This is a genomic window from Halomonas terrestris, assembly GCF_049166755.1.
Classification (GTDB): Bacteria; Pseudomonadota; Gammaproteobacteria; order Pseudomonadales; family Halomonadaceae; genus Halomonas.
Genome location: NZ_JBMHFZ010000005.1, coordinates 112440 through 168359 on the forward strand (window position 1 = coordinate 112440; position 55920 = coordinate 168359).

General features: G+C 67.4%; 53 protein-coding genes and 1 tRNA gene (2 of these 54 running past the window's edge). 41 read left to right on the forward strand and 13 right to left on the reverse strand.

The window, feature by feature from the left end; all coding sequences use genetic code 11:
• On the forward strand, nt 1–229 hold the 3' portion of the coding sequence (locus ACOMD9_RS07150; RefSeq protein ID WP_421413151.1) for a LysR family transcriptional regulator. The gene continues 647 nt to the left of window position 1, outside the view; 229 of the gene's 876 nt are visible here — the last part of the coding sequence; its start codon lies beyond the left edge, outside the window; it ends in the stop codon at nt 227–229.
• Nucleotides 230–242: 13 nt separating this feature from the next.
• Here the strand turns inward: ACOMD9_RS07150 and ACOMD9_RS07155 are convergent, their stop codons facing one another.
• Both ACOMD9_RS07155 and ACOMD9_RS07160 read right to left on the reverse strand, forming a co-directional pair.
• The gene (locus ACOMD9_RS07155) at nt 243–2690 is read right to left on the reverse strand and encodes a GcvT family protein (protein WP_421413154.1); all 2448 of its coding nucleotides are present in this window, start codon (nt 2688–2690) and stop codon (nt 243–245) included.
• 211 nt (nt 2691–2901) lie between these two features.
• Nucleotides 2902–2978: transfer RNA gene (locus ACOMD9_RS07160), tRNA-Pro, on the reverse strand.
• A 304-nt stretch (nt 2979–3282) separates the two neighbouring features.
• On the opposite strand from ACOMD9_RS07160, the gene ACOMD9_RS07165 reads away from it, so the two are divergent.
• The 8 genes from ACOMD9_RS07165 to ACOMD9_RS07200 all read left to right on the forward strand — a co-directional run bounded on the left by ACOMD9_RS07165 (nt 3283) and on the right by ACOMD9_RS07200 (nt 11171).
• Entirely contained in the window at nt 3283–4683 is a 1401-nt protein-coding gene (locus tag ACOMD9_RS07165; protein WP_421413156.1) for a c-type cytochrome, read from the forward strand.
• A 3-nt stretch (nt 4684–4686) separates the two neighbouring features.
• Nucleotides 4687–6489: a cytochrome c oxidase subunit I gene (locus ACOMD9_RS07170; RefSeq protein WP_421413158.1), complete on the forward strand. Its 1803-nt coding sequence runs from the start codon at nt 4687–4689 to the stop codon at nt 6487–6489.
• Entirely contained in the window at nt 6486–7172 is a 687-nt protein-coding gene (locus tag ACOMD9_RS07175; RefSeq protein WP_421413161.1) for a cytochrome c oxidase subunit 3, read from the forward strand. Before ACOMD9_RS07170 ends, ACOMD9_RS07175 begins: the two co-directional genes overlap by 4 nt.
• A gap of 15 nt (nt 7173–7187) precedes the next feature.
• Complete coding sequence (locus ACOMD9_RS07180) at nt 7188–7898, forward strand: cytochrome c oxidase subunit 3 (protein ID WP_421413163.1); 711 nt, start codon at nt 7188–7190, stop codon at nt 7896–7898.
• A gap of 16 nt (nt 7899–7914) precedes the next feature.
• Nucleotides 7915–8232 (forward strand): cytochrome C oxidase subunit IV family protein, encoded by a 318-nt coding sequence (locus ACOMD9_RS07185; RefSeq protein WP_421413165.1) that lies wholly within the window; start codon nt 7915–7917, stop codon nt 8230–8232.
• 148 nt (nt 8233–8380) lie between these two features.
• Entirely contained in the window at nt 8381–10009 is a 1629-nt protein-coding gene (locus ACOMD9_RS07190; protein ID WP_421413168.1) for a BCCT family transporter, read from the forward strand.
• A gap of 56 nt (nt 10010–10065) precedes the next feature.
• Nucleotides 10066–10443, forward strand: a complete 378-nt coding sequence (locus ACOMD9_RS07195; RefSeq protein WP_421413170.1) for a CidA/LrgA family protein — start codon at nt 10066–10068, stop codon at nt 10441–10443.
• Nucleotides 10440–11171 carry an LrgB family protein gene (locus ACOMD9_RS07200; protein ID WP_421413173.1) on the forward strand — a complete coding sequence of 244 codons (732 nt, stop codon included), beginning with the start codon at nt 10440–10442 and terminating at the stop codon, nt 11169–11171. Before ACOMD9_RS07195 ends, ACOMD9_RS07200 begins: the two co-directional genes overlap by 4 nt.
• Nucleotides 11172–11195: 24 nt before the next feature.
• Here the strand turns inward: ACOMD9_RS07200 and ACOMD9_RS07205 are convergent, their stop codons facing one another.
• Nucleotides 11196–11555, reverse strand: coding sequence for a hypothetical protein (locus ACOMD9_RS07205; RefSeq protein WP_421413175.1), 360 nt, complete (start codon nt 11553–11555; stop codon nt 11196–11198).
• Nucleotides 11556–11748: 193 nt separating this feature from the next.
• Between ACOMD9_RS07205 and ACOMD9_RS07210 the strand changes: the two genes are divergently transcribed.
• The 5 genes from ACOMD9_RS07210 to ACOMD9_RS07230 all read left to right on the forward strand — a co-directional run bounded on the left by ACOMD9_RS07210 (nt 11749) and on the right by ACOMD9_RS07230 (nt 16401).
• Nucleotides 11749–11922 (forward strand): DUF2970 domain-containing protein, encoded by a 174-nt coding sequence (locus ACOMD9_RS07210; RefSeq protein ID WP_421413178.1) that lies wholly within the window; start codon nt 11749–11751, stop codon nt 11920–11922.
• A gap of 202 nt (nt 11923–12124) precedes the next feature.
• Nucleotides 12125–13243: a cytochrome c oxidase subunit II gene (gene coxB / locus ACOMD9_RS07215; RefSeq protein ID WP_421413180.1), complete on the forward strand. Its 1119-nt coding sequence runs from the start codon at nt 12125–12127 to the stop codon at nt 13241–13243.
• A gap of 54 nt (nt 13244–13297) precedes the next feature.
• The gene (ctaD, locus tag ACOMD9_RS07220) at nt 13298–14932 is read left to right on the forward strand and encodes a cytochrome c oxidase subunit I (RefSeq protein ID WP_421413183.1); all 1635 of its coding nucleotides are present in this window, start codon (nt 13298–13300) and stop codon (nt 14930–14932) included.
• 12 nt (nt 14933–14944) lie between these two features.
• Nucleotides 14945–15544 (forward strand): cytochrome c oxidase assembly protein, encoded by a 600-nt coding sequence (locus ACOMD9_RS07225; protein ID WP_421413186.1) that lies wholly within the window; start codon nt 14945–14947, stop codon nt 15542–15544.
• Nucleotides 15541–16401 carry a cytochrome c oxidase subunit 3 gene (locus tag ACOMD9_RS07230; RefSeq protein WP_421413188.1) on the forward strand — a complete coding sequence of 287 codons (861 nt, stop codon included), beginning with the start codon at nt 15541–15543 and terminating at the stop codon, nt 16399–16401. Before ACOMD9_RS07225 ends, ACOMD9_RS07230 begins: the two co-directional genes overlap by 4 nt.
• Nucleotides 16402–16429: 28 nt before the next feature.
• Here ACOMD9_RS07230 and ACOMD9_RS07235 read toward each other — a convergent pair whose 3' ends face one another.
• A complete protein-coding gene (locus tag ACOMD9_RS07235; RefSeq protein WP_421413191.1) occupies nt 16430–16624 on the reverse strand; it encodes a DUF2909 family protein in 195 nt (64 codons plus the stop codon).
• Here ACOMD9_RS07235 and ACOMD9_RS07240 point away from each other — a divergent pair.
• The 4 genes from ACOMD9_RS07240 to cyoE are packed head-to-tail and all read left to right on the forward strand — an operon-like array spanning nt 16623 to nt 19897.
• On the forward strand, nt 16623–17363 hold the full coding sequence (locus tag ACOMD9_RS07240; RefSeq protein ID WP_421413194.1) for an SURF1 family protein: 741 nt from the start codon (nt 16623–16625) through the stop codon (nt 17361–17363). The two genes, ACOMD9_RS07235 and ACOMD9_RS07240, sit on opposite strands and share 2 nt — an antisense overlap.
• Entirely contained in the window at nt 17363–17905 is a 543-nt protein-coding gene (locus ACOMD9_RS07245) for a hypothetical protein (protein WP_421413196.1), read from the forward strand. The genes ACOMD9_RS07240 and ACOMD9_RS07245 overlap by 1 nt, the downstream gene beginning before the upstream one ends.
• Nucleotides 17906–17940: 35 nt before the next feature.
• Complete coding sequence (locus tag ACOMD9_RS07250; RefSeq protein ID WP_421413198.1) at nt 17941–18987, forward strand: COX15/CtaA family protein; 1047 nt, start codon at nt 17941–17943, stop codon at nt 18985–18987.
• Nucleotides 18980–19897: a heme o synthase gene (gene cyoE / locus ACOMD9_RS07255; protein WP_421413200.1), complete on the forward strand. Its 918-nt coding sequence runs from the start codon at nt 18980–18982 to the stop codon at nt 19895–19897. Before ACOMD9_RS07250 ends, cyoE begins: the two co-directional genes overlap by 8 nt.
• A 67-nt stretch (nt 19898–19964) precedes the next feature.
• Here cyoE and ACOMD9_RS07260 read toward each other — a convergent pair whose 3' ends face one another.
• The gene (locus tag ACOMD9_RS07260) at nt 19965–21422 is read right to left on the reverse strand and encodes an SLC13 family permease (RefSeq protein ID WP_421413202.1); all 1458 of its coding nucleotides are present in this window, start codon (nt 21420–21422) and stop codon (nt 19965–19967) included.
• Between the two features lie 191 nt (nt 21423–21613).
• Between ACOMD9_RS07260 and ACOMD9_RS07265 the strand changes: the two genes are divergently transcribed.
• From ACOMD9_RS07265 to ihfA, 9 genes are all read left to right on the forward strand, one after another.
• Complete coding sequence (locus ACOMD9_RS07265) at nt 21614–22081, forward strand: DUF2489 domain-containing protein (protein ID WP_421413205.1); 468 nt, start codon at nt 21614–21616, stop codon at nt 22079–22081.
• 274 nt (nt 22082–22355) lie between these two features.
• Entirely contained in the window at nt 22356–23027 is a 672-nt protein-coding gene (locus tag ACOMD9_RS07270; protein WP_421413207.1) for an OmpA family protein, read from the forward strand.
• A gap of 287 nt (nt 23028–23314) precedes the next feature.
• A complete protein-coding gene (gene thrS / locus ACOMD9_RS07275) occupies nt 23315–25216 on the forward strand; it encodes a threonine--tRNA ligase (RefSeq protein WP_421413210.1) in 1902 nt (633 codons plus the stop codon).
• Between the two features lie 33 nt (nt 25217–25249).
• Nucleotides 25250–25789 carry a translation initiation factor IF-3 gene (gene infC / locus ACOMD9_RS07280; protein ID WP_421413351.1) on the forward strand — a complete coding sequence of 180 codons (540 nt, stop codon included), beginning with the start codon at nt 25250–25252 and terminating at the stop codon, nt 25787–25789.
• Between the two features lie 87 nt (nt 25790–25876).
• The gene (gene rpmI, locus ACOMD9_RS07285; protein ID WP_421413212.1) at nt 25877–26071 is read left to right on the forward strand and encodes a 50S ribosomal protein L35; all 195 of its coding nucleotides are present in this window, start codon (nt 25877–25879) and stop codon (nt 26069–26071) included.
• 34 nt (nt 26072–26105) lie between these two features.
• Nucleotides 26106–26459 carry a 50S ribosomal protein L20 gene (rplT, locus tag ACOMD9_RS07290; RefSeq protein WP_013332273.1) on the forward strand — a complete coding sequence of 118 codons (354 nt, stop codon included), beginning with the start codon at nt 26106–26108 and terminating at the stop codon, nt 26457–26459.
• Nucleotides 26460–26589: 130 nt separating this feature from the next.
• Nucleotides 26590–27609 carry a phenylalanine--tRNA ligase subunit alpha gene (pheS, locus tag ACOMD9_RS07295; RefSeq protein WP_421413215.1) on the forward strand — a complete coding sequence of 340 codons (1020 nt, stop codon included), beginning with the start codon at nt 26590–26592 and terminating at the stop codon, nt 27607–27609.
• A gap of 34 nt (nt 27610–27643) precedes the next feature.
• Entirely contained in the window at nt 27644–30025 is a 2382-nt protein-coding gene (gene pheT, locus ACOMD9_RS07300; protein WP_421413216.1) for a phenylalanine--tRNA ligase subunit beta, read from the forward strand.
• Nucleotides 30026–30110: 85 nt separating this feature from the next.
• Nucleotides 30111–30413, forward strand: coding sequence for an integration host factor subunit alpha (gene ihfA, locus ACOMD9_RS07305; RefSeq protein WP_110284930.1), 303 nt, complete (start codon nt 30111–30113; stop codon nt 30411–30413).
• 52 nt (nt 30414–30465) lie between these two features.
• Here the strand turns inward: ihfA and ACOMD9_RS07310 are convergent, their stop codons facing one another.
• Nucleotides 30466–30672 (reverse strand): DUF2788 domain-containing protein, encoded by a 207-nt coding sequence (locus ACOMD9_RS07310; protein ID WP_421413218.1) that lies wholly within the window; start codon nt 30670–30672, stop codon nt 30466–30468.
• Nucleotides 30673–30837: 165 nt separating this feature from the next.
• On the opposite strand from ACOMD9_RS07310, the gene ACOMD9_RS07315 reads away from it, so the two are divergent.
• Nucleotides 30838–31302 (forward strand): flavodoxin domain-containing protein, encoded by a 465-nt coding sequence (locus ACOMD9_RS07315; RefSeq protein WP_421413219.1) that lies wholly within the window; start codon nt 30838–30840, stop codon nt 31300–31302.
• 1 nt (nt 31303) lies between these two features.
• Nucleotides 31304–31678: a hypothetical protein gene (locus ACOMD9_RS07320; protein ID WP_421413221.1), complete on the forward strand. Its 375-nt coding sequence runs from the start codon at nt 31304–31306 to the stop codon at nt 31676–31678.
• Between the two features lie 9 nt (nt 31679–31687).
• Here the strand turns inward: ACOMD9_RS07320 and ppnN are convergent, their stop codons facing one another.
• Nucleotides 31688–33052: a nucleotide 5'-monophosphate nucleosidase PpnN gene (gene ppnN, locus ACOMD9_RS07325; protein ID WP_421413222.1), complete on the reverse strand. Its 1365-nt coding sequence runs from the start codon at nt 33050–33052 to the stop codon at nt 31688–31690.
• 136 nt (nt 33053–33188) lie between these two features.
• Between ppnN and ACOMD9_RS07330 the strand changes: the two genes are divergently transcribed.
• Nucleotides 33189–34103: a LysR family transcriptional regulator gene (locus tag ACOMD9_RS07330; RefSeq protein WP_421413354.1), complete on the forward strand. Its 915-nt coding sequence runs from the start codon at nt 33189–33191 to the stop codon at nt 34101–34103.
• A 94-nt stretch (nt 34104–34197) separates the two neighbouring features.
• Here ACOMD9_RS07330 and gcvP read toward each other — a convergent pair whose 3' ends face one another.
• Together gcvP and gcvH are read right to left on the reverse strand one after the other, a co-directional pair.
• A complete protein-coding gene (gene gcvP / locus ACOMD9_RS07335; protein ID WP_421413224.1) occupies nt 34198–37092 on the reverse strand; it encodes an aminomethyl-transferring glycine dehydrogenase in 2895 nt (964 codons plus the stop codon).
• Nucleotides 37093–37195: 103 nt separating this feature from the next.
• Nucleotides 37196–37588, reverse strand: coding sequence for a glycine cleavage system protein GcvH (gcvH, locus tag ACOMD9_RS07340; RefSeq protein ID WP_421413225.1), 393 nt, complete (start codon nt 37586–37588; stop codon nt 37196–37198).
• 542 nt (nt 37589–38130) lie between these two features.
• Between gcvH and ACOMD9_RS07345 the strand changes: the two genes are divergently transcribed.
• Both ACOMD9_RS07345 and gcvT read left to right on the forward strand, forming a co-directional pair.
• Nucleotides 38131–39537, forward strand: a complete 1407-nt coding sequence (locus ACOMD9_RS07345) for an alanine/glycine:cation symporter family protein (protein WP_421413227.1) — start codon at nt 38131–38133, stop codon at nt 39535–39537.
• Between the two features lie 75 nt (nt 39538–39612).
• On the forward strand, nt 39613–40722 hold the full coding sequence (gene gcvT, locus ACOMD9_RS07350; RefSeq protein WP_421413230.1) for a glycine cleavage system aminomethyltransferase GcvT: 1110 nt from the start codon (nt 39613–39615) through the stop codon (nt 40720–40722).
• Between the two features lie 107 nt (nt 40723–40829).
• Here the strand turns inward: gcvT and ACOMD9_RS07355 are convergent, their stop codons facing one another.
• Genes ACOMD9_RS07355 through ACOMD9_RS07370 form a run of 4 tightly spaced genes read right to left on the reverse strand, consistent with a single transcriptional unit; the run spans nt 40830 to nt 44895 of the window.
• On the reverse strand, nt 40830–42929 hold the full coding sequence (locus ACOMD9_RS07355) for a YjbH domain-containing protein (RefSeq protein ID WP_421413233.1): 2100 nt from the start codon (nt 42927–42929) through the stop codon (nt 40830–40832).
• Entirely contained in the window at nt 42926–43708 is a 783-nt protein-coding gene (locus ACOMD9_RS07360; RefSeq protein ID WP_421413234.1) for a hypothetical protein, read from the reverse strand. The genes ACOMD9_RS07355 and ACOMD9_RS07360 overlap by 4 nt, the downstream gene beginning before the upstream one ends.
• A gap of 27 nt (nt 43709–43735) precedes the next feature.
• Nucleotides 43736–44470, reverse strand: coding sequence for a YjbF family lipoprotein (locus ACOMD9_RS07365; protein ID WP_421413236.1), 735 nt, complete (start codon nt 44468–44470; stop codon nt 43736–43738).
• Nucleotides 44470–44895: a hypothetical protein gene (locus tag ACOMD9_RS07370; protein WP_421413237.1), complete on the reverse strand. Its 426-nt coding sequence runs from the start codon at nt 44893–44895 to the stop codon at nt 44470–44472. Before ACOMD9_RS07370 ends, ACOMD9_RS07365 begins: the two co-directional genes overlap by 1 nt.
• A 759-nt stretch (nt 44896–45654) precedes the next feature.
• On the opposite strand from ACOMD9_RS07370, the gene ACOMD9_RS07375 reads away from it, so the two are divergent.
• The 9 genes from ACOMD9_RS07375 to ACOMD9_RS07415 all read left to right on the forward strand — a co-directional run.
• A complete protein-coding gene (locus ACOMD9_RS07375; RefSeq protein ID WP_465249805.1) occupies nt 45655–46776 on the forward strand; it encodes a polysaccharide export protein in 1122 nt (373 codons plus the stop codon).
• Nucleotides 46777–46787: 11 nt separating this feature from the next.
• Complete coding sequence (locus tag ACOMD9_RS07380) at nt 46788–47246, forward strand: low molecular weight protein-tyrosine-phosphatase (RefSeq protein ID WP_421413239.1); 459 nt, start codon at nt 46788–46790, stop codon at nt 47244–47246.
• A gap of 36 nt (nt 47247–47282) precedes the next feature.
• Entirely contained in the window at nt 47283–49481 is a 2199-nt protein-coding gene (locus ACOMD9_RS07385) for a polysaccharide biosynthesis tyrosine autokinase (RefSeq protein WP_421413241.1), read from the forward strand.
• Between the two features lie 62 nt (nt 49482–49543).
• Nucleotides 49544–50860 (forward strand): nucleotide sugar dehydrogenase, encoded by a 1317-nt coding sequence (locus tag ACOMD9_RS07390; RefSeq protein WP_421413243.1) that lies wholly within the window; start codon nt 49544–49546, stop codon nt 50858–50860.
• 38 nt (nt 50861–50898) lie between these two features.
• Nucleotides 50899–51849: a Gfo/Idh/MocA family oxidoreductase gene (locus ACOMD9_RS07395; protein WP_421413244.1), complete on the forward strand. Its 951-nt coding sequence runs from the start codon at nt 50899–50901 to the stop codon at nt 51847–51849.
• 8 nt (nt 51850–51857) lie between these two features.
• Nucleotides 51858–52469, forward strand: a complete 612-nt coding sequence (locus ACOMD9_RS07400; RefSeq protein ID WP_421413245.1) for an acyltransferase — start codon at nt 51858–51860, stop codon at nt 52467–52469.
• Nucleotides 52470–52503: 34 nt separating this feature from the next.
• On the forward strand, nt 52504–53589 hold the full coding sequence (locus tag ACOMD9_RS07405; protein ID WP_421413248.1) for a DegT/DnrJ/EryC1/StrS family aminotransferase: 1086 nt from the start codon (nt 52504–52506) through the stop codon (nt 53587–53589).
• 26 nt (nt 53590–53615) lie between these two features.
• Complete coding sequence (locus tag ACOMD9_RS07410; RefSeq protein ID WP_421413250.1) at nt 53616–55061, forward strand: lipopolysaccharide biosynthesis protein; 1446 nt, start codon at nt 53616–53618, stop codon at nt 55059–55061.
• A gap of 8 nt (nt 55062–55069) precedes the next feature.
• Nucleotides 55070–55920, forward strand: the 5' portion of a protein-coding gene (locus ACOMD9_RS07415) for an asparagine synthase-related protein (protein WP_421413252.1). 766 nt of this gene lie beyond the right edge of the window; the window shows 851 of its 1617 coding nt (coding positions 1–851); its start codon is at nt 55070–55072; the stop codon falls past the right edge of the window.

The window sequence follows — 55920 nt, forward strand, 5'->3', positions numbered from 1 at the left end:
CCTCGTGGACAGCTACGCCATTGCCGCCGGCATGGCGGTGGAAGGGGCCGGGGTCTGCCTGCTCAATGACGAGCTGGTGAAAGGCTCCCGCCTGCAGGAATGGTTGGTCCCCCCGTTCCGGGAGAGCATCGAATGCCTGGCCAGCTATTACCTGATCAAGCTGCATGACAAGCCCCTGTCCGGTGCCGCCCAGGCGTTCCACGACTGGCTGCTGAAGGAGATCGGATAGGGCGCGGCTCGCGTCAGCCCTTCACTCGGGTCATGTCGGGATCATGGAACGGGCGCAGGCTGGCCTCGACCGCGTAACGCCGCGTGGCGATCTCGATCTCGTAGTCGCCCTCCCGGATCCATTGCGGTGTCACGCCGTCGGCGTTCTCGACATAGCCCATGGCCACGTTGCCGCCGACGTGATGCCCGTACATGCCCGAGGTGGTACGACCGACGATCACGCCGTCACGATAGATGGGCTCTTCGTGGTAGCTGGTCGCCTCGGGATCCCGGAACCGGAACAGCACCATCCGCTTCCCGATGCCCTCCGCCTTCTGACGCAGCAGCGCCTCCCTGCCGATGAAGCCACCGCGCTTGTCGAAGGCCACGGCGAAGGAGAGCCCGGCCTCCAGCGGCGTATCCTCCTCGGTGACGTCGTGCCCGAAATGCCGGTAGCCCTTCTCGATGCGCAACGAGTTGAGGGCATGATAGCCGCAGAGCTTGAGGTCGAAGGCCTTGCCGGCCGCCAGCAGGCGATCGAAGACATCCGGGGCGAACTCGGTGGGAATGTAGAGCTCCCAGCCCAGTTCCCCGACATAGGTGATGCGGGAGGCACGCACGCGAGCGTATCCCAGCTCGATTTCCCTGGAGGTGCCGAAGGGAAACCCCGGGTTGGTGAGGTCCTCGTCGGTGAGCTGCTGCAGCAGGTTGCGGGCATCGGGGCCCATGACGCCGAGGACGGCCATCGAGGAGGTGACGTCGGTCACGACCACGTTCGCCTCGTCGGGCGTCTGGCGCCGCAGCCAGTCGAGGTCGCGGGTCTGGGTCGGCGCACCGGAGACGATGAGGAAGCTGTCCGTCGCGAGGCGGGTCACGGTGAGGTCGGCCTCGATCCCGCCCCGTTTGTTGAGCCACTGGGTGTAGACGATCCGCCCCGGGGTGACATCGATGTCATTGCTGCAGATGCGGTTCAGCACCGCCGGGGCGTCACGCCCCTGCACCAGCAGCTTGGTGAAGGAGCTCTGGTCGAAGAGGCCGACGCGTCGGCGAACGGCCATGTGTTCCGCCGCCGACCACGCGAACCAGTTCTGCTTGCCCCAGCTGTAGCGGTATTCCGCCGTCTCGCCTTGCGGGGCGAAGAAGTTTGCCCGCTCCCAGCCGGCGACCTCGCCGAAGCAGGCATTGGCCGCCGCCAGGCGTTCGTGCAGGATGCTCCTGCGGACGTTGCGCGCCGTCTCGAACTGTCGGTAGGGCCAGTGCATGGCGTAGAGCAGGCCGAGCCCCTCACGCGTGCGGTCATGGAGATAATCGGCGTTCCCCTGGAACGGCTGGTTGCGGCGCACGTCCACCTCCCACAGGTCCATGGGGGCGTGCCCTCTGGCAATCCATTCGGCAAGCACCTTGCCGGCCCCTCCTGCGGACTGGATGCCCACCGAGTTGAATCCGGCCGCCACGAAGTAGTTGCGCAGTTCGGGCGCCTCGCCGAGATGGTAGCGATCATCGGGCGTGAAGCTCTCGGGACCATTGAAGATGACCTGCAGCCCCGTGTTCGCCAGGGCGGGAACGCGGCGCATGGCGGCTTCGAGATAAGGCTCCAGGTGGTCGAGGTCCGGGGGGAGTTCGTCGAAGCTGAAGCTCTCCGGGATCCCCTCGTGCCCCCAGGGCCGGGCATTCGGCTCGAATGTGCCGATCAGCAGCTTGCCGGCCTCGGTCTTGAAGTAGTTGCAGCCATCCAGGTCCCGCAGGGTCGGCAGCTGGGCCGCCAGGTCCGGCATCCTCTCGGTCACGACATAGTAGTGTTCGGCGGCGTGAAGCGGCACGTTGACGCCGGCCTTCCGCCCGAACCCGCGCGCCCACATGCCGGCGCAATTGACCACGAACTCGGCGTCGATCTCGCCGGCTTCCGTCACCACGCCGGCGGCCTTCCCGTGCCTCATCTTGATGTCCACGACCGGCGTGTTCTCGATGATGCGCGCGCCGCCCAGGCGCGCGCCTCTGGCCAGGGCCTGGGTCACGTCGACCGGGTTGACGATGCCATCGAGCGGCAGGTGGATGCCGCCGACGATGTCCTCGACCTCCATCAGGGGCCAGAGCGCCTGCGCCTCCTCGGGACCGACCACCTCGCAGGGAAACCCGCAGAGCTTGGCCAGGGAGGCGCCGCGCTTGAGTTCGGTGAAGCGCGCCTGATGGGTCGCGATGCTGAGCGAGCCGTTGCGCACGAAGCCCGTCGCCTGTCCGGTCTCCTCGCCCAGGCGCTCGTAGAGGTCCGCGCTGTAGCGGGCCAGCATGCTCATGCGATAGGTGGCGCGCAAGGTCGGCACCAGGCCGGCCGCATGCCAGGTGGTGCCGCAGGTCAGCGTCCTGCGCTCGAGCAGCACGACATCGCGGATACCCAGTCCGGTGAGGTGGTAGGCCACGCTGCAGCCGATGACGCCACCCCCCACGATCACCACGCGTGCCGAACTCGGCAAGCCATTGCTCATGTCGATTCCCCCGAACGCTGGTTGCTGGATACGAGACGTCCCCTGATGCTAGGGAGCGAATCGGCCCGGGGCGAACGATATATCGGCTGCCGATTGATAAGCTGTGCTTATTCGTCGGGGGTTGCGTACCGCGAGCGGAAGGGGGGTTGGCCGGGCAACGAAAAACCGCCGCCGGGTGGTGACCCTGGGCGGCGGTTTTCACGGTGTCTTCTGGTCGGAGCGACAGGATTCGAACCTGCGACCTCTGCAACCCCATTGCAGCGCGCTACCAAGCTGCGCCACGCTCCGACACGTTCCTCCGGTGACTGGCGGCTGCGGCCAGCGCCCCCGAGAACGAGGCGTATACTAGCGCGTCGAGGCGCAAAAGAAAAGCCCTCTTTGCACTTGAGTTTCAATTGCTTGGCCCGGGAGCGGGCGGGGCGCACCCGACGCTCGGCGGCGCCACGCCATCCCCGGGCGGCACCCCGCACCGGTCCGGTCGGCGCGGCTCCCCGCCGGCTTCGATGTTGGCGGGTTTCGCGGCCTCTCACTATAGTGACTGCATCTCGTGCCCGCTTGTGAACCGTGAAGGAGTGCAAGGGAGGGACGGCCAATGGCGATAGCAATAGTCGTGATCCTCTTGGCGCTTGGGTCGGTACTGTTCTATTTCCTCAGCCCCTGGAACCTCACGCCGCTGGCCTCCAACTGGGGGGCCATCGACAACACCATCCAGATCACCCTGTGGGTCACCGGGGCGGTCTTCGTGGCCGTCAACCTGTTCCTGGCCTTCGTCATCATCCGCTATCGCTATCGCCGGAACCGGCGGTCGCACTACGAGCCCGAGAACAAGAAGCTCGAGGCCTGGCTCACCGGGCTGACGACGATCGGCATCGCCGGCCTGCTGGCCCCGGGCCTTCTGGTATGGGCCTCCTTCGTCAAGCCCCCGGATGACGCTCACGAGGTCGAGGTGGTGGGCCAGCAGTGGCACTGGAGCTTTCGCCTTCCCGGAGAGGATGGCCGCTTCGGCGCGGTGCACAACCGCTTCATGGACGACGGCAACCCCTTCGGCATGACCGATGATCCCGCCGGCCAGGACGATATCCTGGTCGAGAGCCCGCGGCTGCTGCTGCCCGTCGACCGCCCCGTCAAGATCCTGCTGCGCTCCAAGGACGTGCTGCACAACTTCAAGGTCCCCAACTTCCGCGCCAAGATGGACATGGTGCCGGGGCAGGTGTCCTATCTCTGGCTGACCCCCACGCGTCTCGGCGAATACCAGATCGTCTGTGCCCAGTTGTGCGGCATCGCCCATTTCGCGATGCGCGGCACCGTGGAGGTGGTGGAGCAGGAGGTGTTCGATGAGTGGCTCGCCGCCCAGCCCACCCATGCCGAGCTCGCCGCGCGCGAACCCGGGGATCCTGAAGCCGGGGAGGCCCGCTTCGCCAGCTGCACGGCCTGCCACGGCGATGCGGGGCAGGGCAACCCGGACGTGAATGCCCCCAAGCTCGCCGGACTGGAGGGCTGGTACCTGGAGCGCCAGCTCGAGCTGTTCCGCGAGGGCGCGCGCGGTACCCACGAGGACGACACCTTCGGGCAGCAGATGCGGCCCTTCGCCACCTCGCTCCCCGATCGTGCGGCGGTCGCCGACGTCGCCGCCTATATCGAGACGTTTCCGGACGCACCGGTCGAGGCCAGCCTGTCCGGTGATGCCGAGCGCGGGGCGAGATACTACCGCACCTGCGGCTCCTGCCACGGTACCCAGGGCGAGGGCATCAGGGCCACCAACGCCCCACGCCTGGCGGGCATGCCCGACTGGTACCTGGCCAGGCAGCTGCACAATTTCCGCGAGGGCGTCCGCGGACGGCATGCCGACGACCCCTACGGCAACCAGATGGTCGACATGGCCCGGATGCTGGTCGACGAGCAGGCCGTGAACGATGTGGTCGCCTACATCATGACGCTGCCCCGCCCCGGGCGGGAGCTGGCGGCAACGCACCCCGGCGGCACGGAGGAGTGAGAGATGGCGGAACGTGGACAGGAGAGCGCTACCTACGCCCCGGCCGGCGAATTCGACGAGATGGAGCTGGTTCACCCCAGGACCTTCGTCGGCAAGTACATCTGGAGCCAGGATGCCAAGGTGATCGCCATCCAGTATGGCCTCACCGCCATGGCCATCGGGGTCGTGGCCCTGGTGCTGTCGATCCTGATGCGCCTGCAGCTCGGCTTTCCCGGCACCTTCTCGCTGATCGATCCGAGCAGCTACCTGCAGTACGTGACCATGCACGGCATGATCATGGTCGTCTACCTGCTCACGGCGCTGTTCCTCGGCGGCTTCGGCAACTACCTGATCCCGCTGATGTGCGGCGCCCGGGACATGGCCTTCCCCTATCTCAACATGCTGAGCTACTGGTTCTACCTGGTGTCGGTACTCATCCTGGTGGCCAGCTTCTTCGCCGCCGACGGGGCCTCGGGGGCCGGCTGGACCCTCTATCCCCCCCAGGCGATCAGCCCCGGCACCCCCGGTGCCGATGGCGGCATCCTGCTGATGTTCCTGTCGCTGATGGTGTTCATCGCCGGCTTCACCATGGGCGGGCTGAACTACATCGTCACGGTGCTGCAGGCACGGACCCGGGGCATGTCGCTGATGCGCCTGCCGCTGACCATCTGGGGGATCTTCATGGCCACGGTGATGGCCCTGCTGGCCTTCCCGGCGCTGCTGGTGGCGGTACTGATGATGATGTGCGACATGCTGCTGGGCACCAGCTTCTTCATGCCGGAGATGCTCACCCTGGGCGAGCAGTCGGCGCACGAGGGGGGCAGTCCGCTGCTCTTCCAGCACCTCTTCTGGTTCTTCGGTCATCCCGAGGTGTACATCGTCGCCCTGCCGGCCTTCGGCATCGTCTCCGATATCCTCGCCACCCATGCGCGCAAGAACATCTTCGGCTATCGCATGATGGTGTGGGCGATCATCATCATCGCGGTGCTGAGCTTTGTCGTCTGGGCCCACCACATGTTCGTCAGCGGCATGAATCCCTACTTCGGCTTCCTGTTCGCCACCACTACCCTGATCATCGCGGTGCCCACGGCGATCAAGGTCTACAACTGGGTGCTGACGCTCTGGCGGGGCAACATCCACCTGACGGTGCCGATGCTGTTTGCCATCGGCTTCATCTTCACCTTCGTCAACGGCGGTCTCAGCGGCCTGTTCCTGGGGAATGTCACGGTCGACGTGCCGCTGGCCGATACCTACTTCGTGGTCGGCCATTTCCACATGGTCATGGCCGTGGCGCCGGTGCTGGTGGTGTTCGGTGCCATCTATCACTGGTATCCCAAGATGACCGGGAGGATGCTGGACGACACCCTCGGCAAGATCCATTTCTGGGTCACCTTCCTGGGGGCCTATGCCATCTTCTACCCCATGCATTTCCTGGGATTCGCCGGTGTGCCCCGCCGCTATTACGCCTACGGGGAGACCGCCTACATCGACGATTCGGTCCAGGCCCTCAATGCCTTCATGAGCGTGGCGGCCATCATCGTCGCGCTGACCCAGCTGGTCTTCTTCTTCAATCTCGTCTGGAGCTACTACCGCGGGCGCGAGTCGGGGCCCAACCCCTGGCAGGCCACCACCCTGGAGTGGCAGACCGCCCACACCCCGCCGCGCCACGGCAACTTCGGCGACCGACTCCCCGTCGTCTATCGCTGGGCCTATGACTACGGCGTCCCCGGTGCCAGGCAGGACTACCTGCCGCAGAACATGCCGCCGGAGGAGGTCGAGGCCGCCGGTGACGACACCGGGGATACCCGGGGCGAGGTGCGGCCATGACCCTCTCGCTGCTGTTCCTGGCCCTGCTGATGTTCGGCTTCGGTGGCTGGCTGTTCAGCCACTCGATCCATGTCCGGCCATGGGAGGCCCAGCCCGAGGGTACCCGCCCCGGTGGTGCCGGAGACCGCGCCGGCCAGCTGCCGCCCGCCGCCACCGCGGCCCGGGTGGGGCTGGTCGTGTTCCTGGCCGTGGTCACCGCCGTGTTCGCCTTGACCATCAGTGCCTACCTGATGCGCATGGAGATGGGGCCCGACTGGCGGCCACTGCCGGTCCCGGGGCTGCTGTGGCTGAACACCCTGGTGCTGATGCTGGGCAGCATCGCCCTGCAGCGGGCCTGGACGGCGAGCAAGGGGAGGGATCGCCAGGCACTCCAGCGCCGCCTGCGGCTGGGTGGAGGCTTCACCAGCGCCTTCATCCTCGGCCAGGGGGTGGTCTGGTGGCAGCTGCAGGCGGCCGGCCACTATCTGGCGGCGAATCCGGCCAATGCCTTCTTCTTCCTGATCACCGCCCTGCATGCCCTGCATCTCCTGGGAGGGCTGGTCGCCTGGGCGCGCACGCTGCTCAAGGTCCAGCGGGGGGCCTCGGCATCCGAGGTGCGGGCGAGCGTCGAGCTGTGCGCCCTCTACTGGCATTTCCTGCTGCTGCTCTGGGCCGTGCTCTTTGCGCTGGTGTTGTCAACCTGACGGGAGGGCAAGACGATGGCCAATACAGGCTCTCGCGATCCGGCTGCCGCGCCCGATGGGGTGAAAGGCCTTGTCGAGGACTGGTCGGCGGAACGGCGAGTGTTCGATGTCCCCTGGGGCAAGGCGATGATGTGGATCTTCATCCTCAGCGATGTGTTCATCTTCGCCTGCTTCCTGGTCGGTTACATGGTCCTGCGCATGTCCACCGTCGAACCCTGGCCGGACGCCAGCGAGGTGTTCGCCCTGACCGTTGGCGGCCAGTCGATACCGCTGCTGCTGATCGCCATCATGACCTTCATCCTCATCAGCAGCAGCGGCACCATGGCGCTGGCGGTCAAGTACGGCTACGAGAAGGATCGCCGCAAGACCGCCATCCTGCTGCTGCTGACCGCGCTGCTCGGGGCTACCTTCGTCGGCATGCAGGCGTTCGAGTGGTCCGTGCTGATCGGGGAGGGGGTGCGTCCCTGGGGGAATCCCTGGGGGGCAGCCCAGTTCGGCGCGGTGTTCTTCCTGATCACCGGCTTTCATGGCACCCATGTGACCTTCGGGGTGATCTTCCTCATCATCATGACGGTCAAGGTCATGCGTGGCTCGCTGGACGAGCAGCGCCCGGGCTTCCTGACCGGGCGCAAGGGCCGCTACGAAATGGTCGAGACCCTGGGGCTCTACTGGCACTTCGTGGACCTGGTCTGGGTCTTCATCTTCGCATTCTTCTACCTCTGGTAGACGACGGGAGGTCATCATGGCGCATGCAACCCATCAACAGCCGTCCCTGCGCGTCTATCTCCAGGTCTGGCTGTGGCTGTTCGTGCTCAGCGTGCTCTCCTACCTGGTGGACGTGTCGGGTATGGAAGGGATGCTGAAGTGGTTCCTCATCACGCTGTTCATGCTGCTCAAGGCGGGCCTCATCGTCGCCTTCTTCATGCACATGGCCTGGGAGCGGCTGGCGATCATCTATACCGTGCTGGTGCCGCCGGGGGTGCTGCTGTTCCTGGCCGGCCTGATGGCGATGGAGTCGAACTACACCCTGGTATCGCGCCTGACCTTCTTCGCCAACTGAGCGGCAGGGGCCTGCCGCCTCCTCCTTTCGACGGCCGGCTCGGCCCGGCGATAGCCGCAGCCGGGTCGGTCATTCTTTGATAGCATGCGCTGGGGTCGGTCGCGTCATGACGGGCGTGTCGACGGGGATCTTTCGGGGGAGAAGGCGCATGTACGGACAGGCCGGGTCGGGTCTCTTCAAGGGAATGAATGCCAGGATCAGCCTGGTGTCCATGGCCATCGTGCTGGTGTCACTCGCCTACGGGGGGTTCTATACCGAACGCCTGGGCAGCGGCCTGGCCATGGCCCGCGAGGTACTCAATCCCTTCCTCGAATGGTACTACGTGCTGCTCGTGGCCTTCCTGTTGCTGTTCATGGTGTGGCTGGGCACCGGACGCTACAAGAACGTGCGCCTGGGCGGTGATTTCGAGCAGCCGGAGTTCACCTTCTTCTCCTGGGTGGCGATGCTGTTCGCCGCGGGGACCGGCGTGGGGATCCTGTTCTGGTCGGTGGCCCAGCCGATCCTGCAGTTCCAGGGCAATCCCTTCATCGCTGAAAGCCTGAGTCCGGATGCGGCCCGGGTGGCGATGCGCCTGACCTACTTCCACTGGGGGCTCAACGGCTGGGCGATCTTCTCCTTCGTGGCCCTGGTGCTGGCCTACTTCGCCTATCGCTGGAAGCTGCCGCTGACCATCCGCAGTGGCCTCCAGCCGCTGCTGGGCAAGCGTGCCGAGGGGTGGCTGGGCGAGATGGTGGATGTGCTGGCGGTGTTCGGCACGGTGTTCGGGATCGCCACCACCCTCGGCCTGGGGGTCCAGCAGATGAATGCCGGGCTCGATGCGGTGTTCGGGCTGCCCTCGTCGTTGACCCTGCAGCTGGTGGTCACCGGCATCATCATGACCATCGCGACCCTCTCGGTGGTGTCCGGGGTCAAGCGTGGCGTGCGCCTGCTGTCCGAGGCCAACTTCTGGCTGAGCATTGCCGTCGTCGTCTTCCTGCTGCTGTTCGGACCCACCCAGTACCTGGTCGCCATCACCGTCGAGTCGGCGGGGGACTACATCCAGAACCTGATGGGCATGACCTTCCATACCAATGCCACCCGGGACGACGGCTGGCAGGCCGAGTGGACGGTCTTCTTCTGGGGCTGGTGGCTGGCCTGGTCGCCGTTCGTGGGCATGTTCATCGCCAGGGTCTCGCGGGGGCGCACCTTCCGCGAGTTCGTGATGGGGGTGCTGCTGGTACCCACCCTGATCACTGTGGTGTGGATCGGCCTGTTCGGCGGCACCGCGCTCTACCACGAGCTGTTCGGTGTCGGTGGCATCGTCGCGGCGGTGAACCATGACGTGGCGACGGCCCTGTTCGCCACCATCCGGGCCATGGAGCTGGGCATGGCGGGGGTGGTGGTGTCGGGCGCGCTGGTGGTGCTGATCGCCACCTACCTGATCACCTCGGCCAATGCCGGCACCCTGGTGATCAATACCATCCTGTCGGGCGGGGATCCGGAGCCGCCAACCGCCCATCGCATCTTCTGGGGCGCCGCGCTGGGCCTGCTGACGGCGGTCCTGCTGATGGGGGGCGGCCTGGAAACCCTGCAGGACGCGGTGATCATGGCGGCGCTGCCCTTCTCGGTGGTCATCATGCTGATGGTCGCCGGCCTGCTCAAGGCACTGCACCGCGAGCGCTATGCCGCCCGTACCGGCGAGCGGGTCGAGGCACCTCGCGAGCCCTGGGCGGATCTCGAGGATGCCGGTGCCGCACCGGTGCCGGTGTCCGATGACGAGGCCCACAAGCTGCATTGAGCTCGGGGCCATGCCACCGGCCAGCCGGTGGCAGCGACAGACCAGGGAGAGTGGAAATGCCATTGATCTGGGGGATGAGCGTGTTGCTGGGCTGCCAGTTCCTGGGCGAGCTGGTGGCGCGCGGGCTGACACTGCCCGTGCCGGGGCCGGTGATCGGCATGGTGATCCTGCTCGCGGGGCTGATGATCCGTGGCAAGGTGCCGGACAGCCTGCGCATGACCGGGGAGGGGCTGCTGCGTTACCTGACGCTGCTGTTCGTGCCCGCGGGGGTAGGGCTGATGGTGCACTTCGAGCTGATCGGCATCGACCTGTGGCCGATCCTGATCACCCTGTTGGTCTCCACGGCGGTGACCCTGGCGGTCACCGGCTGGGTGATGGAGCGACTCCAGCGTCGTGCTGCCAGGCGTAAGGCCGGGCCGGGGAGGGGGGCATGAACATTGCTGCCCTGGACCAGCTGTGGGTCTACCTCTCCGGGCATCCGCTGCTGTCCCTGCTGGTGACGCTGCTGGCCTTCGCGGCTGCGGTGCGAATCAACCGGGGCCTGGGGGGGACCTCGCTGCTGCACCCGGTGACCCTCTCGATCGCCATGCTGATCGGCTTCTTGCTGCTGGTGGACATGGATTACCCCACCTACTTCGAGGGCGCCCAGTTCATCCACTTCCTGCTCGGCCCCGCCACCGTGGCCCTGGCCATCCCGCTCTATGACCATCGCGAGCGGGTGCGTCGCCTGCTGGTCCCCCTGATGCTGGCCTGTGGCGCCGGCATCGTCACCGCCGTGGGGTCGACCCTGGGGCTGGCCATGCTGCTGGGGGCGCGTCCCGAGACGCTGCTGTCGCTGGCCCCGCGCTCGGTGACCTCGCCGATCGCCATGGGCATCGCCGAACAGATCGGCGGCATCCCCTCCCTGGCCGCCGGCCTGGTGCTGTTGACCGGCTCCATCGGCTGCGCGCTGGCGCCCTGGGTCTTCCGCCTGGCGCGTGTGCGCGACCCGGCGGTGCAGGGCTTCACGCTGGGACTGGCGGCCCATGGCTTCGGCACGGCCTACGCCTTCGCGCGCATCGGCGGGGTGGCGGGGGCCTTCTCGGGCCTGGCCATGGGCCTTACCGGGCTGCTGACGGCCTTCCTGCTGCCGCTGCTGACGCGGCTCTTCGGGCTCCACTGAGCCTGGAGGCGACGGCGCCCCCGGTCAGATCTCCTCCCACACCCGCTTGCGGAACTCGTGGGAGAGCTGGGTCGCCTTCTCCATGCGCCTCATGTGGGCATCGGTGACGTCGCTGACCAGTTTCTGGTAGCACTCCTGTACCTCGGCAGGGGTGCTGGGGGGGGTGTCGCTCTGGAAGCATTCGGCCAGGCGCTGGCCGCTTTCCGCCATGGCCTGGAGGTACTGGGCCTCGAATTCCATGGCTTCGGCGAGGCTTTCCATCCACGCCAGCTGCATGCGAGCCATGGGATTGGCACCCTGCAGCCACTGCTGCTGCCACCATGACAGCAGCGGATCGGCAGTAGACCCTGTCGGGCCGGCGGAGGTCGACTTGCGATTGCTCATGATCAGACTCCTGTGCCTCCCGGGTGTTGGATGGCAGTCTTGAGGGGGGAGAACCATTTGAAGTATAGGTGACGGTCTGGGGGATTCCCCCCACCCTGGCGGATCGATGCGCGCCTACCTGACGCCGGTCAAGGTGTCGGCGGGTAGTCGCGACCCGAGCACGAGGGCGATGGCGGAGCGTGGAGGCTCGACGATGTGGAACGTGATCAAGTCGGTACTGGCCGCCTTCTTCGGCGTGCAGAACGAGCGGCAGCGCCGAGAGGACTTCGGCAAGGGCAGCCCCGCCGCCTTCATCGTGGTGGGCATCATCATGACGCTGGTGCTGGTCGGGTTGGTGGCCCTGGTGGCGAGCATGGCGGCTCGCTGAGCGTTGACCACCGCGTTTACGAAAGGCGCATACCGGGGGTGACGAAATGCCACACTCTTCTATACTCGATCAAGGCATGGCTAATATTTAGTTAATCTCATTAAGCGAAAGGCGAACCCGGCGTCGAGCGGCCTGTGATCCCCTGAAGCGCCGTCCGGGTGCGGCCGCGTTGCATACAACAACTATCGAGGAGGAGGTGCCGATGCGCACGTGGCTCGTGTGGGTGTCGGGGTGCTTGACCCTGGTCGGGCTCAGCCCGCTGGCCCTGGCCAATGGCTGGAACATGCCGGTCGGAGTGACGGAACTCAGCGGGGAGATCTACTCCCTGCACATGACGATCTTCTGGATCTGCGTGGCCATCGGCGTGGTGGTCTTCGGGGTGATGTTCTACTCGCTGATCCGCTTCCGTCGCTCGCGGGGGGCCAAGGCCGCCAATTTCCACGAGAACACCACCGTCGAGGTGCTGTGGACGGCCATCCCGCTGCTCATCCTGGTAGGCATGGCGGTACCCGCCACCGCCACCCTGGTGAAGATGTACGACACCTCCGACGCCGAGCTCGATGTGATGATCACCGGGCAGCAGTGGCGCTGGCGTTACGAGTACCTCGGCGAGGACGTGGCCTTCACCTCCAACATGAGCACCCCGCGTGCCCAGATCCGCGGCGAGGAGCCGCGCGGCGAGCATTACCTGCTCGAGGTCGACGAGCCCCTGGTGCTGCCTACCAACCGCAAGGTGCGCTTCCTGATGACGGCCGACGACGTCATCCACTCCTGGTGGGTGCCGGAGCTGGCCGTCAAGCAGGACACCATCCCTGGCTTCGTCAACGAGAACTGGGTGAACATCCAGGAGCCCGGCATCTATCGTGGCCAGTGCGCGGAACTCTGCGGCATGGACCATGGCTTCATGCCGATCGTCGTGCACGCCATGGAGGGGGATGAGTTCGACGCCTGGCTGGCCGATCGCCAGGAGGCGGCCGCCGAGGAAGCCATGGGCATCGACCGCGACTGGGCGCTCGACGAGCTGATGGAGCGCGGCGAGGCCGTCTACGGCAGCATCTGCGCCTCCTGCCATCAGCCCGAAGGCCAGGGCTCGCCGCCGGCCTTCCCCGCCCTGGCCGGCAACGATCGCCTGCTCGAGGATCCCGCCTGGCATGTCCAGACCATCATCAACGGGGTCTCGGGGACGGCCATGCCGGCCTTCCGCAGCACGCTCAACCCGGTCGAGATCGCCGCCGTGGCGACCTATACCCGCAACGCCTGGGGCAACGACACCGGCGACGACGTGCAGCCCGCCGAGATCGCCGAGCAGCTGGCGGAGTAGCCGGCAGAGTGATTCCGTATCCCTGACAAGAACAACGCATTCAGGAGAGTGCCGATGGCGCCCAAGTTACCTCCCCAGCCGCACCTGGAGCACAGTACGGCCACCGCCGCGGGCGGCCAGGCCGAAGCCCATCACCCGGCCCCCAGGGGCATCCTGCGCTGGCTGTTGACCACCAACCACAAGGAGATCGGCAGTCTCTACCTGATCTTCTCGCTGATCATGTTCTTCATCGGCGGCATCTTCGCCCTGGTGGTGCGTGCCGAGCTGTTCCAGCCCGGCCTGCAGCTGGTGAACCCCGAGTTCTTCAACCAGATGACCACCATGCATGGCCTGATCATGGTCTTCGCGGCGGTCATGCCGGCCTTCACGGGGCTGGCCAACTGGATGATACCGCTGCAGATCGGCGCGCCCGACATGGCCCTGCCACGGCTCAACAACTTCAGCTTCTGGCTCCTGCCGGTGGCGTTCCTCCTGCTGCTCTCCACGCTGCTGATGCCGGGGGGCGGGCCCAACTTCGGCTGGACCTTCTACGCGCCGCTCTCCACCACCTTCGCGCCGCCGTCCACCACCTTCTTCATCCTGTCGCTGCACATCGCCGGGATCAGCTCGATCCTCGGGGCGATCAACATCATCGCCACCATCCTCAACATGCGCGCACCGGGCATGAGGATGATGGACATGCCGCTGTTCGTCTGGACCTGGCTGATCACCGCCTTCCTGCTGATCGCCGTGATGCCGGTGCTGGCCGGGGTGATCACCATGATGCTGATGGACATCAACTTCGGCACCAGCTTCTTCAATGCCGCCGGGGGTGGTGACCCGGTGCTGTTCCAGCACCTGTTCTGGTTCTTCGGGCATCCCGAGGTCTACATCATGATCCTGCCGGCGTTCGGTATCGTCTCGGCGATCATTCCCACCTTCGCCCGCAAGCCGCTGTTCGGCTACGCCTCCATGGTGTATGCCACGGCCTCCATCGCGCTGCTGTCCTTCCTGGTCTGGGCCCACCACATGTTCGTGGTCGGGCTGCCGGTGGTGGCCGAGCTGTTCTTCATGTACACCACCATGCTGATCGCCGTGCCCACGGGGGTGAAGGTGTTCAACTGGATCACCACGCTGTTCCGCGGGTCGATCACCTTCGAGCCACCGATGCTGTTTGCCCTGGCCTTCGTGGTGCTGTTCACCATCGGCGGCTTCTCCGGCCTGATGCTGGCGATCGCCCCGGCCGACTTCCAGTACCACGACACCTACTTCGTGGTGGCGCACTTCCACTATGTGCTGGTGCCGGGGGCGGTGTTCGCCATCATGGCCGGCGTCTACTACTGGCTGCCCAAGTGGACCGGCCACTACCCCAACGTGAAGCTGTCCCAGTGGCACTTCTGGCTGTCGGTGATCGGCGTCAACCTGACCTTCTTCCCCATGCACTTCTCGGGCCTTGCCGGGATGCCGCGACGCATACCCGACTACGCCCTGCAGTTCGCCGACTTCAACCTGGTCTCGAGCCTGGGTGCCTTCCTGTTCGGCGCCTCGCAACTGGTGTTCGTGGCGGTGGTGATCCTCTGTGTGCGCGGTGGCGAGAAGGCGCCGGCCAAGGCCTGGGAGGGCGCCGAGGACCTGGAGTGGAGCGTGCCGAGCCCGGCGCCGCTGCACACCTTCGAGACGCCCCCCACCTTCAGTCCCCATGTGCACTGACGGGAGGATGCCATGAGCCGCGATGAGCACGGCAGCGGGGCGCCCAACCCCGGCGTCAGGCGAACGGTGGTGCGCACGGTGGCGGCATTGATCGGCATGTTCGCCTTCGCCTTCGCCCTGGTGCCCTTGTATGACGTCTTCTGCGAGGTCACCGGCATCAACGGCAAGGTGAGCACCAACGCCCAGGCCATCGTCCACGAGGAGGTCGACGAGTCACGCATGGTGACGGTGCAGTTCATCACCCGCAGCGGTTCGGGGCTGCCGTGGCGCCTGGGCGTGGAGACTCGCCAGATACGCCTGCACCCCGGGCAGAGCGCCGAGGTCGACTTCACCTTCCGCAACCAGAGTGACGAAGCCAGTTGGGGCCGGGCGGTGCCCAGTGTCTCACCCTCCCGGGCCTCCCAGCACCTGCGCAAGATGAGCTGCTTCTGCTTTGATGAGCAGCGTCTGGAGGCCGGCGAGGCGCTTTCCCTGCCCCTGGTGTTCCAGCTGGCCCGGGACCTGCCGCCCGACGTCAACACCGTAACCCTGGTCTATACCCTGTATCCGGTCACCCGCAATGACGCGCCCCAGCAGGCCCTGGTGACTGCCGGCAAAGGAGATGAGGCATGAGTGGTGGCAGCTATTACGTACCCGAGTCCAGCAAGTGGCCGATCCTGGGCTCGCTCGCGCTGGGCGTGATGATGATCGGCACCGGCATGGTGCTGGTGTACGGTCGCGGGACCCCGGTGATGGCGGTGGGCCTGGTGGCCGTCCTGGCGGTCATGGCCCTGTGGTTCCGTGACGTGGTCAGGGAATCCCGCCGGGGGCTGTACGATGCCCAGATGGATCGCTCCTTCCGCTGGGGCATGGGCTGGTTCATCTTCTCCGAGGTGATGTTCTTCGCGGCCTTCTTCGGGGCGCTCTTCTACGTGCGCACCTTTGCCATTCCCTGGCTGGATGGCGAGGGCGCCAAGGGGGTCGCGGCGCTGCTGTGGCCCGACTTCACCGCCAGCTGGCCCTTGATGAATCCGCCTGATTCGTCGATCGCCGGCCCGGCGGCCACCTTCAGCCCCTGGCAACTGCCGCTGGTCAATACCCTGATCCTGGTGGCCTCGAGCATCACCCTGACCGTGGCCCACGAGGGGCTCAAGGAGGGCTACCGCGACACCACCCGCAACTGGCTGTTCGTCACCCTGCTGCTGGCGATCACCTTCATCGGCATCCAGGGCGTGGAGTACTACGAGGCCTACACCCACTACGGGATCACGCTGCAGGCCGGCATCTACGGGGCGACCTTCTTCCTGCTCACCGGCTTCCACGGCCTGCACGTGATCATCGGCGCCACCATCCTGGCGGTCATGTTCGTGCGCATCCAGCGTGGCCACTTCTCCCGTGACGACCACTTCGGGTTCGAGGCGTCGTGCTGGTACTGGCATTTCGTCGACGTGGTATGGATCGGCCTGTTCCTGTTCGTCTATGTTTTCTAGACAGGGCCCGTCAGGCGGGGCGGCCCCGTCAGCCCGCCAGGCTGTCGAAGTAGAAGCCGTAGAAGAGCAGGCCCAGCAGGATGGCGGCGAGGGCCACCCGAAGCTTCAACGAGACGAGCAGGCGACGGGACTGGTTGCCGTCGCGCAGCAGGAAGCCGGCACCGGCGGCCAGGCTGGTCACCATGGACAGGAACACCAGGGCAATCAGGACTTTCAGCAACATGAGGCACTCCTTGGCTCGCGATGATCTCCAGCATGCCTGCGCAGGACGGCGGCGGCAACGACTCTGGTGGGCCTTCTGGGCGCCGCTGGTGGTGCTCGGTCTCCTGCTGGGGGCCTGGCAGTGGGAGCGTGCTGCCGACAAGCGGGCGTACCTGGCCGAACGCGAGGCGGCGCCGCACCTTGAGGCCCCCCGCGAGACCCCGCCCGATGGCAGCCGGATCACCCTGTCCGGTGCCTACCTGGCCGGGGAGACCCTCTTTCTGGACAACCGCACCCACGATGGCCGGCTCGGCGTCGCCGTGCTGACACCGTTGCGTGGCGATGACGGCAGGCTGTGGCTGGTGCAGCGCGGCTTCCTGGCCACCGGCACGACCCGCGACACGCCAGCCGTCACGACCCCCTCGGGGCCCGTGACGCTGGAGGGGGACTGGCAGCCGGCGGGGAAGGGCGGTCCGCTTTTCGGTCCCAACCGCGAGGCGCAGCGCCTGCAGAGGATCGATCTCGCCGCCTGGTCGCTGGATTTCGCCCATGAAGGCTGGCTGCACCTCGAAGCCGGTCCGGGGCATCTCGAGTCCTGGTGGACGCCCAGCGTGATGCCGCCGAGCCGCCATCTCGGCTACGCCTTCCAGTGGTGGGGGCTGGCCGTGGCGGCGCTCGCGGCGATGCTGGTCGGCGGGCGCCGCTTGCGCCGGGATGCCCGTCGCCCCCTTCCTTCACTGCTCGCCGAGGAGACTCGCTGATGACCCCCGCCCACGGTATTCGACACGCCAGGCTCAAGCTCCTGGCGCTGTTGGCGATCTTCGTGCTGCCGCTGCTGGTCGCCTGGGTCATGGTGGCCTGGCGTATCGGCATCCCCGAGCAGCGCACCGCCCACGGGGAGCTGGCCCCGGAGATACCGGCCCTGGCGCGGTGGCCACTGGCGGAGCCCCACGGCCCGGTGGATGGCTGGGTCCTGGCCTTCGACTGCAGCACCCGCTGTGACGACCTGGCCGACCAGTGGTGGCGGCTGCATCGGGCGCTGGGCAGTGAGGCCCCTCGGGTGAGCCGCCTGCGCATCGGCGGCGCGGGGCAGGCCCTGCCCGGCGAGGTGGTCGTGGACTGGTCGACGCCCCCCGAGTGGCGCCAGCCGGGCCACCTGTGGGTGCTCGATCCCCGGGGCGAGGCCGTGCTCGGCTATGCGGCCGGCGTCGATGCCCGGGACGTGCTCGATGACGTCAACCAGCTGCTGCGGATGAACCCGGCGCCTTCGCGGAAGGCGGCGCGCCAGGTGGCACAGAACTGAACATGCCGCAGCAGGCGGAGAGGAACGAGGTGGCGATGACGAACCCGGAGCGCAGGCTGCGCCTGCTCATCACCCTGAGCCTGGCAGGGGTGGTCTTCACCATCGGCGTGGTGCTGGTGGGGGTGTGGACACGACTGGTGGATGCCGGCCTGGGTTGCCCCGACTGGCCGGGCTGCTATGGGCGCCTGGTGGTGCCGGACGTGGATCGGGCGTTGCTGCACAGCCCGGATGCCCCCCTGGAGAGCTTCAAGGCCTGGGTCGAGATGATCCACCGCTATGTCGCCTCGACCCTGGGGCTGCTGGTGATCGCCCTGGTCCTGCTGGGGGCGCCGTTTCGCCGTCGGACCGGGTATCCCTGGGGGGTCAGCCTGGCGCTGCTGGCCGTGATCCTGATGCAGGGGGCCTTCGGGGCCTTCACCGTGACGCTCAAGCTGTGGCCCCAGGTGGTGACCCTCCACCTGCTCGGCGGGCTCTCGGTGATGCTGCTGTTCCTCTGGCTTCACCTGCGCCTGCGGCGCTTCGCCTCGGGTAGCGCCGCGGCGGCGCCGCGGCGGCGGTTGACCCCCCTGTGGGGCCTGGCGATGGTGCTGCTGCTCGTCCAGCTGGCGCTGGGCGGCTGGGTGTCGAGCAACTATGCCGGTATCGCCTGCCAGGGCTTTCCCACCTGCAACGGCCAGTGGTGGCCGGCCAGCGACTGGAGCGAGGGCTTCCACCTGACCCAGACCGTGGGGCCCAATTACCTCCATGGACAGCTGCATGCCGATGCCCGCACGGCCATCCATTTCGGCCATCGTCTCGGCGGGCTTGCGCTCGGCCTGGGACTGCTGCTGCTGGCGTGGCGCCACTGGCACGAACGCCGCCTGCGCCCCTGGCTGGGGGGCCTGCTGGGTGCCTATGCCGTGCAGCTGGGGCTGGGGATCGCCAATGTGCTGCTGTGGCTGCCGCTCTGGCTGGCCCTGCTCCACACCGCCGGGGCGGTGGCCCTGGTGGTGCTGATGGCCCTGGCTGTCTGGGCCTGGCGGGAGCCGGTGGTGCAGCACGAGAAACGACAACAGGCAGAGAAGGAGTGGGCGCATGCCTAATGCGATGGTGGAGCGCGTCGAGTCGCTGGACGCGGCCCAGTGGGGCTGGCGGGACCTGGTGACCCTGTGCAAGCCGAGGGTGGTGGTGGTGATGCTGGCCTGTGCCCTGGTGGGGATGGCCCTGGCGCGGCCGGTGCTGCCTTCCCTGGCGGTGGTGGTGTATGGCCTGGTCGGCATCGGCCTGGCCGCGGGCGGTGCCGCGGCGTTCAACCACGTCGTGGATCGCCGCCTGGATGCGATGATGCTGAGGACCTCGCGACGTCCGCTGGCCTCGCGACGCATGCCCACCTCGGTGGCGCTGGGCTGGGCCACGCTGCTCTCGGTAGCCGGGATCGGCCTGCTGGTGTGGCAGGTCAACGCCCTGACGGCCTGGCTGACGCTGGGCTCGTTGATCGGTTACGCCCTGATCTACACCGCCTTCCTCAAGCGGGCCACGCCCCAGAATATCGTCATCGGCGGCGTGGCAGGGGCGGCGCCGCCCCTGCTGGGCTGGACCGCGGTGACCGGCCAGCTGGGCCCGGAGCCGTTGCTGCTGATGCTGATCGTGTTCGCCTGGACGCCGCCGCATTTCTGGGCCCTGGCGATCCACAAGCGTGACGAATACGCCAGGGCCGGCGTGCCCATGCTGCCGGTGACCCACGGCGAAGCCTTCACCCGCCTGCAGGTCTGGCTCTATGGCTGGCTCACCGTGGCGGTCACCCTGCTGCCCTTCGTGATCGGCATGAGCGGCGCGGTCTACCTGGTCGGGGTCATGGCGCTCAATGCACGCTTCATGTTCTGGAACTGGAAGGTGTGGCGGGGCAGGGACCCTCGCGCCCCGTTGTCGGCATTCTGGTTCTCGATCCGCTACATCCTGGGGGTCTTCGGCGTGCTGCTGCTGGACCACTATGCCCTCGCCTGGGCGTGGTGACCTCCGCGACCGCTCGGGCTGAACCCGTCACGGGCCCGGCGATCGCCGGGCCCGTGACGTTTCCGGCCTACCAGAGGGTGACGATCAGGAAGTAGGCCATCAGGGTGACCAGCACCGTGCTGACCAGGTTGAGCATGAAGCCGGCGCGGATCATCGACTGGACCTTCAAGTGGCCGGTGGCGAACACGATGGCGTTGGGCGGTGTGGCCACCGGCATCATGAAGGCGCAGCTGGCGGCGATGGCGGCGGGCACCGTGATCAGCAGCGGAGAGATGTCCAGTGACAGCGCCAGGGCGCCGAGCAGCGGCAGGAAGGCGGCGGCGGTGGCGGTGTTGGAGGTGATCTCGGTGAGGAAGATGATCACCAGCACCACGACGCCCACCAGGGCCAGCAGCGGAAAGACGCCGAACAGGCCGAGCTGCCCGGCGATCCACTCGGCCAGCCCGGAGCGGCTGATGGTGCCGGCCAGCGCCAGGCCGCCGCCGAACAGCAGCAGGATGCCCCAGGGCAGCGTCTGGGCGGCTTCCCAGACCATCAGCCGCTCGCCGTTTCCGCGACCGCTGGGTATCAGGAAGAGCGCGATGCCGGCGGCGATGGCGATGCTGGTGTCGGACAGCCAGTCCAGCCCCAGGTCGTTGAGCAGGGGGCGTGCCACCCATGCCAGCGCCGCGAGCAGGAAGGTGATGCCCACCCGACGTTCCGCCGGGGTCATGCGCCCGAGCCTGGCGAGCTCGCCCTGGATCATGCCGGCGCTGGCGCCACCGGTGCTCAGCACGAAGCCGCGACGGGTCAGCCACCACCAGGCGCTGGCCATCATGGCGATGCTGATCGGCAGGCCGATCAGCATCCACTCGGCGAAGCCGATGTCGATCCCGCGGTCCTCGGCCAGGTAGCCGGCCAGCAGCGCGTTCGGCGGGGTGCCGATCAGGGTCGCCACGCCGCCGATGCTGGCGGAGTAGGCGATGGCCAGCAGCAGGGCGGTGGCATAGCGCTTGAGCTCGGCCGGGTCGCTGTCTTCCAGCAGGCTGAGCACCGACATGCCGATCGGCAGCATCATGATGGTGGTGGCGGTATTGGAGACCCACATGCTGAGGAAGCCGGTGGCGATCATGAAGCCACCGATCTGGTGCCGCGGCCTGGCACCGACCACCTGGAGCACGTGCAGCGCGATGCGCCGGTGCAGGTTCCAGCGCTGCATGGCGATGCCCAGCAGGAAGCCGCCCAGAAACAGGTAGATGATCGGGTTGGCGTAGCTCGAGGCGGTCTCGCCCATGCCGCCGATGCCCAGGGCCGGGACGAGCACCAGCGGCAGCAGCGAGGTGACCGGGATCGGGACCGCCTCGGTGGACCACCAGGTGGCCATCATCAGGGCCAGGCCGACACAGGCCCAGGCCGGGTCGCCCATGCCCGCCGGGGCGGGCAGCAGCAGTGTCAGCAGGATCCACGAGGGGCCCAGCCAGAGGCCGATGCGCCCGACCCTGGATGGTCCCGGCACCTTGTCGGGGGTATCGTCGGTGGCTGCCATGAGGACTCCGTGTCATCGAGGAACGGTAGGCAGCATAGCGGCTGCACTGCGGACAGGGCGAGGGGCGATCGTCATCGAGTCGCCGGCCGGGTCCGCTTCCCGGGGCGCGGTCCCGTGGCGGCTGAGGGGATTGGGGCGCGACGACCCGCCATGTAGAATGGCCGGCAGCCCAACGACCCTGTGGAACCCCGATGACCACGACCACTGCAATGATACTGCTCGGCGTGGGCCTGGCGATCATCGCCGGCCTCGCCGCCTATGCCTACACGCTTCGCCAGGAGGTGCAGCGCCGTCGTGCCTTTCGCGAAGAGGAGGCGCAGCGAGCTCGCGACAATTGCCTGGAGAACCTCGAACTGGTGGCATCGGCCCTGCTCCAGGAGCAGGTGGACGTGACCGAGGGTGCCTGGCGTTGCAAGGTGTTGCTGGAGATCCTCGATCCGCAACTGATGGAGCGATCGCCCTTCCGGGCCTTCGGCGAGGTGCATGCGCGTACCCGCCATCTGCACACCCATTCCGCCCGGGAGGCATTGACCCCCAAGCAGCGCATGCAGGAGGATCGCGAGCGTCTCGCCGTCGAGGACGAGATGCGCGAGGCGGTCCTCGAGGCGGCCAGGGTCGCCGCGGAGTTCCGCCGCCGCTGGCCGCAAGGCCTGCATTGACCCCTCGCTCGAGGGCAGGACGGCAAAGATCGCGATTGCATCAAGGCGCTGCCTGCTGCAAGCTTTACCCGGCCGTAGATGATTGATATTCGGGCGCTGCCCGCGATCATTCGGCGCTGGAAACTGGCCGAATCGGCACTTTCGTGCTTTCTTGGTCAGTGTGGCAGGTCTGCCTGGCGGCCTGCATTCCGGTCAACCCATCGGACCCGCTGGATGGCAGTACCGCCAACACTGGCGTGTCTTGCCAGAATTGCGTCAAGAAGGAGTCTTACCCATGAAAAGATCAACGACTGGCTTGTTGCTCGGTTCCGCACTGGTTATCGGCCTTTCCGGCTGCGCCAGTTCGGCCTCCCAATCCTCGGCGGGATCGTCCGATCGTGCCTGGTACCAGCAGCCGGTGGTCTGCGGGATCGCCGGTGGCCTGATCGGCGGCAGCATCGGCTATGCCACCAGCGGCAGCTCGGATGAGGAGACCGGTGCCGTCATCGGTGCGACCACCGGTTCCGCCATCGGTGCCCTGCTGTGTGCCGACCGCACCCCCGAACCCGTCGCCGAGCCGGAGCCCGAGCCGATGCCCGAGCCCGAACCCGCCCCCGAGCCCGAGTTCGAGCCGGTGGTGCTCTCCAGTGAAGTCAACTTCGCCTTTGACCGAGCCGAACTGCGTCCCCAGGCCGAGGTCACCCTGGACGAGGTCGCTCGCCGCCTGCGCGAGAACCCCGAACTGCGCGTGCGTATCGAAGGGCATACCGACTCGGTCGGTTCCGCCGAGTACAACCAGGGCCTGTCCCAGCGTCGCGCCGAATCCGTGCGTGACTACCTGATGTCCCAGGGCATCGCCGGGGAGCGCATGACCGCAGTGGGTTACGGTGAGGAGCGTCCGGTCGCCACCAATGACACCGACGAGGGCCGTGCCCTGAACCGTCGTGTCGAGATCGATCGCCAGTGATCTGACCGATCATTCGTGATCCGAGAGTACCGGACGCCATCCCGTCCGGTTGCCGAAGGCGCCAAGAGGCGCCTTCGGTCGTTTCCGCCGCCGGCCATGGCGCCGGTGGCGGCGCTTCTGGTAAGGTAGGCGCTCGCCGCGCCGGTCTCCGGCACCGTCTCGCGCCTGTCGCTTCGTTGCGTCCGGCGTGATGGTCGGGGAGGGGTGCGGTCTTTCATCGTTCACTCTTCGTTCATCGCGACATGTGGTCTCTCGTATGGGCCACCACTGCGCACAAGGACCCTTTCATGCCCATCGTGACCCTGCCCGACGGCAGTCAGAGAACCTTCGACGAACCCCTTTCCGTGATGCAGCTGGCCGAAAGCATCGGCCCCGGTCTGGCCAAGGCCTGTGTGGCCGGCAAGATCGACGGCGTGGCGGTGGATGCCGCCGACATCATCGACCACGACGCCGAGGTGGCGATCCTCACCGCCCGTGACCCCGAGGGCCTGGAGGTCATTCGCCACTCCTGCGCCCACCTGATCGGCCATGCCGTCAAGCAGCTCTATCCCGAGGCCAGGATGGCCATCGGGCCGGTGATCGACGATGGGTTCTACTACGACATCGATTTCGGCGAGTCGATAACACCGGAAGACCTCGAGGCGATCGAGGAGCGCATGAAGGCGCTGATCGACAGCGAATACGACGTGGTGCGCGAGTACGTCGATCGGGACAAGGCGATGCTCACCTTCCTGCACCGCGACGAGCCCTACAAGCAGGAGATCGTGCGCGAGATCCCCGAAGGCGAGACCATCCGTCTCTACCATCACGACGAGTACATCGACATGTGCCGGGGCCCCCACGTGCCCAATACCCGGCACCTGAAGGCCTTCAAGCTCACCAAGCTGGCCGGCGCCTACTGGCGCGGTGACGCCAGCAAGCCGATGCTGACGCGTATCTACGGCACGGCCTGGGGCGACAAGAAGCACCTCAAGGCCTACCTCAAGCGCCTCGAGGAGGCCGAGAAGCGCGACCACCGCAAGCTGGCCCGCAAGATGGACCTCTTTCACCTCCAGGAGGAGGCGCCGGGGATGGTCTTCTGGCACCCCAATGGCTGGACCCTCTACCAGGCCCTGGAGCAGTACATGCGCCGGGTGCAGGTCGAGAACGGCTACCAGGAGATCAAGACCCCGCAGATCGTCGACCTGTCGCTGTGGAAGAAGTCCGGCCACTGGGGCCACTACAGCGACATGATGTTCACCACCGAGTCGGAGAAGCGCGACTACGCGGTCAAGCCGATGAACTGCCCCTGCCATGTGCAGGTGTTCAACCAGGGACTCAAGAGCTACCGCGACCTGCCGCTGCGCCTGGCGGAGTTCGGCAGCTGTCACCGCAACGAGCCGTCCGGGGCCCTGCACGGCCTGATGCGGGTGCGCGGCTTCACCCAGGACGACGCGCATATCTTCTGCACCGAGGACCAGGTCCAGGCCGAGGCCGAGGCCTTCATCGCCCTGACGCTCAAGGTCTACCGGGAACTCGGCTTCGAGGACGTCGAGCTCAAGCTCTCCACCCGGCCCGACGGCGAGCTGATGGGCGAGCCCGAGATGTGGGACCGCGCCGAGGCGGGGCTCGAGGCGGCCCTGGACGCCACCGGGCTGGAGTGGGAGCTGCAGCCGGGCGAGGGGGCCTTCTACGGCCCCAAGATCGAGTTCGCCCTGCGCGATTGCCTCAACCGGGTCTGGCAGTGTGGTACCCTGCAACTGGATTTCAACCTGCCGGCCCGCCTCGGCGCCCAGTTCGTCGACGAGGACGGGGCGCGCAAGACCCCGGTGATGCTGCATCGGGCGATACTGGGTTCCTTCGAGCGCTTCATCGGCATCCTGATCGAGCACTACGCCGGGGCCATGCCGCTGTGGCTGGCGCCCCAGCAGGCGGTGGTGATGACCATCACCGATGCGCAGCGCGAGTATGCCTCGCAGCTCGAGCATCGTCTGCAGAAAATCGGCTTGCGCGTCAAGGCGGACTTGAGGAACGAGAAGATCGGCTTTAAAATCCGCGAGCATACGTTGCAGAAAGTTCCCTATCTCCTGGTAGTGGGGGATAAGGAAGTCGAGGCCGACTCGGTGGCCGTGCGCACGCGCACCGGCGAGGATCTCGGAACCATGAGGGTCAGCGACCTCATCGAGCGTCTGAGTGCCGAACTCGGCTGACGACATCGTCAATTGTCTTAAGGAGACGTAGCGATCAAGCGAAGCAACCCAAGAGGGCGCGTTCAGGACAAGCGCCCCCCGATGAACGAGCGCATTACCGAGGATCAGGTTCGCCTGATCGACAGCGACGGCGAACAGCTGGGCGTCGTGCCCACCAGCGAAGCGCTGGAGCGTGCCGAAGCCGCGGGAATGGACCTCGTGCAGATTTCCAACGCCGATCCGATCGTCTGCAAGATCATGGATTACGGCAAGTTCGTCTTCGAGCAGAAGAAGCAGAAGTCTGCCCAGAAGAAGAAGACGAAGCAGATCCAGGTCAAGGAAGTCAAGTTCCGGCCTGGCACCGACGAGGGCGACTATCAGGTGAAGCTCAAGAACCTGACGCGTTTCCTCGAAGGTGGCGACAAGGGCAAGGTCACGCTGCGTTTTCGCGGCCGTGAAATGGCGCACCAGGACATCGGCCGCAAGCTGATGGAGCGGATCGCCGCGGATCTCGAGGAGATCGGGACCGTGGAGTCCTTCCCCAAGATGGAAGGGCGCCAGATGATCATGATCATTGCCCCCAAGAAGAAGTGACCCGACGGCCCGTCAAACGGCCGGGGAGCGCCTGCGCTTCCCGGTGGCCCCGGGTTTTCTCAAGAAACCTCGAGCGGAGTGAATCTCATGCCGAAGATCAAGAGCAACAGCGGCGCTGCCAAGCGCTTCAAGAAGACGGCCAACGGCTTCAAGCACAAGCAGTCGTTCCGTAGCCACATCCTGACCAAGAAATCCACCAAGCGGAAGCGTCACCTGCGCGGCATGAAGCAGATCCATGACGCGGACAAGCAGCTGATCCAGCGGATGCTGCCCAACCTGTAACCCTTGGTAGACCCCCTAACGTCAGGAGATTGCTATGACTCGTGTCAAGCGTGGCGTCGTTGCCCGTCGCCGTCACAAGAAGATTCTCAAGCAGGCCAAGGGCTACTACGGTGCCCGTTCGCGCGTCTTTCGCGTGGCCAAGCAGGCCGTCATCAAGGCCGGCCAGTATGCCTATCGTGACCGCCGCCAGCGCAAGCGCCAGTTCCGCGCCCTGTGGATCCAGCGCATCAACGCCGGTGCCCGTCAGCACGGTCTCTCCTACAGCCGCTTCGTCGGCGGCCTGAAGAAGGCCGGTATCGAGATCGATCGCAAGGTGCTGGCCGACCTGGCCGTCAACGAGAAGGCTGCCTTTGCCGCCATCGTCGAGAAGGCCAAGGCTGCCCAGTAAGTGACATCGACCGTGGCCGTCCGGTACTTGCCGGTCGGTCGCAGGCGTTGCAGGGGAAGAGCAGCCGCTCTTCCCCTGTTTTTTTTGCAAGCGACATCAATGCAGGACCAACGACTTCGGAGCTCAACGGATGGACCATCTTCCTACTCTGGTCACCGAGGCGCGCCACGCCATCCAGGCTGCCGACACCATTCCGGCCCTGGAGGAGCTGCGTGTGCGCTATCTCGGCAAGAAGGGCGAGATCACCGCACTGCTCAAGGGCCTCGGCAAGCTGCCCCCGGAAGAGCGCCCGGTGGCAGGCGAGCGCATCAACCAGGCCAAGCAGGCCCTGGGCCAGGAGCTCGAGGCGCGGCGTCACACCCTGGAGAAGGCCGCGCTCGAGGCGCGGCTGGCCGCCGAGCGCATCGACGTGACCCTGCCGGGACGTGGCCAGCCCAGTGGCGGCCTGCATCCGGTCACCCGTACCCTGGAGCGCATCGAGGGGCTCTTCACCCGCATCGGCTACGACGTGGCGATGGGGCCGGAGATCGAGGATGACTACCACAACTTCGAGGCGCTCAACATCCCGGCCCACCATCCGGCCCGCGGCATGGCGGACACCTTCTACTTCGATGCCACCCGGCTGCTGCGAACCCATACCTCGCCCGTCCAGGTGAGGACCATGAAGGAGCAGGCCCCGCCGATCCGGATCATCTGCCCGGGACGGGTCTACCGCAGCGACTCCGACCTGACCCACACGCCGATGTTCAACCAGGTGGAGGGGCTGCTGGTCGACGAGGACGTCAGCTTCGCCGACCTCAAGGGCACCATCGAGGACTTCCTGCACGCCTTCTTCGAGCGCGATGACCTCTCGGTACGCTTCCGGCCCTCCTATTTCCCCTTCACCGAGCCCTCGGCCGAGGTCGACATCCAGTGCGTGATGTGCGGCGGTGACGGCTGCCGGGTCTGTTCCCACAGCGGCTGGCTCGAGGTGATGGGGTGCGGCATGGTGCATCCGGAGGTGTTCCGCCACTCCGGCATCGATGCCGGGCGCTACAAGGGCTTCGCCTTCGGCATGGGGGCCGAGCGACTGGCGATGCTGCGCTACGGGGTCAACGACCTGCGGCTGTTCTTCGAGAACGACCTGCGCTTCCTCAGGCAGTTCGCCTGATCGTCCATCGCACCAGCAGAACACAGGATTTGTCATGAAATTTTCCGAACAGTGGCTGCGCGAATGGGTCTCGCCGCAGCTGGCGACCCAGGCCCTGGCCGACCAGATCACCATGGCCGGCCTCGAGGTGGACGCGGTGGAATCCGTGGCCGAGGCCTTCGAGGGCGTGGTGGTGGCCGAGGTGGTGGAGAAGCGCCAGCACCCCGATGCCGACAAGCTGAACGTCTGCCAGGTCGACGACGGCTCGGGCCAGACGGTCCAGGTGGTGTGCGGTGCGCCCAATGTCGCGGCGGGCCAGAAGGTGCCCTTCGCCCGGGTCGGCGCGGTGCTGCCCGGCGACTTCAAGATCAGGAAGGCCAAGCTGCGCGGTCAGGAGTCCCGCGGGATGATCTGCTCCGCCTCGGAGCTGGGCCTGGAGGAGGAGGCCTCCCACGGCATCCTCGAGCTGCCGGCGGATGCCCCCGTGGGGGAGGGCTTCCGAGCCTTCATGGGGCTCGACGACCACACCATCGAGGTGGACCTGACGCCGAACCGTGGCGATTGCCTGAGCGTCAAGGGCATGGCCCGGGAGGTGGGGGTCCTCAACCGCCTGGCGGTCGGCGGTCCCGCCATTCAGCCGGTGGCGCCGACCCATGACGAGACCTTCCCGGTGCGGGTCGAGGCCCCGGAGCACTGCCCGCGCTACATCGGACGCCTGATCAAGGGTGTCGACGTCACCGCCGAGACGCCGCTGTGGATGGTGGAGCGCCTGCGGCGCAGCGGTATCCGCGCCATCGACCCGGTGGTCGACGTCACCAACTACGTGATGCTGGAGCTGGGGCAGCCGCTGCATGCCTTCGACCGTGCCAACCTGCACGGCGCCGTGGTCGTCCGCCTGGCGCGCGAAGGCGAGCGCCTGGTGCTGCTCGACGGCCAGGAGATCACCCTGGGCGACGCCACCCTGGTGATCGCCGACGAGCGTGGCCCGCTGGCCGTCGCCGGGGTGATGGGCGGCGAGCACTCCGGCGTCAGCGCCGAGACCCGCGACATCTTCCTCGAGTCGGCGTTCTTCTCGCCGCTGGCGGTGGCGGGCCAGGCGCGCGCCTATGGCCTGCACACCGATGCCTCGCACCGCTTCGAGCGGGGCGTCGATCCGGCACTGGCCAGGGAGGCCGCGGAGCGCGCCACGGCCCTGCTGCTGGAGATCACCGGCGGCGAGCCCGGGCCGCTGCTGGAGGTGGCCAGCCGCGCTCACCTGCCCGGCGAGCGCCAGGTCCGCCTGGGTGCCGCGCGCCTCGAACAGGCGCTGGGCAAGGCATTGCCCGCCGACGAGGTCCGCGAGATCCTCGAGCGGCTGGGCATGACCGTCGAGACCACCGCCGAGGGCTGGCTGGCCTGGTCGCCGAGCTGGCGTTTCGACATCGCCATCGAGGAGGACCTGATCGAGGAGGTGGCGCGCATCCATGGCTACAATCGCCTGCCGGTACGCCGCCCGTTGGCTCGCCTGTCGCTGCGTCCCGACCATGAGGCGCGTACCCCGCTGGCCCTGCTGCGACGCCAGATGGTCGCCCGGGGCTACCAGGAGGCGGTGACCTACAGCTTCGTGTCACCGGAGCTGCAGGAGGCGCTGCTGCCCGAGGCCGTGTCACCGGCGCTGGCCAATCCCATCTCCAGCGATCTCTCGGTGATGCGGGCCAGTCTCTTCCCGGGGCTGGTGCGGGCGCTGCAGCACAACCTCAACCGCCAGCAGACCCGGGTGCGGCTGTTCGAGACCGGCCTGGTGTTCCGGGGCGAGCTCGACGACCTGCACCAGACACCGATGCTCGGCGCGCTGGTGTGTGGTTCCCGGGATCCCGAGGGCTGGGCCGGCGGCAGGGACAAGGTCGACTTCTTCGACCTCAAGGGCGACCTCGAGAGCCTGCTGGCCATGGGGGGCGACCCGGAGGCCTGGCGCTTCGAGCCGGCCGAGCACTCGGCCCTGCACCCCGGGCAGTGCGCCCGCCTGCTCCACCGCGGCGAGGAGGCCGGCTGGATCGGCACCCTGCACCCGGCGGTGCGCGCACGGCTGGGCCTGAAGGTCGATGCCCTGATGTTCGAGGTGCGCCTGGATGCCCTGACCCATGGGCGGGTGCCGGCCTTCACGCCCCTGTCCCGCTACCCCGAGGTTCGCCGTGACCTGGCCTTCCTGGTCGACGAGGACCTGCCGGTCCAGGCCCTGCTCGACACCATCCGTGGCCAGGCGGGGGAGTGGCTCGTCGAGTCGCGCCTGTTCGATGTCTACCGGGGGGCGGGGGTGCCGGAAGGCCGCAAGAGCATCGCGCTGGGCTTGACCTGGCAGCATCCTTCGCGCACGCTGAATGACGATGAAATCAATCAGTTGGTCGACGCCATCGTCGCCGAGTCGCGTCAGCACCTGGATGCCGAGCTGCGTGGCTAGTCGCATCGAACCCCGCCCGGAGGGAGGTAATGCCGATGCGGATCCCTGGCGGGCGGCGGGGCAGACCCACCATGAGGGAATGAACATGGGTGCATTGACCAAGGCGGAACTGGCCGAACATCTGCACGCCGAGCTCGGCCTTTCCAAGCGCGAGGCCAAGTCCATGGTGGAGGCCTTCTTCGAGGAGATCCGGGCCTGCCTGCGCGAGAACGAGCAGGTGAAGCTGTCGGGCTTCGGCAACTTCGACCTGCGCGACAAGCGCGAAAGGCCGGGCCGGAACCCCAAGACGGGCGAGGAGATACCGATCTCGGCCCGGCGGGTGGTGACCTTCCGGCCGGGCCAGAAGCTCAAGAGCCAGGTCGAGAGCTACGACGGCGAAGCCCCCTGAGTGCTCCATCCGCGCCAACGCCACCCACGGGTGGCGTTGGCGCGTCAGGGGATCAGACGCCGCCGTTCTCCATCATCCAGGTGATGACCACCTTGAAGACATAGCCCATCATGCCGGCCCCCAGCACGACGAACAGCATGAGGGTGCCGAAGCGCCCGGCGTTGGACTTGCGAGCCAGGTCCCAGATGATGAAGGACATGAAGAGGATCAGGCCGCCGATCATGACCGGCGTGATCCAGGCCTCGAAGGTCTGCTGCATACCGCCTCCGCGAAGGGAAGAAAACCCGAGCATGATACTCGGACATGGGCGGCGGTTGCAGGGCGCCCCCTGCGACCTTCTGTCCCACCCCGCATCGTGGGCGGGATGCGCGGTGATCTTGCCTCATGTTAATATCTGACCGAAATTCTCAGGTAATTCCATGACATGCCCATGCTGAAGATCTTTGTCGGAACCATGTACGGTGGCGCACTGGACGTCGCCGAGCAGGTCAAGCCGCTGTTCGAGGAAGCCGGCTACGAGGTGGCCATCTTCGATCAGCCGACCCTGGAGGACCTCACCGGATCGGCCACCGACCTGGCGCTGTTCTGCGTCTCCACCACCGGCAGCGGGGACTACCCCGGCAACTTCGTGCCCTTCGTGCGCGAGCTCGACGAGCAGTCCCCGTCGCTGACCAGCCTGCGCTACGGCTTGATCGCCCTGGGCGACAGCTCCTACGGCGATACCTTCTGCGGTGCCGGGCGCAGCCTCGACGAGTTGCTGGCCGGCCAGGGGGCGGTGCGCCTGGGCGAGCGCCTCGAGGTGGATGCCATGGAAACCTTCATGGCCGACGACGCGGCACTGCCCTGGGCCGAGGAGTGGATCGAATCCCAGCAGCTGAAGGTGGCCTGAGGTGGGGGTCAACCCGACGGCCGAACGGCTCAGCCTGATGCTGGGCCTGGCGGTGCTGATGCTGGCCACCGTGCCACGCTACCTGGCGGGCGGCCACGAGACACGCCTGATGCTGATCCTGGCTGCCGTGGCGACCGTGGTCGTGGTGTCGCTGTTCCACTGGCGCCTGCTGGGCGAGGAGGCGCGTGCCCGCCTTCCCGGTCTGCTGGGCCGTCTGGGCCTCAGCCTGCTCGCCGGGCTCGCGGGCATGGGCATCTGGCATGCGCTGTTCACCGACTGGATCGGCTGGGAGCTGCTGGTTGCCCATGGCGCCACCCTGGGCCTGCTGCTCCACGCCCTCTGGCTGTGGTGGAAGGCGCCCGGCGCCCGGCACTGAGCCTTCGGCCTACTGCTCGAGCGTATAGCAGGGCACGTAGTCACCGGCGAGCTTCATGCGACCCTGGGCGACGAAGGAGCCGAGCAGCTCATCGAGCCGCCTCATCAGTTCCGTCTCGGCGTGCAGCCTGAAGGGGCCATGGGCCTTGATGGCGCGGATGCCGTGTTCCTTGACGTTGCCGGCGACGATCCCCGAGAAGGCGCGGCGCAGGTTGGCGGCCAGCTCGTGCACCGGCTGCCGGCGATGCAGGGCCAGGCTCGCCATCGCCGCGTGGGTGGCTTCGAAGGGTTCCTGGAAGTGGCGGTCGATGTTGAGGCGCCAGTTGTAGTAGAAGGCGTCCTGGCGGGTGCGGCGGTACTCGGTCACGGCATCGACTCCCTTGCGCATGGTGCGCGCCACCTCGGTGGGGTCGTCGATGATGATGCGATAGTGCCGGCGCACCTCCTCCCCCAGGGTGTAGATCAGGAACTCGTCGATGCGCTTGAAGTAGTCCGCCGAATCCTCGGGGCCGGTGAAGATCACCGGCAGTTCCATGTCGGTGTTGTCCGGATGCAGCAGGATGCCCAGCAGATAGAGGATCTCCTCGGCGGTGCCCACGCCGCCGGGGAAGACGATGATGCCGTGTCCCAGGCGCACGAAGGCCTCCAGGCGCTTCTCGATGTCGGGCATCACCACCAGCTCGTTGACGATGGGGTTGGGGGCCTCGGCGGCGATGATGCCGGGCTCGGACACCCCCAGGTAGCGGCCCTGGTAGCGACGTTGCTTGGCGTGGGCCACGTTGGCCCCCTTCATCGGCCCCTTCATGGCCCCGGGGCCGCAGCCGGTACAGATGTCGAGTTCCCGAAGGCCCAGGTGGTAGCCCACGTCCTTGCTGTACTCGTACTCCTCGCGGGAGATCGAGTGGCCGCCCCAGCACACCACCAGGCTGGGGTCGCGGCCCGGCTTGAGCGTGCCGGCCTTGCGCAGGATGTGGAACACCGCGTTGGTCGTGCCTTCCGCCGTGGTGAGGTCGAAACGCCGGTGGGTCTGGATCTCGTTGTAGACGTACACGATGTCGCGCAGCACCGAGGAGAGGTGTTCCCGGATGCCGCGAATCATGCGGCCGTCGACGAACGCCTCGGCCGGGGCGTTGCTGAGCTTCAGGCGCACGCCGCGGTCCTGCTGGATGACCTCGATGTCGAAGTCCTGGTAGGCCTCCATCAGGGCCACGCTGTCATCGGTGGGCGAACCGCAGTTGAGGACCGCCAGCGCGCAGCGGCGCAGCAGGTCGTGCAACCCCGTGCGGGAGGTGTCGTGGAGGCGACTGACCTCGTGCTGGGAGAGGATCTCCAGGCTGCCTTCCGGCGAGATGGTACTGGAAATGGTATCGGGCATCCTTGGCGTCCCTGTCGTCAAAGGAGAGTCATGCGGCGATGCTACCATGTCCCGTCTGCGCCGCGCAGCGATGCGGCCGTCGGGGCGAGCTGGTAGAATGGCCCCCAGCCGCCCGCCGCGAGTGATCTCCCCGCCCATGTTCAATGCCCAGTACTTTCGCACTTTCATCACCCTGGTCGAGACGGGCAGCTTCACTCGCACGGCTCGCCAGCTGGAGATGACCCAGCCCGGGGTCAGCCAGCATGTGCGCAAGCTCGAGCACTACCTGGGCAAGCCGCTGCTCGATCGCCACGGGCGGCGCTTCACCCTCACCGAGGCGGGGCGGCGGGCCTACGACTACGCCCTGAAGCTGTTCGCCGAGCACGAGCAGTTCCGCCACTCCCTCGATGCCGATTCCCTCTTCTCCGGTGACTGTCGCCTCGCCTCGCCCGGCAGCGTGGGGCTGATGCTCTATCCGTTCATCCTCGGCCAGCAGCAGATGTACCCCGGGCTCACCGTGAGCTACAGCTTCGCCTTCAACCACGAGATCGTGCAGGACGTGCTGGCCGGCCGCTACGACCTCGGCATCATCACCGAGGCGGTCAGGCAGCCCGACCTGGACGTGGAGCCCTGGCACCAGGAGCCGCTGTGCCTGGTGGTGCCGGCGGATTTCGTCGGCACCGGGCTGGCCGACCTCATGGGCATCGGCTTCATCAGCTATTCGGAAGGCATGAATCATGCCGGGGCCCTGCTGCGCAGCAACTTCCCCGAGGAGTTCCGCTCGATGAGCCACTTCCGGCGCCAGGGCTTCACCAACGAGGTGGGCATGGTGCTGGATGCCGTGGCCCGGGGACTGGGCTTCACCGTGGTCTCGCGACTGGTCCTGGAAACCTCGCCCTGGCAGCGCCAGGTCAAGGCGCTCGACCTGCCGGTCGCGGTTCACGAGACCCTTCACCTGGTGAGTCGTGCCGGGGTCGAGGTGCCGCGTCGCTATGCCCGCCTCCTCGAGGACTTCCGTGAGCAGCGTCGCCAGGCGCTCTACGGCTACAGCGAGCAGCCGAACTTCGGCTGATCGTGCCGCGCGCTCGCCTCCCGGACCCTGGGCACGACGCAGAGGCCCCGCCAACGGCGGGGCCTCTGCGTATCCGGCAGTTCAGTCGCGCCCTTCAGTCACGATAGGCGTCGATGCTCGGGCAGGAGCAGATCAGCTGACGGTCGCCGAAGACGTTGTCCACCCGGTTGACCGCCGGCCAGACCTTGGCCGCCTTGACGGCCTCGGACGGAAAGGCACCGAGCTCGCGCGAGTAGGGGCGCTGCCAGGCATCGTCCATCAGGTCGGCCATGGTGTGCGGGGCGTGCTTCAGCGGGTTGTCGTCGGCCGGCCAGTCACCGCGCTCCACCGCGTCGATCTCCTCGCGGATGGCGATCATGGCGTCGCAGAAGCGGTCGATCTCGTAGCGAGACTCCGACTCGGTGGGCTCGACCATCAGGGTCCCGGGCACCGGGAAGGACATGGTCGGGGCGTGGAAGCCGTAGTCCATCAGGCGCTTGGCGATGTCCTCCTCGTTGATGCCGGAGGTGGCCTTGAGCGGGCGGATGTCGATGATGCACTCGTGGGCCACGGTATCGTTGACGCCGCGATAGAGCACCGGGTAGTGCCTCTCCAGGCGCCTGGCGACGTAGTTGGCGTTGAGGATCGCCAGCTCCGTGGCACGCCTGAGGCCGCGCGCGCCCATCATCTTGATGTAGGCCCAGGAGATCGGCAGGATCGAGGCGCTGCCGTAGGCCGCCGCCGAGACCGCGCCGCAATCGGCATGCACGCCGTCGATGGGGGTGACCACATGGTTGGAGACGAAGGGGGCCAGGTGGGCCTTCACACCGATCGGGCCCATGCCGGGGCCGCCGCCGCCGTGGGGGATGCAGAAGGTCTTGTGCAGGTTGAGGTGCGAGACATCGCCGCCGAAGTCGCCGGGACGGCTGATGCCCACCTGGGCGTTCATGTTGGCGCCGTCGACATAGACCTGGCCGCCATGGCGGTGGACGATGTCGCATACCTCGCGCACGCTCTCCTCGAACACCCCGTGGGTGGAGGGGTAGGTGATCATGATCGCGGACAGGGCGGCGCTGTGCTGCTCGGCCTTGGCGCGCAGGTCCTCGAGGTCGATGTTGCCGTGGGCGTCGCACTCCACCACCACCACCTTCATCTGGGCCATGGCCGCCGAGGCGGGGTTGGTGCCGTGGGCGGAACTGGGGATCAGGCAGGCGTCACGGTGGCCCTCGCCGATGGCCGCCTGGTAGCGGCGGATCGCCACCAGGCCGGCATACTCGCCCTGGGCGCCGGAGTTGGGCTGCATCGAGATGTGGTCGTAGCCGGTGATCTCCACCAGGAAGGCAGCGAGCTCGTCGATCATCTGCCTGTAGCCGGCCACCTGCTCCTTGGGGGCGAAGGGGTGGATGCTGGCGAACTCGGGCCAGGTGATGGGGATCATCTCGCTGGTGGCGTTGAGCTTCATGGTGCACGAGCCCAGCGGGATCATGGCGTGGGTCAGTGACAGGTCCTTGTTCTCGAGGCGCTTGAGGTAGCGCAGCATCTCGGTCTCGCTGCGGTAGCGCCGGAAGGTGGGGTGGGTCAGGAAGTCCGACTCGCGGCGGCAGGCCGCCGGAATGCCGCTGATGCCCTGGGAGACCACGCGCTCGTCCAGGCCGGTCACCGAGAGCCCGTGCTCCTCGCCCAGCAGCACGTCGAACAGCACGTCGAGGTCGTGGGCGGTGGTGGTCTCGTCGAGGCTCACGCCGACGTCGCCATTGTCGAAATAGCGCAGGTTGATCTCGTGGGTCATGGCGCGGCCGTGGATCTTGCCGGCGTCCACGCCGGTCAGGCGCAGGGTGTCGAACCAGCTGTCGTGTGACAGCGCGACCCCTTTCTGCTTGAGCCCCTCGGCGAGCAGGGTGGTCAGGCGGTGGATGCGCCCGGCGATGGTGCGCAACCCCTCGGCGCCATGATAGACGGCATAGAAGCCGGCGATGTTGGCCAGCAGCGCCTGGGCGGTGCAGATGTTGGAGGTGGCCTTCTCGCGGCGGATGTGCTGCTCGCGGGTCTGCATGGCCATGCGCAGGGCGGTGTTGCCCCGGGTATCCCGCGACACGCCGATGATGCGGCCGGGAATCGAGCGCTTGAGCTTGTCGGTGGTGGCGAAGAAGGCGGCATGGGGGCCGCCGTACCCCATGGGCACGCCGAAGCGCTGGGAGCTGCCGAGCACGATGTCGGCCCCCAGGGCGCCGGGCTCCTTGAGCAGCACCAGGCTCATGATGTCGGCCGCGACGCAGGTCATGATGCCGCGTTCGGCGGCCCCGGCCAGCAGCGGCGCCAGGTCGCGTACCCGGCCGCCATCGCCGGGATACTGCAGCAGGGCGCCGAAGACGTCGGCATCGGCCAGCTCCTCGGCGGGGGCCACGATCAGCTCGAAACCGAAATACGCCGCACGGGTGCGCACCACGTCCAGCGTCTGGGGCAGGACGTCGGCGGCGATGAAGAAGGCATCGCTCTTCGACTTCCTGTTGGCGCGCTTGCACAGCGCCATGGCCTCGGCCGCCGCGGTCGCCTCGTCGAGCAGGGAGGCATTGGCCAGCCCCATCCCGGTAAGGTCCATCACCATCTGCTGGAAGTTGAGCAGTCCCTCCAGCCGGCCCTGGGCGATCTCCGGCTGGTAGGGGGTATAGGCGGTGTACCAGCCCGGGTTCTCCAGCACGTTGCGCTGGATCACCGGCGGCAGGTGGGTGTCGTGGTAGCCCTGACCGATATAGGTCTTGAACACCTTGTTCTGGCGCGCCAGGCGCATCAGGTAGTCCAGCGCCTCGGCCTCGCTGCGGGGCGCATCCAGGGCCAGTTCACGCTCGAGCCGGATGCCGGCCGGCACGGTGCGCTCGATCAGCGTCTCGAGGCTGTCCAGGTCCAGGGTGGCCAGCATGGCGTCGATGTCGTCGGCGTCCGGGCCATTGTGGCGTTGGAGGAAGTCATCGTGTGCGGCCAGTTCGGCCAGTCGGCGGTTGTCGAGAGACATGGAACACCCTGTGGTGGCTGGGCCTGCCGTATCGGCGGCGGTCGGCAAGAGTGAGGCATCCCCGGCCGGGGTGGCCGGGGGGCGGAGAGGGGCGAGCGACGGGTCAGTCGTCGGCGTCGGCCACGGACCGGTAGGCGTCGGCGTCGAGCAGTGCCTCGAGGGCGGCGGTATCGGTGATACGGACCTTCATGATCCAGCCATCCTCGTAGGGGGATTCGTTGAGGGTCTCGGGGGCGTCCTCGAGGGCCTCGTTGACCTCGACGATCTCGCCGGCCACCGGGGCATAGAGGTCGGAGGCCGCCTTGACCGACTCGACCACGCCGAACTCCTCGTTGTGCTCGAGGGAGCGACCCACCTCGGGCAGCTCGACGAATACCACATCACCCAGTGCCTGCTGGGCATGGTCGGTGATGCCGATGGTCACGGTGCCGTCGCTGTTGTCCAGCACCCATTCATGGCTTTCGGCGTAACGCAGGTTGGCGGGAATTGAGCTCATCACATTTTCCTATACGAAAAAGGTTTTCCGGATGGGCGAATGCTAACGCCATTGGCGGCGTTTGGCGAGTCCACCCTTGGCATTGCCCGCGGACTGGCCGGCAGGGCGCTGCCCGCCATCAGGGTGGCCCGCTCCGGGCGTATCGTCCAGTGCCATTCGGCCACGGGCCGCGCAACGCCGTGCCCATGGCGACGAGTCGACAGATGGCGTTGCCCCTCACTACGCTTGAGGGAGCCGTCTGGCCCGGCCGCCAGCAGTGCCGGCGAGCAGCAGTTGCGTGACCGGCGAGGGGCGCGGTAGAGTCCGCGTTTCCAATAGGAAACAAGTTTCTCGCCATGTATATGGCCGTGCCGCTCACTCCCCCCGCAAGGTGATCTTCTCGCTCTGCGAGGCTGGTGTCAGAATGGCATGATCCGCTAAGGTACGCGGTCCGATCCTGCCTTTCATTCGCCAGATAGCGACCGAGGCATGATGATCGACTCTTCGGCTTGGCCTGCAGCACGGGAAGCAGGCCATAACAACAAGCGTAAAGGGAGACTTCCGTGGAAACCTTGAACAGTATCTTTGGCGCCATCAACAGCGTGGTGTGGGGGCCCTTGATGCTCATCCTGCTGCTCGGGGTGGGCCTCTACCTGCAGATCGGCCTGAAACTCATGCCGATCCGCAAGCTCGGCACGGGCTTCCGGCTGATGTGGCAGGGGCGTGATCGCAAGCTGGCGCCGGGCGAGAAGAGAACGAAGGAAGAAGAGGGGGAGATCTCGCCCTTCAACGCGCTGATGACGGCGCTCTCCGCCACCATCGGCACCGGCAACATCGCCGGCGTGGCCACGGCCATCGCCCTGGGCGGCCCGGGGGCGGTGTTCTGGATGTGGATCACCGCCCTGGTGGGCATGGCCACCAAGTTCGCCGAGGCGGTACTGGCGGTGCGCTACCGCGAGACCGACAGCACCGGCTATCACGTCGGCGGGCCGATGTTCTACATCAAGAACGGCCTGGGCACGAAGTGGCTCTGGCTGGGCGGCGCCTTTGCCTTCTTCGGGGCGATCGCCGCCTTCGGCATCGGCAATACCGTGCAGTCCAACTCCGTGGCGGATGCCCTGGACTCGACCTTCGGCCTGCCCCACTGGCTGACCGGCGTGGTGATCATGGTGCTGGCCGGTGCGGTGATCCTGGGCGGCATCAAGCGTATCGCCAGGGTGGCGGGCAAGCTGGTGCCGATCATGGGCATCCTCTACATACTCGCCGGCCTGCTGGTGCTGATCGTCAATGCCGCTCAGATCGGCGAGGCCTTCCGGCTGATCTTCTTCTACGCCTTCAATCCCATGGCCGCGGCCGGCGGCTTCGCCGGCGCCGCGGTGATGGCGGCCATCCGCTTCGGCGTGGCGCGCGGCATCTTCTCCAACGAGGCCGGCCTCGGCAGTGCGCCCATCGCCCACGCCGCGGCCCAGACCCGGAACCCGGTACGCCAGGGCCTGATCGCCATGCTCGGCACCTTCATCGACACCATCATCGTCTGCACCATCACCGCCCTGGTCATCCTGACCTCCACGGTATGGATCGAGGGCGAGGCGGGGGCCTCGCTGACGGCGCTCTCCTTCGATGCGGCATTGCCGGGCTTCGGCAACCAGATCGTCTCGCTGGCGCTGGCGGTCTTCGCCTTCACCACCATCCTCGGCTGGTCCTTCTATGGCGAGAAGTGCTTCCAGTTCCTGTTCGGTACCCGTTCGATCATGCTCTACCGGGTGCTGTTCGTGCTGGCCATTCCGCTGGGCGCCATGGCGCAGCTGGGCTTCATCTGGCTGATGGCCGATACCTTCAATGCGATGATGGCGATCCCCAACCTGATTGCCCTGGCCCTGCTGTCGCCGGTGGTGTTCAAGCTCACCCGTGACTACTTCGACGGCAAGGAGGTCCTGCCGGGCGAGGAACTCGACCACGACAAGCCGTGATCGGCACCGGTGACCGGGAGATGCCCGCGTGGCATCTCCCGCGAGCCACGATTCCATGACCCATGAGGAAACGACATGAGCGAACTCAAGCGAACGCCACTGCATGACCTGCACCGGGAGCTGGGGGCGAAGCTGGTGCCCTTCGCCGGCTACGAGATGCCGGTGCAGTATCCACTCGGTGTGAAGAAGGAGCATGAGCATACCCGTGCCTCCTGTGGCCTGTTCGATGTCTCCCACATGGGTCAGGTCCTGCTGAGTGGACCGTCCCCCGCCCAGGCGCTGGAGACCCTGGTGCCGGCCGATATCCTCGGCCTGGCCGAGGGCATGCAGCGCTATGCGCTGTTCACCAGCGAGGAGGGCGGTATTCTCGACGACCTGATGGTGGTCAACGCCGGCGATCACCTCTACCTGGTGGTCAATGCCGCCTGCAAGGAGCAGGACATCGCTCACCTGCGCCGTGGCCTGAGCGAGCACCGGATCGAGGTGGCCGACCGTGGCCTGCTGGCCCTGCAGGGTCCGCAGGCCGCCGCGGTGATGCAGCGGCTCTGTCCCGAGGCCTGCGAACTCGTCTTCATGCAGCATGCCCGGTTCGAGATCGAGGGCATCGAGGTGTGGGTCAGCCGCAGCGGCTATACCGGTGAGGATGGCTTCGAGATCTCGGTGGCGGCGGGCGATACCGAGGCGCTGGCCAGGCGCCTGCTGGCGGAGGAGGAGGTCGAGGCCATCGGCCTGGGGGCCCGCGACTCCCTGCGCCTCGAAGCCGGCCTCTGCCTCTACGGCCATGACATCGATACCACCACCACGCCGGTGGAGGCTGGGCTGATCTGGGCCATCGGCAAGCCGCGGCGTCGCGGCGGCGAGCGTGCCGGCGGTTTCCCCGGTGCCGATCTGATCCTGCACCAGGTCGAGGCGAAGGACCACCGCCGCAAGCGGGTGGGCCTGCTGGGCGAGGGGCGTGCGCCGGTGCGCGAGGGCGCCGAGCTGTTCAGCGAGGATGGCCGGCATGTCGGGACGGTGACCTCCGGCGGCTTCGGGCCCTCCGTCGGTCGCCCGGTGGCCATGGGGTACGTGGCCATCGAGGAGGCCGCCATCGGCGGCGTGGTGCATGCCGAGGTGCGCGGCAAGCGGTTGCCGATGACGGTCACCCGGATGCCCTTCGTGGCCCCCGGCTATTATCGCGGCTGAGCATTTTTATACCGTTATCTTGCCTGCCGACCGGCAGGAATCCCACGCCCCGGCCTGGAACGGCCACCTCTCCGGAGGTGGCCGTTTTCCGTGTGCAGGGGGTTGCCTCACCGCAGGGCGTCGTCGTAGTCCTGCCAGTAGCGCCCCATCTGACGCTCCTCGGTCAGGTCATGGAGCTGGAAGCGGCGGGCCAGCCGGGCACCGCCGTCCCGGGTGAGTGGCTGCCAGGCGATGCGGGCGCGCTGCCGGGTGGAGCGCACGAAGAAGGCATCCAGCGGCAGCGACAGGTAGATCCCCTTGTCGAAGCTGCCCTCGCCGAAATCACTGCCGGCATCGGTGAAGGTGGTCCAGCCGCCCAGGCGGACGCCGGAGTCGAACTCCCGTGACAGGTCGACGGTCACCCCGAGGTCGCCGGCCAGGTAGCGGCCCACGCTGACCTTGGCCCGCACGTCTTCGAAGCCGGTCTGCCAGTAGCCGGTGAGGTGGCCCGTCCAGGTGCTGTAGTCGCGCAGCGCGAGGCGCTGGTCGAAGTCGCGCTGCCTGACCCAGTTGAGGTCGAGGCCCAGTGCGACATCACCGTTGAAGGGGCGATAGAGCACCTCGCCGCCGATCCCCGCGAACATGGTCTCGAGCAGTCCGCCGTAGCCGATGGCGTACCAGTCGTCGCCGAGCCGGGCGGTCTGGCTGTACTGCAGGTTGCTGATGCCGATGTCGGTCTCGGCCAGGTAGTCGCCGATATGGGTCCGTACCCGCGGCAGTCGAGAATCGGCAAGGTACTGGTATTCCTCGAGATTGTCGGCCAGGGTGTAGGCCAGTGTGGCCGAGACCCAGTTGCCGGCCCCCAGTCGGTACTCGCTGTCGAGGTTGGCGGAGATGCGGTAGAGATAGCCGTCGGGGCCGCCGAAGTTCTGCTCGAGCACCGGGCCCAGGCTCCAGCTGAGGCGGCGCGGTGCGTTCTCGTGGAGAATCTCCCCCCGGGCCGGCTGCAGGGCGCCGTGGGCATAGATGCCGTGGCGGTGGTCCACGGTGTCGTCGGCCGACGTGACGGCGGCCACCAGGGCGCTGCGGTCGTGCACGCTCTCGCGGAGGTCCAGTCCTCGCTCCTGCCAGCGAAAGCGGAAGGTCTCCACCTCGCCGCCCAGCCGGTTGTGCAGCACTCTTCCGGCGCGCTGTTCGCTCAGCGCCAGCGAGGGATAGTGCGTCGGTTCCCCCTCGACGATCACCGCGTTGCCGTCCTGGCGCAGTCGACGCACGTCGATGCCGGCGTTGTCGGCGAGCTCGCGACTCAACCCCTGCCAGTCCCGGGTATGCTCGGCGGGAGCCGGTCCCAGCGGGACCGGTGCCGGATCCCGCTTGGCCTGGGAGAGGGTCGCGAGGTTGGTGGAGAGGGTGATGCCGAGCATGGCGGTATCGCCGCGTTGCCAGCCGGCCTTGAGCTCGATGCCCTCGGTCAGTCGATAGCGGGCACCCAGGTTGACCCGCGACGCCTGGTTCTGGTGGTTGCGCTGGGGTTCCCGCTGATAGTCGTTGCCCTCCAGCTCGAGCTGCAGGACCAGCGGCTCCCAGGGCGTCCGGTACTCGATGCCGCCGAACACGGCCGCCGGCCCGCTGAACAGGCTGCCCAGGTTGAGGGTGCCGCCGTCGTCGCCCGAGCTGAAGCCCGTGCGCCGATCGAAGCGATCGTCGAGCCCTGCCAAGGGGTTGGCGATATCGTCCTGGTTGCCCAGGTACCCCCAGCCGATCCCCAGGCTGACATCGAGATCGTGCCAGCGCTTGCTCGCCACCAGGTATTCGGCACCGAAGAGCCCGGTGCCGCCCATGTCGCGCACGCCCGCGGCGAGCTCCGGCAGGTAGCGACTCTCCTCACGCAGGCGCAGCTTCGCGTCGATGCCCTTGTCCAGGTTGTTGCGATCGTCCGTCGCCGCCAGGTACCGACGGTTCTCGACCTCCACGTAACGGAAGCCGGCCTCCAGCCACTCGGTGGGCTGGAAGAAGAGGTTGTAGCGCCGATACGGGGCGGTGCGCGAGAAGGAGAAGGCGAAGTCGCCCAGGGGGGCCATGCGCGCCGTGGGCGTCTGCATCAGGCCGATGCCGCCGAAGTCGCCCTGGCCGCGGCCGAGGTCGGCCTGGGCGGCGGCAGCCGCCGTCAGGCCGATCGCCAGGGCCAGGGGCGAGCGCAGCAGGCGGCGTCGTTCGAGTCCATTCATGGGGTCTTGTCGACATCCGTTTCGGTGAAGTCGAGGCTGTGGCAGTGCTCTCCAGGCAGCCGTGAGGCGAGAAATTCCGGCAGGGCCCGGTTCACCCAGTCGGCTTCCCGGCTATCGCCGGGCAGCTGCAGGACGATTCGGCTGCCTGGCACCAGCGGGCTCTCCTCGGCGTTCCAGGCGGCGATGCCGTGGCGGCGCGGTGGACTCTGGGGGGCGATGACCCAGGCCTCGTCGGCGGGCTGCCAGTGCGCTCCGGGCTGGTCGCGCAGCGCTCGCTGCAGCGTCATGCCGGGTGACCAGTGGCGGCGGGTGACGCCGCCGAAGGTCCACAGCTCCACCCAGTCGGGAGGCTGGCACTCGCCGACCGTGCTCAGGGTCGAAAGCCGTGGGTCATGGCGCGGGGCGGCGAGCAGGGCGGCCAGGTCGGCCCGTGCCGGGGTACGGCCACCCTCGCGGAACAGCACATCGATTGCCGACTGCCAGCCGGCCAGGGCCCTGGCCACGGAGCGCTGGCCGTCGAGTCGCCAGTGGGTGGCGAGGGTCGCGAGTTCCTCCCGGAGCCTCAGGGCCTGGCGTCGCTGGGGTCCGTGGTGGTCCCGGCGCAGATAGTAGGTGAAGGCGGGGTGGTCGGATGACCCGCCACGGGCCAGCCAGTAATCCGAAAGCCGCGGCGATTCGGCCACGGCGTTCGATGTCGGGCCGATCAGCAGGGCCGCCAGCGCCAGTCGGCCGGCCATCCCGGCCGGCGAGCGATGATGGAAGGTTCCTTTATCCAGCATGGTGGTTTCTCGTGGGGCGGCCGTGGGTCAGTCCGGTGTCTCGTCGGGAGTGGTCCGGGAGGCGATGTCCTCTGCATCGGTCCACCAGGGGCGCGCCACCTGCCAGCGCAGGCGCTGGCCACCGGGCCAGGCGGTGACGTCACCGGCCCAGACGCGACGGCTGTCCGGGTCGCGCCATAGCCGGTTGGTGGTGCGCTTGCCGTCCGGCCAGTGCAGGTGCTCGGTGCAGGGCTCCAGGGCAAGGGTCGTCAGCGGCAGGGCCCGGGGGCGGGGGGCGTCGCACGCCAGGCTGACACTGGCCGTGGCGCGGTGCTCGGTCCCGTCACCGTCCCGCCAGTGGGCATGCAGGCGATAGCGACCCGACGCGTCGCTGGCTTCGCGCCACTGGCCCAGCAGGGTGGCCTCGAAGCCGGCACTTGTCATGGGGAGGCCGTCCCGCAGATGGAGGGTGGCGCGGTCGCCGGCCTGCCAGTAGGTGTCCCGGCCGCTGTCGCCGCTGCGGTGGGCCATCACCATCAGGGCCTCGTTGCCATCGCTGGTCATCGCCAGCGAGGCATAGGGCAGGGCAGCGGCACGTGCGGCGGCGTCGCTCCCGCGCCAGGGGGCGACCAGGGATTCCCCCATGGGCGTCAGGCCTCCCCCCTGGACGCAGCCGCCGAGCCCCAGGGCCAGGACGAGTGGCAGGCAATGACACGCCAGGGCCGCCCTGCGGCGGCCCTGGCAGTGCTCACGCGGCCTGTTGAGCCGAGTGTCGTGGTCCATCAGCGGGTACCGGTCCCCGTGCCCGTGCCGGTCCCCGTACCGGTGCCGCCGGTGGCGCCGGTCACGACACCGATCCCCACGGCGCCCTGGTCGATGGCACCGGCGATGGCGTCACCGGAACTCCCCGGCGCATCGCCCGAGGCGCCTCCGCCGGCGGTCACGCCACCGCTGGCGACCGCGTCGGGTGCCGGGGTGTTGCCCGAGTTGCCGGGGGCCCCGGGGGCCTGGGTGTTGCCTGTGCCCAGGTTGGCATCGGCAGAAGCGCCGGCACCCACCGAAGCGCCGCTGTCGAGATTGGCGTTGCCTGCCGCATTGGCCTCGCCGGTCCCCGAGGCCTGCTGGGCGAGAGCGAATGGCGAAAGCGCCATCAGGGCGATTCCCGTGATGGCGGCGGTCCGCTTCAAGGGTGCAAGGGTGTGGATCATGGATGTCGTACTCCTGTGGTTGAGCCGGAAAGGCTCCGGACTGGATCCCGCCGGAGGCGATCCGGTGTGGCATACGCAAGGGGACGCTACCCGGTTGGTGGCGCCTTGCTCATGGCCAAGGCCTTAAATCGCCTCAGGTTAATGATGTAATACACCAAGGGTTAAACGGGAGAAAGAAACCGATATTTTTGTAGTTATAACTTTTGTAATTGATGGTAATAAATTGAAAAATTGAAAAATTCAGGGATGACAAGCAGTCAAAAAGGATTATGCTTTTCCTCGTTCCAGTGAAAGCATCCAGGGATTAGGACGCTCTCGTCGCACTCTTGCCTGACCCGTCATTCATCGCCACTCGGCTGCCTCGGCCGAAGTGCCGGTGCGTGTCGTCTTCTGGTAGCCCGGGCTTCAGGGATTGCCTGCCGACCCTGCGGCGGTAGCGTGTCTGAAACGCCGTCATGGTGCGGATCGCCGATCGGTGGGAGTGTCGGAATTCGGCTACGCCGTCGCCGGGGAACGACAAGAAAAGATTCTGTGCATGTTTTGCGACAGGCGTAGCTGATGATTGTCGCTGTACGGCAACGTTGATGTGTTAAATGTCGACAGTTGCGAAAAATATAATATTGTGAACAAGTGTTATTTTCTTCAAATAAAGGTGTCTATTCAGCGGGAATGGAGTGCGATTGCCGTCGGGGCCGAGACGGTATCAGGGATGGTAACGACAACGGCTTGCAAGTGAGAAGTGTAATGACGCTCAAACGGATGCGCCGGATGATGACCGGCGCGCTACTGGCCACTGGCCTGATCGCCCTGCAGGGCTGCGCCTTCGCGCCCGGCGGGCACATCGACTACCGCACGGATGCGGCTCCCCTCGACGACCTGGTGGATATCGAGCCCATCACCTTCGGGCTGGTGCGCTCCCAGCGGCGTGGGGATATCGACCCGGACGACATCGGCCGCATCAGCGAGTCGCTGCGCGGCGACATGAGTGCCTACGACTACCGGATCGGCAAGGGCGACGTGTTGAGCATCATCGTCTATGACCACCCTGAGCTGACCATCCCGGCGGGCGGCGAGCGCAGTGCCGCGGAGTCCGGCAACGTCGTGCACAGCGACGGTACCATCTTCTATCCCTATATCGGTCGCATCGAGGCCCTCGGCCTCACCGTCGCCGAGGTGCGCGACATCATCACCCGGGGGCTGGAGCCCTATGTGGCCATGCCTCAGGTCGAGGTGCGGGTCGCCGAGTTCAAATCCCAGAAGGTCAGCGTGACCGGGGCGGTGGCCGAGCCGGGGACGCTGCCGATCAGCAACGTGCCGATGACGGTCCTGGACGCGATCAACCTGGCCGGTGGGCCGAGCGAGGAGGCCAACTGGCACGAGGTGATCCTGACCCGGGAGGGAGAGGAGACCCGGATCTCGCTGCACGACATGCTCAACAACGGTCGGCTGGCCCAGAACCGGCTGCTGCGGGATGGCGATCTGGTGCATGTCCGCGACAACACCGACCAGAGGGTCTATGTGATGGGCGAGGTTCGCGATGCCCGGAGCCTGCCGATGGGCGGGAGTCGCCTGACCCTGACCGATGCGCTGTCCGAGGCCGGCGGCATCGACGAGGGCAACGCCAACGCCTCGGGCATCTTCGTCATCCGTCGAGCGTCCCCGGATAGCGACAAGCTGGCAACCGTCTATCAGCTCGACGCCCGCAACGCCACGGCGCTGATGCTCGGCACCGAGTTCGAGCTGCAGCCCACCGACGTGATCTACGTGACCACGACCCCCCTGGGTCGCTGGAACCGCGTGATTCGCCAACTGCTGCCCACGGTCAGCAGCCTCTACCAGACCACTCGCACCGGGCGTGAGCTCGAGCGCGTCGGCGAATGAGCGGGGGCGCCGTGTTCCAGCGAATCCTGGTGGTCTGCATCGGCAACGTCTGTCGCAGTCCGGTCGGCGCGGCCCTGCTGCGGCAAGGACTGCCCGGTTGCCACGTCACCTCCGCGGGCCTGGGCGCGCTGGTCGGCGAGGGGGTCGAGCCCGTGGCCCGCCGGCTGGCCGAGGCCGACGGCCTCGACGTGGCCGGGCATCGCGCCCGTCAGCTGGATGGCGGCCTGGTCCGGGACGCCGACCTGGTGCTGGTGATGAGCGAGGGCCAGCGGCTGGCCATTGCCGAACGATTCCCCTCGGCGACGGGCAAGACCATGGGCTTCGGGCGCTGGCTGCCGGACGAGGGAGGGAAAGGGGGGGATATCCCCGACCCCTATCGCAGGAGCGAAGAGGTCTTTGTCCACGTGCACGAACGGCTCACCGACGCCGCCCGAGGCTGGCTCGCCCGGCTCGGTGCCGGCCGGCGCTGACGTGACGTCATCGACCCATCTGTTCAGGACGTATTCATGGCGAAAGACATCAAGGCGGGCTCGCGCCCGACCCACGACGATATCGACCTCGGGCGGCTGTTCGGCGTGCTGCTGGACAGCAAGTGGCTGATCGTCGTTGTCACGACCCTGTTCGCGCTGGCGGCCATCGTGCAGGTGCAGCTGGCCACGCCGATCTATCGCGCCGATGCCCTGGTGCAGGTCGAGGGCAAGACCGGGCTCAGCAACCCGCTGGCCGAGGTGCGTTCGATTCTCGGTGAGGAGCCCAAGGCGGAAGCCGAGCTGGAGATCCTGCGCTCGCGCATGGTGCTGGGCAAGGCGGTGGACCAGGAGCGGCTCGACATCGTGGTGATCCCGACGCGCCTGGCCCTGGTCGGCGGCTTCCTGGTACGTCGCGGCATGGAGCGCCCCGGCTTTGCCGAGCGCAGCGTCTGGGCCGGGGAGTACCTCAACATCGGCAGTCTCGAGGTCGACGAGGAGTGGCTTGGTCGGGCCTTCCGCCTGGTGGCAAGCGAACCGGGTCGCTACCGCCTCTACCATGGCGAGACACGGCTCGGCGAGGGGCGCGTGGGCGAGGACGAGGCGTTCCTCGACGGTCAGGTGGCGCTGCGCGTCGCCGAGCTGGAGGCCGGTGAGGGGGCCGAGTTCACCGTCGTCCGGCGTACCCGGCTGGCGGCGATCAACCACCTGCGGTCGCGGTTCAGCGTCGGCCAGCGTGGCCGCGACAGTGGCGTCTTCAACATGACCCTGACCGACGAGGATCCCGAGCGTGCCCGGCGCACCCTGAGCGTGATCGGGCAGATCTACCTGACCCAGAACGTCGAACGCCAGAGTGCCGAGGCGGAGCAGAGCCTCGAGTTCCTCGAGGAGCAGGTGCCCGAGGTGCGCACCGAGCTGGCCACCGCCGAGGATGCCCTCAACGCCTATCGCATGGAACACGACAGCGTCGACCTCTCCCTGGAGACCCGGTCGGTGCTCGATCGGGTGGTCGAGCTGGAGGCGCAGCTCAGCGAGCTGGAGATGGAGCAGGCGGAGATTCGCCGGCGCTACAACGGTGCGCACCCGACCTATGCGGCGCTGATGGAGAAGCGCGAGAACCTGGAGCGGAGCCGCGATCGACTCAACGAGCAGATCCACGAGCTGCCCGAGACGCAGCAGCAGATCCTGCGCATGTCCCGGGACGTGGAGGTGACCCAGCAGGTCTACGTGCAGCTGCTCAACAAGATCCAGGAGATGAGCATCACCAAGGCCAGCACCGTGGGCAACGTGCGCATCCTCGACGACGCCGTGGCCCAGCCGGGGCCGGTGGAGCCGCGCAAGCCGGTCACCGTGGCGCTCTTCACCCTGATCGGTGGTTTCCTGGCGGTGGCCTTCGTGCTGGTGCGCAGCATCTTCAACCGAGGCGTGGAGAGTGCCGACCAGCTCGAGGAGCTGGGGCTGCCGGTCTATGCCACGGTGCCGCTCTCCGAGGACCAGCAGAAGCTGGTGCGCCGCTTCAAGCGGCGGCACCAGAAGCGAGGCCGCGAGGTGGCGTGCGGGGTGCTGGCCCAGAACTCCCCCGACGATACCTCCGTCGAGGCGCTGCGGGGCCTGCGCACCAGCCTGCACTTCGCCATGCTCGAGGCACCCGACAACCGCCTGATGATCACCGGCCCCAGCCCGAACATCGGCAAGAGCTTCATCAGCGTCAACCTGGGCGCCGTCATCGCCCAGGGCGGGCAGCGGGTGCTGGTCCTGGACGCCGACATGCGCAAGGGGCACGTGCACAGCGCCTTCAACGCCGACAGCCAGGGGGGGCTCTCCGAGGTGCTGGCCGGCAAGTGCGAACTCGACGCGGTGCTTCGCCAGTCGCCGATCAATGGCCTGAGCTACGTGGCCCGCGGCAAGGCGCCGCCCAACCCGGCGGAGTTGCTGATGGGCGACCGCTTCAGCCGGCTGCTCGAGGTCCTCAGCGAGCGCTACGACCTGGTGATCGTCGACACGCCGCCGGTCCTGGCGGTGACCGATGCCGCCGTGGTCGGACGCCAGAGCGGCACCACCCTGATGGTCGCGCGCTTCGGACTCAATCCCCCCCGTGAGATCGACGTGGCGATCCGGCGCCTCGAGAGCAGTGGCGTCGCGGTCAAGGGCGGCATCCTCAATGCCATCGAGCGCAAGGCCGCCACCAGCTATGGCTATGGCTACTACCACTACGCCTACAAGACCACCGACACCTAGATTTCTGCCTCCGCAATGGCGGAGATCTGCCTCAACCCATCACACCACACCATGGAAGCGTCATGACCATCATCAAAGATCGAGTGATTGACCGGCTGGAGCGCAAGGAAGCCGTGATCGGGATCGTCGGGCTCGGCTATGTGGGCCTGCCCCTGATGCTGCGCTACAGCGACATCGGCTACCGGGTGCTGGGCATCGATATCGATGCCGCGAAGGTGGACAGGCTCAACGCCGGGGGAAGCTACATCGAGCACATCCCCGGCGAGCGGGTCGCCCGTGCCCGCGATACCGGCTTCGAGGCCACTACCGACTTTGCCCGGGTGGCCGAGGCGGATGCCGTCATCCTCTGCGTGCCCACCCCGCTCAACAGGTATCGCGAGCCCGACATGAGCTTCGTGATCAGGACCGTGGATGCGCTGAAGGGCCATCTGCGCGAGGGCCAGGTCATCTCCCTGGAGAGCACCACCTACCCCGGCACCACCGAGGAGGAGCTGCTGCCGCGGGTCGAGGAGGGCGGCCTGGCGGTCGGTGAGCAGCTGTTCCTGGTCTACTCCCCGGAGCGCGAGGACCCGGGCAATCCGGACTTCGAGACCCGCACCATTCCCAAGGTGGTGGGCGGTCATACGGCGGCCTGCCGGGACGTGGGGGTGGCGCTGTATCGGCCGGCCATCGACCGGGTGGTGCCGCTGAGCTCCACCAGGGCCGCCGAGATGACCAAGCTGCTCGAGAACATCCACCGGGCGGTGAACATCGGCCTGGTCAACGAGATGAAGGTGGTGGCCGACCGCATGGGCATCGACATCTTCGAGGTGGTGGATGCCGCGGCCACCAAGCCCTTCGGCTTCACCCCCTACTACCCGGGGCCGGGGCTCGGCGGCCACTGCATCCCCATCGATCCCTTCTACCTGACCTGGAAGGCCCGCGAGTACGGCCTGCATACCCGCTTCATCGAGCTCTCCGGCGAGATCAACCAGGGCATGCCCGAGTACGTGGTGGGCAAGCTGATGGAGGGGCTCAACCAGCAGGGACGTGCCCTCAAGGGCAGCCGGGTACTGGTGCTGGGCATCGCCTACAAGAAGAACGTCGACGACATGCGCGAGTCGCCCTCGGTACGGATCATGGAACTGGTCCGCGACCGCGGCGCCGAGGTCGCCTACAGCGACCCCCACGTGCCGGCCTTCCCGGTCATGCGCGAGCACCACTTCGACCTGGAGAGCGTGCCGCTCGCCCCCGCCACCCTGGGCGAATACGACGCCGTGGTGCTGGCCACCGACCATGACCGCTTCGACTACGACACGATCCGTGCCCACGCCCGGCTGATCGTCGACACCCGCGGGATCTACCGCGGCGACGCCATCGACAAGGTGATCAAGGCCTGAGCACCGACTCGACCCACCATGAGCAGAAGGAACACGCCATGAAGTACTTCGCACTGATCGGCGCCGCCGGCTACATCGCCCCGCGCCACATGAAGGCCATCAAGGAGACCGGCAATCACCTGGCGGTGGCCTACGACATCAACGACTCGGTGGGCATCATCGACTCCGTCTCGCCGGAGAGCGAGTTCTTCACCGAGTTCGAGTGCTTCCACGAGCACGCCTGGCAGCGTCGTCGCGATCCCTATACCGCGCTGGACTACGTGGCGGTCTGTTCGCCCAACCACCTGCACCATGCCCATATCACCGCCGGGCTGCGCCTGGGCTGCGACGTGATCTGCGAGAAGCCGCTGGTGCCCACCCCGGCGCTGCTCGACGAACTCGAGCGGGTCGAGCAGGAGACCGGCAAGCGGGTCTACAACATCCTGCAGCTGCGTCACCATCCGTCGATCCTCGAGCTCAGGGAGCGGGTCGCCGCCGAGGCGCGCCACGACAAGCACGACGTCGAGCTGACCTACATCACCTCCCGCGGCAGGTGGTACCAGGAGAGCTGGAAGGGTGACCCGCGCAAGTCCTACGGGGTGGCCACCAACATCGGGGTGCACTTCTTCGACATGCTGCACTTCGTCTTCGGCGACCTCGAACGCAACGTCCTCCACCACGCCGACGAGCAGCGTGCCGCCGGTTACCTGGAGTACGAGAAGGCGCGGGTGCGCTGGTTCCTCTCCATCGATGGCGACGACCTGCCCTCGAGCGTCGAGGGTCAGCAGACCACCTACCGTTCGATTCTCTGCGAAGGGCGCGAGATCGAGTTCTCCGGTGGCTTCACCGACCTGCATACCGTCAGCTATCGGGAGATCCTCGCCGGGCGTGGCTACGGCATCGGGGATGCCCGCCACTGCATCGAGACCGTGGACTTCCTGCGCAACGCCGCCCCCGAGGCACCGGCGACCGGTGAGGCCCATCCCTGTCTCAAGCGCTTCGTGCTGTGAGGTCGGCCATGCACAGCAAACCGAACGACGGCGCCTCCCCGGACATCCAGGTCCACCCCAGTGCCATCGTCGACGCGGGGGCCGAGATCGGGGAAGGCTCCCGTGTCTGGCATTTCGTCCACGTCTGCGGCGGGGCGCGCATCGGTCGCGAGGTCTCGCTCGGCCAGAACGTCTTCGTCGGCAACCGGGTGGTGATCGGCGATCGCTGCAAGGTGCAGAACAACGTCTCGGTCTACGACAACGTCTCCCTGGAGGCGGGGGTGTTCTGCGGGCCGAGCATGGTGTTCACCAACGTGCACAACCCGCGCTCGCTGGTCGAGCGCAAGGACGAGTATCGCGACACCCGGGTGCGCGAAGGCGCCACCCTGGGGGCCAACTGCACCATCGTCTGCGGGGTGACCATCGGCCGCTTCGCCTTCGTCGGTGCCGGCGCCGTGGTCAGCCGCGACGTGCCGGATTTCGCGCTGGTGGTGGGTGTGCCGGGGCGCCAGGTGGGCTGGATGAGTCGCCATGGCGAGCGCCTGGACCTGCCGCTGGAGGGCGAGGGCGCGGTGACCTGTCCGCATACCGGCGACCGCTACCGCCTGCATGGCCGCACCGTCACCTGCGACCCGGCCTGACGCCGGACGGCAAGACACAAGGGAAGGGACACGAATGGAATTCATCGACCTCAAGGCCCAGCAGTTGCGGATCCGCGAACGGATCAACGCCGGTATCCGCAACGTCCTGGAGCACGGCAAGTACATCCTCGGACCCGAAGTGGGCGAGCTCGAGCGGCGCCTCGCCGACTATGTCGGCGTGCGCCACTGCATCAGCTGTGCCAACGGTACCGATGCCCTGCAGATCGCCCAGATGGCGCTGGGCATCGGCCCCGGCGACGAGGTGATCACGCCCGGCTTCACCTATATCGCCACCGCCGAGACCGTGGCCCTGCTGGGGGCACGCCCGGTCTACGTGGACATCGAACCGCGCACCTACCTGCTCGACCCGGCCAGGCTCGAGGCGGCCATCACCCCGCGCACCCGGGCGATCATCCCGGTCTCGCTCTACGGTCAGTGCGCCGACATGGATGCCATCAACGACATCGCCGGGCGCCACGGCATCCCGGTGATCGAAGACGCGGCCCAGAGCTTCGGCGCCACCTATCGGGGCCGGCGCTCCGGCAGCCTCTCGACCATCGCCGCCACCTCCTTCTTCCCCAGCAAGCCCCTGGGCTGCTATGGCGATGGTGGGGCGCTGTTCACCGACGACGACGAGCTGGCCAGGGTGCTGCGCCAGATCGCCCGCCACGGGCAGGACCGTCGCTACCACCACGTGCGGGTCGGCATCAACAGCCGCCTGGATACCCTGCAGGCGGCGATCCTGCTGCCCAAGCTCGACATCCTCGACGAGGAGCTGCTGCTGCGCGAGAAGGTGGCGCAGGGCTATGCCCGCCTGCTCGGTGCCGCGGGTCTCGAGACGCCCCGCATCGACCCCCGCAACACCAGCGCCTACGCCCAGTACACGGTGGAGGTGGAGGACCGCGAGGTGGTGCTGGCGCGCCTGGCCGAGGCGGGCATCCCCACGGCGGTCCACTACCCGATCCCGCTCAACCAGCAGCCGGCGGTGGCCGATCCCTGTGCCGAACTGCCGGTGGGCAACGCCGCTTCACGGCGCGTGATCAGCCTGCCCATGCACCCCTACCTGGGCGCCGACGACCAGCACCGGATCGTCACCGCGCTGCAGGAAGCGTTGCTCTAGCCGGTCGACCAGAGGGAGTTCCCCGCGTGCTGAATCGTCTCGCCGCTCCGGCCCGTCGCCTGCTGCCGACCCACGCCTTCGCCCGGGGGGTCAGCGTGCTGGTGGGCGGTACCGCCAGCGCCCAGCTGCTCACGGTGCTGGCCGCGCCGCTGCTCACCCGGCTCTATGCGCCCGAGGACTTCGGCATGCTGGCGGTGTATGGCGCCCTCCTGGCGCTGTTCACGGTGGTGGCCAGCGGCCGTTACCAGCTGGCCATCCCGCTGCCCGAGTCGGACCGCGAGGCTGCCGAGGTGGTGGTGCTGAGCCTGGCCGTGGTGGTGCTCGCCACCCTGGTCTCGCTGCTGCTGGTCGCCCTGGCCGGCGAGCACCTGGCCGGTCTGCTCGGGGTGCCGGCACTGGCCCCCTGGCTGTGGCTGCTGCCGCTCGGAGTGGTGCTGGCCGGCGGCTACCAGGCGGTCAGCCACTGGGCGGTGCGTACCCGCGCCTTCCCGGCCATCGCCGCCACCCGCATCAAGCAGTCCCTGGCGCTGCTGGGGATCCAGCTCGCGGCCCACCCGCTGGGTGGGGTGGGGCTGATCCTCGGCCAGGCCGTGGGGCAGGGCATGGGAACCCTGTCGCTGGCCCGAGCCGCCCTGAGGGCCGTCTCCGATCATCGGGTGCGCCCGGCCGGCGTGCTGGCGGCCGCCGTCCGCTACCGGCGCTTCCCGCTCTTCTCCACCTGGTCGGGGCTGTTCAATACCCTCGGCAAGCAGTTGCCGCCCCTGCTTTTTGCGGCGCTGTTCAGCCCGTGGGCGGCGGGGCTGTACGCCCTGGCCCATCGGGTGCTCGCCATGCCCATGGCGCTGGTGGGCGAGGCGGTGGGCAAGGTGTTCTTCTCCAGTGCCGCCGAGGCCCATCGCGCGGGGCGCCTGGGGCCCCTGGTGGCGAAGGTCCACGCCATCCTCGCCCAGATCGCCATGCCGCCGGCCATCGTGCTGGTCCTGGCCGGGCCCGCCCTGTTTGCCCTGGCCTTCGGCGAGAGCTGGCGGCAGGCCGGCGAGTTCGCGAGATGGATGGCGCCCTGGCTCTACATGGTGTTCGTCACCTCGCCGCTGAGCCACCTGTTCTCGGTGATGGAGCGCCAGTGGCAGGGCATGGCCTTCCAGGCGCTGCTCCTGGGGGTGCGGGTCATGGCCATCGGCCTGGGCGCTGCCCTCGATGACCTGCTGCTCACCGTGGCGCTCTTCTCGCTCTCCAGCACCGCCTGCTGGATCGGCTTCCTGGCCTGGCTCACGGCCATCACCGGCAACCGCTGGACCGCCCTGGTGCTGCCCACCGGCGCGGCCCTGGCCTGGAGCCTGGCGATGATGCTGCCGCTGGCGATCGCCATGGGGGTGGCCCCGGAAGGCTCGCCGTGGGCCGTGGCGCTGTTCCTCAGCGGGGTCCTGGTGGCGCTGCGTTACCTGTTCCTGTTTCGAAAGGCCTACCCATGAGTTGTTCGATGCATTGTCACTTCACCTCGCCGCGCTGGCAGGCCAGCGAACTGCCGGGTGGCCACGGCCACCTGTGTGGCATCGCCTGGCGAGGCGCTGCTCGCCTCGGCCCCGCGGACCTCGGCGAGCTGGTCGACCCGGCCGTGGACCCGGGTCGCTGGCGGGCCCGTCTCGCCGACCTCAACGGTTTCCATGCCCTGGTGCGACACGACGCCTCGGCCCTGGTGGCTGCGGTCGACCGGATCCGCTCGATCCCGCTCTACTACGGCGTGGCCGATGGCAGGCTCTACCTCAGCGACGATGCCGACTGGGTGCGTCGCCAGGTCGGCGAGGAGACCATGAGCGAGGCGGCATGCACCGACTTCGCCCTGGCCGGCTATGTCACCGGCCGTGACACCCTCTACCGCCGCGTCAAGCAGCTGCTGGCCGGCGAGGCACTGGTGGCCCGTGACACCGACACGGGACTGTCGATCTCGCTGGAACGCTACTACCGCTTCAGCCATGCCGAGGTGCCCGGGCGTGGCGATGCCGAGCGTCAGGCGGCCCTCGGGGAGGTCACCGAGGCCGCCTTCCGGCGGTTGGTCGAGGTCGCCGACGGCCGCCAGATCGTGGTGCCGCTCAGCGGCGGCCACGATTCGCGCCTGGTGGCCACCATGCTGGCTCGCCTCGACTATCCCCGGGTGCTGACCTACGCCTACGGTCACCGCGGCAACCGCGAAGCCGAGGTGAGCCGTGAGGTGGCGGCCCGGCTCGGCCTGGCCTGGACCTTCGTGGAATACTCGGAGACGGCCTGGCAGGCTGTGGCCGCCACCCGCGCCTACTGGGACTACCAGCAGTGGGCCTCGGGTTGGCACAGCAT

Bases quoted from the DNA above. Each gene is read 5' to 3' on its own strand.
- ACOMD9_RS07155 (WP_421413154.1), bottom strand. From the start codon at position 2,690: ATGAGCAATGGCTTGCCGAGTTCGGCACGCGTGGTGATCGTGGGGGGT.
- ACOMD9_RS07165 (WP_421413156.1), top strand. From the start codon at position 3,283: ATGGCGATAGCAATAGTCGTGATCCTCTTGGCGCTTGGGTCGGTACTG.
- ACOMD9_RS07170 (WP_421413158.1), top strand. From the start codon at position 4,687: ATGGCGGAACGTGGACAGGAGAGCGCTACCTACGCCCCGGCCGGCGAA.
- ACOMD9_RS07175 (WP_421413161.1), top strand. From the start codon at position 6,486: ATGACCCTCTCGCTGCTGTTCCTGGCCCTGCTGATGTTCGGCTTCGGT.
- ACOMD9_RS07180 (WP_421413163.1), top strand. From the start codon at position 7,188: ATGGCCAATACAGGCTCTCGCGATCCGGCTGCCGCGCCCGATGGGGTG.
- ACOMD9_RS07185 (WP_421413165.1), top strand. From the start codon at position 7,915: ATGGCGCATGCAACCCATCAACAGCCGTCCCTGCGCGTCTATCTCCAG.
- ACOMD9_RS07190 (WP_421413168.1), top strand. From the start codon at position 8,381: ATGTACGGACAGGCCGGGTCGGGTCTCTTCAAGGGAATGAATGCCAGG.
- ACOMD9_RS07195 (WP_421413170.1), top strand. From the start codon at position 10,066: ATGCCATTGATCTGGGGGATGAGCGTGTTGCTGGGCTGCCAGTTCCTG.
- ACOMD9_RS07200 (WP_421413173.1), top strand. From the start codon at position 10,440: ATGAACATTGCTGCCCTGGACCAGCTGTGGGTCTACCTCTCCGGGCAT.
- ACOMD9_RS07205 (WP_421413175.1), bottom strand. From the start codon at position 11,555: ATGAGCAATCGCAAGTCGACCTCCGCCGGCCCGACAGGGTCTACTGCC.
- ACOMD9_RS07210 (WP_421413178.1), top strand. From the start codon at position 11,749: ATGTGGAACGTGATCAAGTCGGTACTGGCCGCCTTCTTCGGCGTGCAG.
- coxB (WP_421413180.1), top strand. From the start codon at position 12,125: ATGCGCACGTGGCTCGTGTGGGTGTCGGGGTGCTTGACCCTGGTCGGG.
- ctaD (WP_421413183.1), top strand. From the start codon at position 13,298: ATGGCGCCCAAGTTACCTCCCCAGCCGCACCTGGAGCACAGTACGGCC.
- ACOMD9_RS07225 (WP_421413186.1), top strand. From the start codon at position 14,945: ATGAGCCGCGATGAGCACGGCAGCGGGGCGCCCAACCCCGGCGTCAGG.
- ACOMD9_RS07230 (WP_421413188.1), top strand. From the start codon at position 15,541: ATGAGTGGTGGCAGCTATTACGTACCCGAGTCCAGCAAGTGGCCGATC.
- ACOMD9_RS07240 (WP_421413194.1), top strand. From the start codon at position 16,623: ATGAGGCACTCCTTGGCTCGCGATGATCTCCAGCATGCCTGCGCAGGA.
- ACOMD9_RS07235 (WP_421413191.1), bottom strand. From the start codon at position 16,624: ATGTTGCTGAAAGTCCTGATTGCCCTGGTGTTCCTGTCCATGGTGACC.
- ACOMD9_RS07245 (WP_421413196.1), top strand. From the start codon at position 17,363: ATGACCCCCGCCCACGGTATTCGACACGCCAGGCTCAAGCTCCTGGCG.
- ACOMD9_RS07250 (WP_421413198.1), top strand. From the start codon at position 17,941: ATGACGAACCCGGAGCGCAGGCTGCGCCTGCTCATCACCCTGAGCCTG.
- cyoE (WP_421413200.1), top strand. From the start codon at position 18,980: ATGCCTAATGCGATGGTGGAGCGCGTCGAGTCGCTGGACGCGGCCCAG.
- ACOMD9_RS07260 (WP_421413202.1), bottom strand. From the start codon at position 21,422: ATGGCAGCCACCGACGATACCCCCGACAAGGTGCCGGGACCATCCAGG.
- ACOMD9_RS07265 (WP_421413205.1), top strand. From the start codon at position 21,614: ATGACCACGACCACTGCAATGATACTGCTCGGCGTGGGCCTGGCGATC.
- ACOMD9_RS07270 (WP_421413207.1), top strand. From the start codon at position 22,356: ATGAAAAGATCAACGACTGGCTTGTTGCTCGGTTCCGCACTGGTTATC.
- thrS (WP_421413210.1), top strand. From the start codon at position 23,315: ATGCCCATCGTGACCCTGCCCGACGGCAGTCAGAGAACCTTCGACGAA.
- rpmI (WP_421413212.1), top strand. From the start codon at position 25,877: ATGCCGAAGATCAAGAGCAACAGCGGCGCTGCCAAGCGCTTCAAGAAG.
- rplT (WP_013332273.1), top strand. From the start codon at position 26,106: ATGACTCGTGTCAAGCGTGGCGTCGTTGCCCGTCGCCGTCACAAGAAG.
- pheS (WP_421413215.1), top strand. From the start codon at position 26,590: ATGGACCATCTTCCTACTCTGGTCACCGAGGCGCGCCACGCCATCCAG.
- pheT (WP_421413216.1), top strand. From the start codon at position 27,644: ATGAAATTTTCCGAACAGTGGCTGCGCGAATGGGTCTCGCCGCAGCTG.
- ihfA (WP_110284930.1), top strand. From the start codon at position 30,111: ATGGGTGCATTGACCAAGGCGGAACTGGCCGAACATCTGCACGCCGAG.
- ACOMD9_RS07310 (WP_421413218.1), bottom strand. From the start codon at position 30,672: ATGCAGCAGACCTTCGAGGCCTGGATCACGCCGGTCATGATCGGCGGC.
- ACOMD9_RS07315 (WP_421413219.1), top strand. From the start codon at position 30,838: ATGCCCATGCTGAAGATCTTTGTCGGAACCATGTACGGTGGCGCACTG.
- ppnN (WP_421413222.1), bottom strand. From the start codon at position 33,052: ATGCCCGATACCATTTCCAGTACCATCTCGCCGGAAGGCAGCCTGGAG.
- ACOMD9_RS07330 (WP_421413354.1), top strand. From the start codon at position 33,189: ATGTTCAATGCCCAGTACTTTCGCACTTTCATCACCCTGGTCGAGACG.
- gcvP (WP_421413224.1), bottom strand. From the start codon at position 37,092: ATGTCTCTCGACAACCGCCGACTGGCCGAACTGGCCGCACACGATGAC.
- gcvH (WP_421413225.1), bottom strand. From the start codon at position 37,588: ATGAGCTCAATTCCCGCCAACCTGCGTTACGCCGAAAGCCATGAATGG.
- gcvT (WP_421413230.1), top strand. From the start codon at position 39,613: ATGAGCGAACTCAAGCGAACGCCACTGCATGACCTGCACCGGGAGCTG.
- ACOMD9_RS07355 (WP_421413233.1), bottom strand. From the start codon at position 42,929: ATGAATGGACTCGAACGACGCCGCCTGCTGCGCTCGCCCCTGGCCCTG.
- ACOMD9_RS07360 (WP_421413234.1), bottom strand. From the start codon at position 43,708: ATGCTGGATAAAGGAACCTTCCATCATCGCTCGCCGGCCGGGATGGCC.
- ACOMD9_RS07365 (WP_421413236.1), bottom strand. From the start codon at position 44,470: ATGGACCACGACACTCGGCTCAACAGGCCGCGTGAGCACTGCCAGGGC.
- ACOMD9_RS07370 (WP_421413237.1), bottom strand. From the start codon at position 44,895: ATGATCCACACCCTTGCACCCTTGAAGCGGACCGCCGCCATCACGGGA.
- ACOMD9_RS07375 (WP_465249805.1), top strand. From the start codon at position 45,655: ATGCGCCGGATGATGACCGGCGCGCTACTGGCCACTGGCCTGATCGCC.
- ACOMD9_RS07385 (WP_421413241.1), top strand. From the start codon at position 47,283: ATGGCGAAAGACATCAAGGCGGGCTCGCGCCCGACCCACGACGATATC.
- ACOMD9_RS07390 (WP_421413243.1), top strand. From the start codon at position 49,544: ATGACCATCATCAAAGATCGAGTGATTGACCGGCTGGAGCGCAAGGAA.
- ACOMD9_RS07395 (WP_421413244.1), top strand. From the start codon at position 50,899: ATGAAGTACTTCGCACTGATCGGCGCCGCCGGCTACATCGCCCCGCGC.
- ACOMD9_RS07400 (WP_421413245.1), top strand. From the start codon at position 51,858: ATGCACAGCAAACCGAACGACGGCGCCTCCCCGGACATCCAGGTCCAC.
- ACOMD9_RS07405 (WP_421413248.1), top strand. From the start codon at position 52,504: ATGGAATTCATCGACCTCAAGGCCCAGCAGTTGCGGATCCGCGAACGG.